51 protein-coding genes, 1 tRNA gene and 3 pseudogenes (2 of these 55 only partly in view) are annotated in these 56,617 nt (G+C 64.2%); 26 read left to right on the forward strand and 29 right to left on the reverse strand.

Annotated features, from left to right (window positions below; translation table 11 throughout):
* Positions 1–1,602 carry the 5' portion of a YhgE/Pip family protein gene (locus tag ACUY2Y_RS00560; protein WP_448324369.1) on the reverse strand. 546 nt of this gene lie to the left of the window's left edge, so only the first 1,602 of its 2,148 coding nucleotides appear in the window; it begins with the start codon at positions 1,600–1,602; its stop codon lies off the left edge, out of view.
* Positions 1,599–2,360 (reverse strand): hypothetical protein, encoded by a 762-nt coding sequence (locus tag ACUY2Y_RS00565; RefSeq protein WP_448324370.1) that lies wholly within the window; start codon positions 2,358–2,360, stop codon positions 1,599–1,601. The genes ACUY2Y_RS00560 and ACUY2Y_RS00565 overlap by 4 nt, the downstream gene beginning before the upstream one ends.
* Before the next feature lie 90 nt (positions 2,361–2,450).
* Here ACUY2Y_RS00565 and ACUY2Y_RS00570 point away from each other — a divergent pair, with 90 nt between their 5' ends.
* Complete coding sequence (locus tag ACUY2Y_RS00570; RefSeq protein ID WP_448324371.1) at positions 2,451–3,011, forward strand: TetR/AcrR family transcriptional regulator; 561 nt, start codon at positions 2,451–2,453, stop codon at positions 3,009–3,011.
* 18 nt (positions 3,012–3,029) lie between these two features.
* Here the strand turns inward: ACUY2Y_RS00570 and ACUY2Y_RS00575 are convergent, their stop codons facing one another.
* Positions 3,030–3,710: a hypothetical protein gene (locus ACUY2Y_RS00575; protein WP_448324372.1), complete on the reverse strand. Its 681-nt coding sequence runs from the start codon at positions 3,708–3,710 to the stop codon at positions 3,030–3,032.
* A gap of 342 nt (positions 3,711–4,052) precedes the next feature.
* Here ACUY2Y_RS00575 and ACUY2Y_RS00580 point away from each other — a divergent pair, with 342 nt between their 5' ends.
* Positions 4,053–5,021, forward strand: coding sequence for a methylenetetrahydrofolate reductase (locus tag ACUY2Y_RS00580; RefSeq protein WP_448324373.1), 969 nt, complete (start codon positions 4,053–4,055; stop codon positions 5,019–5,021).
* Positions 5,022–5,040: 19 nt separating this feature from the next.
* Complete coding sequence (gene metE, locus ACUY2Y_RS00585) at positions 5,041–7,287, forward strand: 5-methyltetrahydropteroyltriglutamate--homocysteine S-methyltransferase (protein WP_448324374.1); 2,247 nt, start codon at positions 5,041–5,043, stop codon at positions 7,285–7,287.
* A 268-nt stretch (positions 7,288–7,555) separates the two neighbouring features.
* Here the strand turns inward: metE and ACUY2Y_RS00590 are convergent, their stop codons facing one another.
* Both ACUY2Y_RS00590 and ACUY2Y_RS00595 read right to left on the reverse strand, forming a co-directional pair.
* Complete coding sequence (locus ACUY2Y_RS00590; RefSeq protein WP_448324375.1) at positions 7,556–8,782, reverse strand: acyl-CoA dehydrogenase family protein; 1,227 nt, start codon at positions 8,780–8,782, stop codon at positions 7,556–7,558.
* Positions 8,783–8,820: 38 nt separating this feature from the next.
* A complete protein-coding gene (locus tag ACUY2Y_RS00595) occupies positions 8,821–9,996 on the reverse strand; it encodes a CaiB/BaiF CoA transferase family protein (RefSeq protein ID WP_448324376.1) in 1,176 nt (391 codons plus the stop codon).
* A gap of 183 nt (positions 9,997–10,179) precedes the next feature.
* Between ACUY2Y_RS00595 and ACUY2Y_RS00600 the strand changes: the two genes are divergently transcribed.
* Positions 10,180–11,661 (forward strand): PucR family transcriptional regulator, encoded by a 1,482-nt coding sequence (locus tag ACUY2Y_RS00600; protein WP_448324377.1) that lies wholly within the window; start codon positions 10,180–10,182, stop codon positions 11,659–11,661.
* A gap of 21 nt (positions 11,662–11,682) precedes the next feature.
* On the opposite strand, the gene ACUY2Y_RS00605 is transcribed toward ACUY2Y_RS00600, so the two are convergent.
* The 3 genes and pseudogenes from ACUY2Y_RS00605 to ACUY2Y_RS00615 all read right to left on the reverse strand — a co-directional run bounded on the left by ACUY2Y_RS00605 (position 11,683) and on the right by ACUY2Y_RS00615 (position 14,028).
* On the reverse strand, positions 11,683–12,369 hold the full coding sequence (locus ACUY2Y_RS00605; protein ID WP_448324378.1) for a methionine ABC transporter permease: 687 nt from the start codon (positions 12,367–12,369) through the stop codon (positions 11,683–11,685).
* A 70-nt stretch (positions 12,370–12,439) separates the two neighbouring features.
* Positions 12,440–13,186: pseudogene (locus ACUY2Y_RS00610) on the reverse strand (methionine ABC transporter ATP-binding protein); the annotation flags it as partial.
* Positions 13,187–13,200: 14 nt separating this feature from the next.
* Positions 13,201–14,028 (reverse strand): MetQ/NlpA family ABC transporter substrate-binding protein, encoded by an 828-nt coding sequence (locus tag ACUY2Y_RS00615; protein WP_448324379.1) that lies wholly within the window; start codon positions 14,026–14,028, stop codon positions 13,201–13,203.
* 135 nt (positions 14,029–14,163) lie between these two features.
* Between ACUY2Y_RS00615 and ACUY2Y_RS00620 the strand changes: the two genes are divergently transcribed.
* Entirely contained in the window at positions 14,164–14,691 is a 528-nt protein-coding gene (locus ACUY2Y_RS00620; protein ID WP_448324380.1) for a peptidylprolyl isomerase, read from the forward strand.
* Positions 14,692–15,339 carry a rhomboid family intramembrane serine protease gene (locus tag ACUY2Y_RS00625; RefSeq protein WP_448324381.1) on the forward strand — a complete coding sequence of 216 codons (648 nt, stop codon included), beginning with the start codon at positions 14,692–14,694 and terminating at the stop codon, positions 15,337–15,339.
* Between the two features lie 6 nt (positions 15,340–15,345).
* Here the strand turns inward: ACUY2Y_RS00625 and ACUY2Y_RS00630 are convergent, their stop codons facing one another.
* From ACUY2Y_RS00630 to ACUY2Y_RS00675, 10 genes are all read right to left on the reverse strand, one after another.
* On the reverse strand, positions 15,346–16,002 hold the full coding sequence (locus ACUY2Y_RS00630) for a hypothetical protein (RefSeq protein WP_448324382.1): 657 nt from the start codon (positions 16,000–16,002) through the stop codon (positions 15,346–15,348).
* An 83-nt stretch (positions 16,003–16,085) separates the two neighbouring features.
* Positions 16,086–16,679 carry a DUF6891 domain-containing protein gene (locus ACUY2Y_RS00635; RefSeq protein WP_448324383.1) on the reverse strand — a complete coding sequence of 198 codons (594 nt, stop codon included), beginning with the start codon at positions 16,677–16,679 and terminating at the stop codon, positions 16,086–16,088.
* 342 nt (positions 16,680–17,021) lie between these two features.
* Positions 17,022–17,300, reverse strand: a complete 279-nt coding sequence (gene crgA / locus ACUY2Y_RS00640) for a cell division protein CrgA (protein ID WP_210573589.1) — start codon at positions 17,298–17,300, stop codon at positions 17,022–17,024.
* 158 nt (positions 17,301–17,458) lie between these two features.
* Entirely contained in the window at positions 17,459–19,378 is a 1,920-nt protein-coding gene (gene pknB, locus ACUY2Y_RS00645) for a Stk1 family PASTA domain-containing Ser/Thr kinase (protein ID WP_448324384.1), read from the reverse strand.
* A 21-nt stretch (positions 19,379–19,399) separates the two neighbouring features.
* Positions 19,400–20,887 (reverse strand): protein kinase domain-containing protein, encoded by a 1,488-nt coding sequence (locus tag ACUY2Y_RS00650; RefSeq protein ID WP_448324385.1) that lies wholly within the window; start codon positions 20,885–20,887, stop codon positions 19,400–19,402.
* Positions 20,887–22,350 (reverse strand): penicillin-binding transpeptidase domain-containing protein, encoded by a 1,464-nt coding sequence (locus ACUY2Y_RS00655; protein ID WP_448324386.1) that lies wholly within the window; start codon positions 22,348–22,350, stop codon positions 20,887–20,889. Before ACUY2Y_RS00655 ends, ACUY2Y_RS00650 begins: the two co-directional genes overlap by 1 nt.
* Positions 22,351–23,682, reverse strand: coding sequence for an FtsW/RodA/SpoVE family cell cycle protein (locus tag ACUY2Y_RS00660; RefSeq protein WP_210573584.1), 1,332 nt, complete (start codon positions 23,680–23,682; stop codon positions 22,351–22,353).
* A complete protein-coding gene (locus ACUY2Y_RS00665) occupies positions 23,682–25,013 on the reverse strand; it encodes a protein phosphatase 2C domain-containing protein (RefSeq protein ID WP_448324387.1) in 1,332 nt (443 codons plus the stop codon). The genes ACUY2Y_RS00660 and ACUY2Y_RS00665 overlap by 1 nt, the downstream gene beginning before the upstream one ends.
* Positions 25,010–25,468 carry an FHA domain-containing protein FhaB/FipA gene (locus tag ACUY2Y_RS00670; RefSeq protein ID WP_210573582.1) on the reverse strand — a complete coding sequence of 153 codons (459 nt, stop codon included), beginning with the start codon at positions 25,466–25,468 and terminating at the stop codon, positions 25,010–25,012. The genes ACUY2Y_RS00665 and ACUY2Y_RS00670 overlap by 4 nt, the downstream gene beginning before the upstream one ends.
* Before the next feature lie 16 nt (positions 25,469–25,484).
* Positions 25,485–26,294 (reverse strand): DUF3662 and FHA domain-containing protein, encoded by an 810-nt coding sequence (locus tag ACUY2Y_RS00675; protein ID WP_210573581.1) that lies wholly within the window; start codon positions 26,292–26,294, stop codon positions 25,485–25,487.
* Positions 26,295–26,455: 161 nt separating this feature from the next.
* Between ACUY2Y_RS00675 and ACUY2Y_RS00680 the strand changes: the two genes are divergently transcribed.
* From ACUY2Y_RS00680 to ACUY2Y_RS00700, 5 genes and pseudogenes are all read left to right on the forward strand, one after another.
* Positions 26,456–26,539, forward strand: a tRNA-Leu gene (locus ACUY2Y_RS00680).
* Positions 26,540–26,623: 84 nt separating this feature from the next.
* The gene (locus ACUY2Y_RS00685) at positions 26,624–27,271 is read left to right on the forward strand and encodes an MIP/aquaporin family protein (RefSeq protein ID WP_448324388.1); all 648 of its coding nucleotides are present in this window, start codon (positions 26,624–26,626) and stop codon (positions 27,269–27,271) included.
* A 33-nt stretch (positions 27,272–27,304) separates the two neighbouring features.
* Positions 27,305–28,549: pseudogene (locus ACUY2Y_RS00690) on the forward strand (glutaminase); the annotation flags it as partial.
* Between the two features lie 416 nt (positions 28,550–28,965).
* Entirely contained in the window at positions 28,966–30,162 is a 1,197-nt protein-coding gene (locus ACUY2Y_RS00695) for an alpha-amylase family protein (protein WP_448324389.1), read from the forward strand.
* Between the two features lie 155 nt (positions 30,163–30,317).
* Positions 30,318–31,388: an HNH endonuclease signature motif containing protein gene (locus ACUY2Y_RS00700; protein WP_448324390.1), complete on the forward strand. Its 1,071-nt coding sequence runs from the start codon at positions 30,318–30,320 to the stop codon at positions 31,386–31,388.
* A gap of 80 nt (positions 31,389–31,468) precedes the next feature.
* On the opposite strand, the gene ACUY2Y_RS00705 is transcribed toward ACUY2Y_RS00700, so the two are convergent.
* The 3 genes from ACUY2Y_RS00705 to ACUY2Y_RS00715 are packed head-to-tail and all read right to left on the reverse strand — an operon-like array spanning position 31,469 to position 35,300.
* Entirely contained in the window at positions 31,469–32,971 is a 1,503-nt protein-coding gene (locus tag ACUY2Y_RS00705) for a succinic semialdehyde dehydrogenase (protein WP_259902366.1), read from the reverse strand.
* Between the two features lie 56 nt (positions 32,972–33,027).
* The gene (locus ACUY2Y_RS00710) at positions 33,028–34,386 is read right to left on the reverse strand and encodes a M20/M25/M40 family metallo-hydrolase (protein WP_448324391.1); all 1,359 of its coding nucleotides are present in this window, start codon (positions 34,384–34,386) and stop codon (positions 33,028–33,030) included.
* A complete protein-coding gene (locus ACUY2Y_RS00715; RefSeq protein ID WP_448324392.1) occupies positions 34,383–35,300 on the reverse strand; it encodes a hypothetical protein in 918 nt (305 codons plus the stop codon). Before ACUY2Y_RS00715 ends, ACUY2Y_RS00710 begins: the two co-directional genes overlap by 4 nt.
* Before the next feature lie 50 nt (positions 35,301–35,350).
* On the opposite strand from ACUY2Y_RS00715, the gene amn reads away from it, so the two are divergent.
* The 3 genes from amn to ACUY2Y_RS00730 are packed head-to-tail and all read left to right on the forward strand — an operon-like array spanning position 35,351 to position 39,011.
* Complete coding sequence (gene amn / locus ACUY2Y_RS00720) at positions 35,351–36,733, forward strand: AMP nucleosidase (RefSeq protein ID WP_296146681.1); 1,383 nt, start codon at positions 35,351–35,353, stop codon at positions 36,731–36,733.
* Positions 36,730–37,698: a Sir2 family NAD-dependent protein deacetylase gene (locus ACUY2Y_RS00725; RefSeq protein ID WP_448324393.1), complete on the forward strand. Its 969-nt coding sequence runs from the start codon at positions 36,730–36,732 to the stop codon at positions 37,696–37,698. The genes amn and ACUY2Y_RS00725 overlap by 4 nt, the downstream gene beginning before the upstream one ends.
* 47 nt (positions 37,699–37,745) lie before the next feature.
* Positions 37,746–39,011 carry a glycosyltransferase 87 family protein gene (locus ACUY2Y_RS00730; protein ID WP_448324394.1) on the forward strand — a complete coding sequence of 422 codons (1,266 nt, stop codon included), beginning with the start codon at positions 37,746–37,748 and terminating at the stop codon, positions 39,009–39,011.
* A gap of 11 nt (positions 39,012–39,022) precedes the next feature.
* Here ACUY2Y_RS00730 and ACUY2Y_RS00735 read toward each other — a convergent pair whose 3' ends face one another.
* Positions 39,023–40,102, reverse strand: coding sequence for an ROK family protein (locus ACUY2Y_RS00735; RefSeq protein ID WP_448324395.1), 1,080 nt, complete (start codon positions 40,100–40,102; stop codon positions 39,023–39,025).
* Positions 40,103–40,249: 147 nt separating this feature from the next.
* Here ACUY2Y_RS00735 and ACUY2Y_RS00740 point away from each other — a divergent pair, with 147 nt between their 5' ends.
* A complete protein-coding gene (locus ACUY2Y_RS00740) occupies positions 40,250–41,902 on the forward strand; it encodes a DUF885 domain-containing protein (RefSeq protein WP_448324396.1) in 1,653 nt (550 codons plus the stop codon).
* 3 nt (positions 41,903–41,905) lie between these two features.
* Here the strand turns inward: ACUY2Y_RS00740 and ACUY2Y_RS00745 are convergent, their stop codons facing one another.
* On the reverse strand, positions 41,906–42,961 hold the full coding sequence (locus tag ACUY2Y_RS00745; RefSeq protein WP_448324397.1) for an AbrB family transcriptional regulator: 1,056 nt from the start codon (positions 42,959–42,961) through the stop codon (positions 41,906–41,908).
* Positions 42,962–42,987: 26 nt separating this feature from the next.
* On the opposite strand from ACUY2Y_RS00745, the pseudogene ACUY2Y_RS00750 reads away from it, so the two are divergent.
* Positions 42,988–43,737 (forward strand): annotated as a pseudogene (locus ACUY2Y_RS00750) (TSUP family transporter).
* A 76-nt stretch (positions 43,738–43,813) separates the two neighbouring features.
* The gene (locus tag ACUY2Y_RS00755; RefSeq protein WP_448324398.1) at positions 43,814–44,140 is read left to right on the forward strand and encodes a hypothetical protein; all 327 of its coding nucleotides are present in this window, start codon (positions 43,814–43,816) and stop codon (positions 44,138–44,140) included.
* Here the strand turns inward: ACUY2Y_RS00755 and ACUY2Y_RS00760 are convergent.
* On the reverse strand, positions 44,115–45,596 hold the full coding sequence (locus tag ACUY2Y_RS00760) for an amino acid permease (protein ID WP_448324399.1): 1,482 nt from the start codon (positions 45,594–45,596) through the stop codon (positions 44,115–44,117). The genes ACUY2Y_RS00755 and ACUY2Y_RS00760 overlap by 26 nt on opposite strands.
* A gap of 82 nt (positions 45,597–45,678) precedes the next feature.
* Here ACUY2Y_RS00760 and ACUY2Y_RS00765 point away from each other — a divergent pair, with 82 nt between their 5' ends.
* Positions 45,679–45,948 carry a ribbon-helix-helix protein, CopG family gene (locus tag ACUY2Y_RS00765; RefSeq protein WP_448324400.1) on the forward strand — a complete coding sequence of 90 codons (270 nt, stop codon included), beginning with the start codon at positions 45,679–45,681 and terminating at the stop codon, positions 45,946–45,948.
* A 55-nt stretch (positions 45,949–46,003) separates the two neighbouring features.
* Positions 46,004–46,201, forward strand: coding sequence for a toxin (locus ACUY2Y_RS00770; protein WP_448324401.1), 198 nt, complete (start codon positions 46,004–46,006; stop codon positions 46,199–46,201).
* Between the two features lie 4 nt (positions 46,202–46,205).
* Here the strand turns inward: ACUY2Y_RS00770 and ACUY2Y_RS00775 are convergent, their stop codons facing one another.
* Positions 46,206–48,458 carry an ATP-dependent RNA helicase gene (locus ACUY2Y_RS00775; RefSeq protein WP_448324402.1) on the reverse strand — a complete coding sequence of 751 codons (2,253 nt, stop codon included), beginning with the start codon at positions 48,456–48,458 and terminating at the stop codon, positions 46,206–46,208.
* Positions 48,459–48,564: 106 nt separating this feature from the next.
* Between ACUY2Y_RS00775 and ACUY2Y_RS00780 the strand changes: the two genes are divergently transcribed.
* A complete protein-coding gene (locus ACUY2Y_RS00780; RefSeq protein ID WP_448324403.1) occupies positions 48,565–49,308 on the forward strand; it encodes a hypothetical protein in 744 nt (247 codons plus the stop codon).
* On the opposite strand, the gene ACUY2Y_RS00785 is transcribed toward ACUY2Y_RS00780, so the two are convergent.
* Positions 49,305–49,907 carry a sugar O-acetyltransferase gene (locus ACUY2Y_RS00785; RefSeq protein WP_448324404.1) on the reverse strand — a complete coding sequence of 201 codons (603 nt, stop codon included), beginning with the start codon at positions 49,905–49,907 and terminating at the stop codon, positions 49,305–49,307. The genes ACUY2Y_RS00780 and ACUY2Y_RS00785 overlap by 4 nt on opposite strands.
* Positions 49,908–49,969: 62 nt before the next feature.
* Between ACUY2Y_RS00785 and ACUY2Y_RS00790 the strand changes: the two genes are divergently transcribed.
* Genes ACUY2Y_RS00790 through ACUY2Y_RS00815 form a run of 6 tightly spaced genes read left to right on the forward strand, consistent with a single transcriptional unit; the run spans position 49,970 to position 53,660 of the window.
* Complete coding sequence (locus tag ACUY2Y_RS00790; protein ID WP_448324405.1) at positions 49,970–50,680, forward strand: SDR family oxidoreductase; 711 nt, start codon at positions 49,970–49,972, stop codon at positions 50,678–50,680.
* The gene (locus tag ACUY2Y_RS00795) at positions 50,680–51,336 is read left to right on the forward strand and encodes a LysE family translocator (RefSeq protein ID WP_448324406.1); all 657 of its coding nucleotides are present in this window, start codon (positions 50,680–50,682) and stop codon (positions 51,334–51,336) included. The genes ACUY2Y_RS00790 and ACUY2Y_RS00795 overlap by 1 nt, the downstream gene beginning before the upstream one ends.
* Before the next feature lie 40 nt (positions 51,337–51,376).
* Positions 51,377–51,697: a heavy metal-binding domain-containing protein gene (locus ACUY2Y_RS00800; protein WP_210575202.1), complete on the forward strand. Its 321-nt coding sequence runs from the start codon at positions 51,377–51,379 to the stop codon at positions 51,695–51,697.
* Positions 51,698–51,720: 23 nt separating this feature from the next.
* Positions 51,721–52,008, forward strand: coding sequence for an RNA-binding S4 domain-containing protein (locus tag ACUY2Y_RS00805; protein WP_259902382.1), 288 nt, complete (start codon positions 51,721–51,723; stop codon positions 52,006–52,008).
* Positions 52,009–52,011: 3 nt separating this feature from the next.
* On the forward strand, positions 52,012–52,791 hold the full coding sequence (locus tag ACUY2Y_RS00810) for a VOC family protein (RefSeq protein ID WP_448324407.1): 780 nt from the start codon (positions 52,012–52,014) through the stop codon (positions 52,789–52,791).
* 44 nt (positions 52,792–52,835) lie between these two features.
* Complete coding sequence (locus ACUY2Y_RS00815) at positions 52,836–53,660, forward strand: hypothetical protein (RefSeq protein ID WP_448324408.1); 825 nt, start codon at positions 52,836–52,838, stop codon at positions 53,658–53,660.
* A gap of 22 nt (positions 53,661–53,682) precedes the next feature.
* On the opposite strand, the gene ACUY2Y_RS00820 is transcribed toward ACUY2Y_RS00815, so the two are convergent.
* The 3 genes from ACUY2Y_RS00820 to ACUY2Y_RS00830 form a co-directional block, all read right to left on the reverse strand.
* Positions 53,683–54,489, reverse strand: coding sequence for an alpha/beta hydrolase (locus tag ACUY2Y_RS00820; protein WP_448324409.1), 807 nt, complete (start codon positions 54,487–54,489; stop codon positions 53,683–53,685).
* A complete protein-coding gene (locus ACUY2Y_RS00825) occupies positions 54,486–56,414 on the reverse strand; it encodes a M13 family metallopeptidase (RefSeq protein ID WP_448324410.1) in 1,929 nt (642 codons plus the stop codon). The genes ACUY2Y_RS00820 and ACUY2Y_RS00825 overlap by 4 nt, the downstream gene beginning before the upstream one ends.
* Before the next feature lie 67 nt (positions 56,415–56,481).
* Positions 56,482–56,617 carry the end of an arabinosyltransferase domain-containing protein gene (locus ACUY2Y_RS00830; protein WP_448324500.1) on the reverse strand. Its footprint extends 3,275 nt past the window's final position, so 136 of the gene's 3,411 nt are visible here — the last part of the coding sequence; its start codon lies off the right edge, out of view; it ends in the stop codon at positions 56,482–56,484.

Here is a 56,617-nt window from a genome sequence, read left to right on the forward strand (position 1 = left end):
GAACAGGATCAGGCCGCCGAACCACAGGGACAGCGACAGGAAGAAGGGGGACAGGCCCTGGCCGAAGGTGGTCAGGTCGTCGCCGGTGTTCTGCAGGCGGACGGGGGCGCCAGCGACATCGGCGGCCTCATCGAGCTTGTTGCCCTCGAAGCTGGGTACCTGATCCGCGCCCTCAGTGATTTTCAGTGCCAGCTCGCCGGAACCGTCGTCGAGCTGAACCAGGCCGTCGTTAAGCTCATCCATGCCAACGACGAGCTGCTCGGAGCCGTCGGCGAGCTGGGTGGTGCCGTCGGCAAGCGTGCGTGCGCCGACGACGAGCTTGGACGTGCCGTCGGTGAGGCGCGCGGTGCCGGCAACGAGCTGGCCCGAACCGTCATGCAGCAGGTGCAATGCGTCGGAGAGACGCTGCGCGCCGTCCGCTGCGTCGTTGATGCCGGTGACGAACTGGGCAGCCGGGTTGTTCAGCTCGTCCGTGAGCTGGGCCGCGCCGTCGCGCAATTCCTTGAGCTGGTCGATCGTGGCCGGGTCCAGCGCGGTGTCGATCATCTCCTGGGTCTCCGGGTCGACGACGGAAATTCCCGCATCGTCCTGGATCTGGCGCAGGCGGTCAACCAGACCGCGGGCGGCGGGGACGCCGACATTCTCCAGATCGGTGATCGCCTTGTCGATCGACGAGTTGAGGCGGTCATTCGCCGCCTGGATCTCCTCCAACTGGTCGCCGATGCCCGTCACCTTGTCCACACCAGCGGACACGGCGGCAGCGCCGGCACCGAGTTCGTTCACGCCGTCGCGCAGGCGGCCCATGCCGTCGGCGAGCTCGTCAGCGCCGTCAGAGGCCTCGCCGAGACCGTCGTTGAGGCGGTTGGCGCCGTCGTCGAGTTCGGTCGCGCCGTCGTCAAGCTGCTCGATGCCGTCGACGAGCTCTGGCGTCTTGTCCTTGGCTTGCTGGAGACCATCGTTGAGCTTGCCCGCACCGTCGCCGATCTGCTCGCCGCCGTCCTTGGCTTTGCCTGCGCCGTCGTGGAGCTGATCCGCGCCGTCCGCGGCCTTGTCCATGCCGTCGCCAATGGTGTTGAAGCCCATGAAGAGCTGGCGTGAAATCTGCTCGCCCACTGTCTCACCGATCACCGACGTCATCACACGCGTGACCTGGTTGCCCAGCATCGTGGGGATGAAGCCGTTGGTGTTATTGAGCGTGACGTTGATCTTTGCCGGGTGAGGGTGGTCCGAATTCACGCTGACGGTCGACTCCGAGAAATCCTTCGGGATCTCCACGCCGAGGTAATACTTGCCCTCGGCAATGCCTTGGCGGGCATCCTCGGCACTGACCTCGACGAAGTTCATCGGCTCTATTTCGAGCAGTTTCTCCGTCACCTGGTCGCCAGCGTGAATCTCCTTCCCGTCAGGGCCTTCGGCACCTTCATCCGAGTTGACCAAGGCCACCGGAATCTTGTTCAGGTTGCCCAGGGGGTCCCAGTAACTCCACACGAACAGACCGCCGAAGAGCAGCGGGAGCAGCGTGATGGCAATCAGTGCTAGAGGTGGCAGCTTACCGTTGAAGAGCTTGCGGAAGTGCGACCCGGTGTGCAGTCCTGAAATCATGGGTTGACCTCCTCGATCTCTTCGGTATCGGCTGGTTTGCCTTTGCTCCACGGGTCCTCGGCCGCGGCGGCGGCGAGAGTGGAGTCTTCATCGAGCTCGGCATCCGGGGCGGGCCCGGCACCGTGGCGCAGGTCGATAATGTGATCGGCGTGGTTGCCCTCGTCATCGTTGACGGTAGTGGCCAAGACCGGGATCTGCTGCGAGAGGCGGGCCAGGTCGTTCAGGACCTCGTTGCGCAATTTCAGGCTGCGGATCTGGTCCAGGTCGTCGACGATGAGCAGGTCCGCATCCGGGCGCGCGATGAGCGCCAGCAGCACGCGGAGGCGGAAACGGTCCTCCACATTGAGGTTTCCCACGTCCAGCGACGGCACCAGGTGCGTCAGTCCGAGCGGCTCCAGCCACGGCTCCACCTTCGGGTGGTTGAGAATGTCGCGCCGCACGGGAACGAAGAACATCTGGCTCCACGCCACTTGCTCGCGGATGACCTCGCGGACATCGACGAGACGCTCGAGACTGTCAATCAGTTCGACGCCTGCCAGCGCAACGCGTTTGAACCGCTGGCGCGGAGAGGTGGCCTCGCCGCCCAGGAGAACCTCGCCGCCTTTCGGGCGGTAGCGACCGGCCAAGGCCATATTGCGGGTCGACGCACCGGACTCGCGCTCCGTGATGAGGAGCGTGAGTCCATCGTGCACGTCGAAGCTCAATGGCGCGTCATTACGGCGAATAACCAGGTCGCGGGCGCTAAGGATTGGTTCCACAGGGGTACCCCTCGATTAAGTGGAGGTTAGACTATCGTTTATTCCTAGCGTATGGTCCCCTTAAACGGACAATTAGTCAAGGCGGGGCCCATGAGATCAGACGCGAGAATCCGGCGCGAGCGGATCATCGACGCTGCTTGCGACCTATTGCGCACCAAACCTGAAACTTCAGTTACTTTGGAAAGTGTCGCGGCGCGCGCCGACGTCGGAATTGCCACCCTCTACCGCAATTTCTCCACCCGCACTGACCTCGACATAGCCTGCGGGTTGCGCTTGCTGGGCATCTTGGAGGAGAGAATCGAGACAACACGCACGCTTTTCGACGCCGACCCGCGCGCCCACTGGGACCACCTTGTCTGGGGTCTTCTCGACTACGGAGTCGGGCCGTTAGTCAACGCCATCACTGCCGACCATTGGCACGACGACCCCGAACTGGCTGCCAAGCGCGAAGAGACCATCGAGGCTTTCCAATCCGTTCTGGATATGGCAGCTCCCGCTGGTCTCGTCCCGGCGGATATGAAGCCACTCGATTTCGCCGCTGAGGTCTTTGTCGTCACTAGGCCGCTGGACGGGAAACTGGTCCATCATGCACCCGAAGTGCAGCGTCGACTGCTCGGCCGCCTGCTCACCGCTTGGCGGCACGAGAGGTAGCGCTGTGCTCCCAGAGGTTTAGCGGGGGTCGGTGGCTCCGGCTCCACGCTGATCGTCGTCAAGCGTGTCCAGCGTGGACAGCTGCTCGTCGATGGAGGTGAGCAGCTCCTCGTCGCGCTCGGCCGGCTCCTCGCTCAGCGGGCCGTGGTCGGCGGCCGTTTTGCTCGTGGTCACCGTGGTCACGCGGGTGGAACCCATTGTGGGCGGCTGGGTGCGCTGGACGTTCGGCTTCGTCGTCGTGGGCGCGGTGTTTTTCTTGGTCTTCTTGGCCGCGACGGGGGAGTCCGTGCCGAAGAGGAAGTAGTAGACGCCGCCAGCGACCGCCGCGAGCAGGGCCAGAATCAGAGCGCCGAGAGCGATGCCGCCCTTCTTCTTTTTCTTGGCGGACTTCTTCTGCTTCTTCAGAGCCTTCTCCAGCTCCTTCTTCTCTTTCTTATCCAGCTGGTCCGCCTCGAACAGAGCGCGGCGGCGGTCCAGGCGCGCGTGTGCCGCGCGGGTGATGTCGCCGGCCTGCAGGCGGGCATCGCTGTAGTTGGAGGTGTCTTCTTCCTCGGCGTTCGTGCCTTCACCCTCGCCGCCACGGGCCATGATGCGGACGGCCTCGTACACGTCGCGCTTCTGCTCGTTATTCAGCTCGCGGTAACGGTTGAACAGGGTGCCAGCCACCTTGGAGGCGAGGCGGATATTGCGGAGATTCATGTGCGTTGTGGCCTTTCTTCTTTGTTCGGGTCGGTGTCGTGCAGGGCTGTGGTGCCACCCACAGTAGTGAAGTGAGCGCCGGCTGGCGCGGGCTTTCGGCGGTACGTGATCGCACCCCACCGCTTGGTCCGCCACTGCGCGCAAAAAGTGGACAGCTCGGTCCATTTCCGGCGAATTTTTGGCTTTTATATTCACGAGACGTAGCGCTGTGAGCAGCAGAAACAGTGCGTGAAATAGCACAGGTGATTGAACCTTCAAACGAGCCCGGGTTACATTCCAACCAGTTTCCAAGTGCTGAGCCCAGCCAATCCATGAAACCGACGAGACGAAAGGACTCCTTCGTTGACTGAAGGACACTTTTCGTCGAGGCTGTCGGCGTCTGCGCCCTTGGACCACCTCGACGAAGCACCCGATACCGGTGCCCGCACCGCTGTGAAGCGGCAGCAGAGGACCGCCCTGAGCTTCGAGCTCATCCCGCCCCGCCACGACGCGGACGAAGCGAAGCTCAACGAGCTCATCGCCGGGCTCGCCGACTACAACCCGGACTACGTCGCAGTGACCAGCTCTCGCCGCTCCGGCTGGCTCGAAGGCACCGCCGACTTCATCTCCCGGCTCAACGAGTCCACCAACTTGCGCACCATCGCGCACCTGGCGTGCACCGCTGGCCCCGTCGACGAGCTCGCCGACTGGATCCGCACCCTGATCGACTCCGGCGTCCGCGGCTTCCTCGCCCTGCGCGGTGACCTCCCGGAAGGGGAGACCAGCCTGCCGGAGGGCTACCTCCAGTACGCCACCGAATTGCTCTCCCTCATCCGGGAGATCGAGGACGAGAACGCTTTCCGCCTCGCCGCGGGCAAACTCGCCCTCTCTGTGGCGTGCTACCCGTCCGGCCACGCCGAATCGCCCACGCCCGACCTGGACTTGGACGTCCTGCTTTCGAAGCAGCGGCTCGGCGCGGACTTCGCCATCACGCAGCTGTTCTTCGAGGCAGACGACTACCTGCGCTTCGCGGAGCAGTCGCGGATGGCGGGCGTGCGCATCCCCCTGATCCCCGGCATCATGCCTATGACAAGCCTGAAGCGGGCACAGCGCATGGGCGTGCTGTCGGGGATCGAGGTGCCGCAGCGTGTCGTCGATAAGCTCTCGGCGGCGCGTGACCCCGACGAAGAGTACGAGGTGGGCATGCAGCTCACCGCGGAACTCGCGGGCACGCTTCTCGACGCCGGCGTCGGCGGCCTGCACATCTACACCCACAACAACCTGGCGGTGACGCAAGACCTGCTGTCGCGGCTCGGAATAGAACCCAAATAACAAACCCCAAGGAGTAACAGTGAGCACTTTCCCTAAGGCCACGATCGAGGGCTACCCGCGCATCGGCGCGAACCGCGAGCTCAAGCGCGCGCTGGAGTCCTACTGGGCTGGGCGTATCGACGCCGAGACCTTCCGCACCACCACCCGTGCGCTTCGCATTGACACCTACAACCACCTGCGCGACCTCGGCCTGGACGAGGATTACGCGATTCCGGCAGATGTCGCCTTCTACGACCAGGTGCTCGAGACCGGCCTGACCGTCGGCCTGATCGCCGGCGGCACCGACCTCGACGAGGAATTCGCCCTCGCCCGCGGCAACGACACCCGCGTGCCGCTCGAGATGACCAAGTGGTTCGACACCAACTACCACTACCTCGTGCCCGAGGTTTCCGCTGGCCAGGACATCACTCCGGCGCCGGAGCGCATTGTCCGTCTCGTCGAAGAAGCACGCGAAGCAGGCCACAAGGTCCGCCCGGCACTCGTCGGCCCGGTCACCCTGCTCGCCCTGTCCAAGCCGGTCGAGTGGTCCCTGCTGGACAAGCTTGTCGAAGCCTACGCCGCCGTCTTCGCCGCCCTCAAGGACGCCGGTGTCGAGTGGGTCCAGGTCGCCGAGCCTGCCTTGGTCGCTGACCTGTCCACCCCGGATGCCGAACTGGCGAAGTACACCGAGCAGGCCTGGTCTGCGCTCCTCGGTGCCGAGAACCGCCCGAAGGTGTACGTGACCACCCCGTACGGTTCCGCCCGCGAGGGCCTGAACGCCCTGGCATCCGTCGCCCCGGAGGCCGTCCACGTCGACCTGTCCCCGTGGACCCTCGACGCCGACGCCGACTACCCGGCACGCGTCGCCTCCGCTTTCGACGGCAAGGACACCACCCTCGTCGCCGGCCTTATCGACGGCCGCAACGTCTGGGCCGCCAACCTGCGCGACAAGGTCGAGGTGTTGAACAAGCTCGGCACCGCCAGCGTCTCCACCTCCACCTCCCTGCAGCACGTTCCGCACACCCTCAACGCTGAGAAGAACCTCCCGGTCGACGTCGCGCCGTGGCTGTCCTTCGCCGACGAGAAGATCGAGGAGATCACCGCTCTCGTCGCCGGCGAGTCCGAGGCCCCGGAGGCATTCGGCCGCTCCGACCGCGCCGTGCGCACCCGTGCCGAGTCCACCCGCATCCACAACTCCGCTGTCACCGACCGCGTGGCCAAGCTTCCGGAAGGCGCCGTCCAGCGCCAGCCGGAATTCGCGGAGCGCCAGGAAGCGCAGAAGGCCCTCGGCCTGCCGCAGCTGCCGACCACGACGATCGGCTCCTTCCCGCAGACCACCGAAATCCGCAAGGCCCGCGCCGATCACCGCGCAGGCGAGCTCACCGACGAGCAGTACAACGAGGCACTCAAGACCGAGATCAAGCAGGTCATCGAGCTGCAGGAACGCCTCGGCCTCGACGTGCTCGTCCACGGCGAGCCGGAGCGCAACGACATGGTCCAGTACTTCGCAGAGCTTCTCGACGGCTTCGTCGTCACCGAGAACGGCTGGGTCCAGTCCTACGGCTCCCGCTGCACCCGTCCGCCGATCGTCGTCGGCGACGTCTCCCGCCCGGAGGCCATGACCACCGAGTGGTCCGCTTTCGCGCAGTCCCTGTCCGAGCACCCGGTCAAGGGCATGCTCACCGGCCCGGTCACCATCCTGGCCTGGTCCTTCAAGCGTGACGACGTGCCCCTGTCCGTCTCCGCCGACCAGATCGGCGTCGCCCTCGCCGACGAGGTCGCCGACCTGGAAAAGGCCGGAATCAAGGTCATCCAGATCGACGAGCCTGCCCTGCGCGAGCTGCTCCCGCTGCGTGCCGACGACCGCCCGTCCTACCTCGACTGGGCCGTCCGCGCCTTCAGGTTGGTTTCGTTGAAGGCTCTGCCTTCAACCCAGATCCACACCCACCTCTGCTACTCCGAGTTCGGCCAGATCATCGACGCCGTCGCCGGCCTGGACGCCGACGTCACCTCCATCGAGGCCGCACGCTCCAAGATGGAGCTGCTCGAGGATATCGACGAGACCTTCCACGCCGAGATCGGCCCGGGTGTCTACGACATCCACTCCCCGCGCATCCCGTCCAAGGAAGAAATGGTCGAGCTCATCAAGGCCGCCCTGGACAACGTCCCCGCCGACCGCCTCTGGGTCAACCCGGACTGCGGCCTGAAGACGCGCGGCTACTCCGAGGTCGAGCCAGCCCTGGCCAACATGGTCGCTGCCCGCGACGAGGTCGTCGAAGGCCTCTAAGGTCTCAGCCCCTAAGCCTCCGAGGCTTATAGCCACCTCGCGCCAGGTAAAGAACAACTAGCCCCGGTCAGCCACGTCGGCTGCCGGGGCTAGCTGTCTGTGTTTTCGCGCGGTCCGGTTCGCTCTGGATCTAGATTCACTTTGGTCGGGCGCCGGACGCAAAACCCCAGGTCAGTTTTGCTTGCTGTGACAATTATTTCATCTATCTCCAGCGTCATGTAGGTGGGCCAGCGAGAAGGGCCCGAGGCCACCACCCCGGGCCCGATCCCTACGCGAACGCGCCGATGCCCGTCATCTTCTGGCCGAGGATGAGGGTGTGCATCTCGTCTGTGCCTTCGTAGGTGCGCACGGACTCGAGGTTGGCGGCGTGGCGGATGGGGGAGTAGTCGTGGGTCACGCCGTTGCCGCCGAGAATGGTGCGGGCTTCGCGGGCGATCTCGATGGCGGTGCGGGTGTTCTGAAGCTTCGCCACGGAGATCTGGGAAATGTCCAGGGTGCCGGCGTCTTTCTGGCGGCCGACGTGAAGGGCGAGCAGGTAGCCCTGGTTGAGGCCGACAGCCATGTCGACGAGCTTTTTCTGGGTGAGCTGGAAGCCCGCGAGCGGTTTGCCGAACTGGGTGCGCTCCTTGGCGTAGGCGAGGGCGCATTCGATGGAGTCGCGGGCGGCGCCGAGAACACCCCAGCCGATGCCGTAACGAGCCTCGTTAAGACACATGAACGGGGCTTTCAGGCCGAAGCGGCCGGAGAGGATCTTGTCTTCACCGACAAGAGCGTCCTTCATGTAAATGTGCGCCTGGGTGGACACGCGCATGGACAGTTTCTTGTCGATCTGCTGAGGGTCGAAACCCGGGGTGTCCTTTTCCACGATGAAGCCGGCGATGGTCTCGTCGCGGCCCTCCGGAATGCCATCGAGGCCGGCGGCTTCGAGGTCGGCGGTGGACACCTTGGCCCAGATGATGGTCAGGTCGGCGTAGTGGGACAGGCCGATCCAGCGCTTCTCGCCGTTGAGGACCCAGCCTTCACCGGGCTTGTAGGTGGCGCGGGTGGTCATGGAGGCGGGGTCGGAACCGGCAGTGGGCTCGGTCAGGCCGAAGGCGCCGAGAAGCTCGCCGGCGGCCATCTTGGGCAGGTACTTCTCTTTCTGCTCCTCGGTCCCGTTGAGGTGGATTGAGGTCATGGCCAGCGAACCGAGGACGGAGAAGATGGTGCGCAGACCGGAGTCGGCTGCTTCGACCTCGAGCATGGCCAGGCCGTAGTCCACGGCGGAGCGGCCGGGGCAGCCGTAGCCGGACAGGTGTGCGCCGATCATGCCTTTTTCGGCGAAGCGGGGGATGAGTTCGAAGGGCACGTGGGCGTCTTCGTACCACTGGCCGACGTGGGGTTTGATCTCGTTTTCGACGAAGGAGCGGACGTCGTCACGCCATTCGATTTCGTCGCGGGAGAGCAGACTGTCGAAGTTGATGAGGTCGGTGGCGAGGGGAGATGCGGAGGTCATGAGGAGGTTCCTTTCGGAGGTTGAAGAGGTGGAAGAGGTTATTTGGCAGGGGTTTGGGCGATCCATTCGAGGACGTCGTCGCGGTCTTCGTCGAGGCCGGGGGCGGCCTTGGTGTAGGTGATGCCGCCGGAGCTCATGTCGAGAGGGTTGGAGACGAAGGGGACGCGGTCGGTGCCGTCCTTGGTGGTGATTTCGACGACGGGCTCGAGTTCGAGGTCGTCGGCGAAGTCGATGGCTTCGCGCACGGACAGGATCGGCGCGATGGGAAGGCCCTTGGCGCGGAACAGGTCGATCCATTCGTCGGCGGTTTTCGCCGCGAGCAGTTCGGTGAGGATCGGGCGCAGTTCTTCGCGGTTGACATTGCGTTGCTCATTGGTGGCAAAGCGGGGATCGTTGGCGAGGTCGGGGGAGCCGAGGCCGTCGACAAGCGTTGCGAACTGCTTGTTGTTGCCGACGCAGATGACGAGCTCGCGGTCCTTGGCGGAAAACGGGCCGTACGGGAAGATCGACGGGTGGTCGTTGCCCGTGCGGGTCATTTCGGCGTCGGAGGCGACGGCCGCGGATGTCATGTTGACCATGGATGACAGCGCCGCGGACAGCAGGTTGGTGCGGATGGTCTCCCCACCGCCGCCGAAGCGCTCGCGGCGCAGCAGCGAGGCGAGGATGCCGACGGTGGTGTGCAGCCCGGTGAGCACGTCGATGAATGCATAACCTGCTTTTTGCGGCGGGCCGTCGGGCGAACCCGTCATGGACATGAACCCGCTGGACGCTTGAATGAGCATGTCATAGCCCGGCAGCTGCGCCCCGGCGCGCGAGCCGAAGCCCGTGATTTTCGCGTGGATGAGCTCCGGCCACCGCTTGGTCACGGTCTCTGGGTCGAGCCCGAATTTATCCAGGCTGCCCACACGGAAATTGTCGATCAGCACGTCCGCCCGGTCGATGATCGCGTACGCCGTCTCCAGGTCGTCCGGGTCCTTCAAGTTGAGCTTGATCGAATTCTTGTTGCGGTTGATCGACAGGTAGTACGTGCCCACATCGCCGCGCTTCGGCGGCACCCATCCGCGGGTGTCGTCGCCGTTCGGCCCCTCGACCTTGATCACGGTCGCGCCGAGATCCGCGAGCAGCATCGTCGCGTACGGCCCAGCGAGCACGCGCGAAAAATCCGCGACGACAATGCCTTTCAAAGGGCCGGCTTGTGGTTGCTGTAGTGCCATTTTCTTAAGGTCTCCTTCTTAATTTCGCTGTGCGCTTATCGACGACTCCAGGTCCTGCATGATCACTCCTTCAGGCGCGAAAAGTATTTGTTGACAAAACAGTATGCAGCGAAGAAGGTGATCCGCGTCATGTACAGTGTGGCGAAATAGGGACGCACTGTTATACAGCACGGAGACTGCGCAATGTTCTCCTTCGCATTTCTCGCCGATAACCAGCACCTCGGCCTGACCGAGATCGTCGCGCCGCCGAAACCGTCTTTCACCGTCGTGCAGATCAACGAGCTGGAAACCCCGGGCTCTTTCATTCAGCCGAAATCATTCGTGCTCACCGTCGGCGCGGCATTCCGCGACAACCCTGATGGCCTGCGCGGACACATCGAGCATCTCGCACAGCAGGGGGCTGTGGCGGTCGGCTTTGGCATCAGTACCGTCTTCGGACGAATCCCCGATGCCGTCGTGGATGCCGCGCGGGAGAACAACGTGGGCCTGTTCGAGGTGTCGCGGCCCGTGCCGTTCGCCACGATCTTGAGTGCGGTCCACGAAGAGCAGCATCGCCGCTTCACCGCGGAACAGGAAAAGCGTGCCTACCTGCACCAGCAGCTACTCCAGGCCCAGGAGAAGCTCACGCAGACGGCCACCGCGGGCGATATCAAAGCCCTCACGCGCGACGCCGCCACCACCCTCGAGGCCCGCGTGACCATCAAAGACCCCAACGGCCTCCTGATCGCCGAGCAAGTCTCGCGGGCGTTCAACGCCATGAAGAAGACCTATTCGAGCTCCTACCGCATCAGCTCGTCCGCCAACGCCGGGCGGCCGTACACCGTTGACGTCACCTCCACGCGCACGCTTACCGACGAAGACCGCTCCCTCATCCGCCACTACGCCGGCCTCGCAGCCACCCTCCTCTCCAGGCCCGCTCACCTGCGGCGGATTCATAACCAGCTCAATTCCTTCGCGCTGCGCATCCACCTCGGCATCACGGAAAAGGAGGAGATCTATTCCGATGCCGTGGACACTCCCGTCGACCGGGAAGGCTTCACCCGGCCGATCGTCATCGCGGCGCAATCGCCCCGCGGAATGCAGGCGGTGGTGGAGGGGCTGGACAGGGAGGCGTCGAAAAGCGATCGGCTCCTACATGTCCTCGATGTCGATGAAACGACCTTCCTGATGGTGGTGCGCCCTGATGTGACCGTGCGCGATGTGCTCGGTGCCCTCGGTGGGCACCGCGACCGCGTGCGCATCGCCGCAGGTAGTCCGATGTTGCTTGCTCGGCTGACGCTGGACCACGTGAATCAGCTCGTCTCCCGAACGCGCACTCTGCGGCCCGGTGATGTGGCTCGCGCCAATGACTCGGGGCTGCCGTGGCTGCGCGATCCCACCGTCGCCCATGCGCTCGCGGCCAGACGCGAAGAGATCTTCGGCCGGCTGATCAGCTTTGATGCCGCTCACGGGACAGATTATGAGACCACCCTCGCCGTGTTTCTTCGTCATGGTGCACGGCTGGGTGAGGCCGCCGAGGCTTTGGGTGTGCACCGCCATACCGTGCGCACCCGGATGGCCAAGATCGAGAAACTGTGCGAGATCGACCTAAATAACCCCGCCCACTTCAGCGAGGCCTACCTGGCCATGATTGCGTTCGAAGACGGGGTGAGGTGCTGGATCTAGGTCCAGGACCCCTTAGTCTCGTTATGCCCGCGCGCGACGGGCGAGCGTGTTGCCCACGGACTGGATGGCCTGGACGATGATGATCAGGAGCACCACCGTCGTGAGCATCGCGATCGAGTCGAACTGCTGGTAGCCGTACGAGATAGCAAGGTCGCCGACGCCACCGCCGCCGATCGTGCCGGCCATCGCCGTGGCGGAAATCAGGCCGATCGTTGCCGTGGTGACGGCGAGAATGATGGACGATTTCGCCTCCGGCAGGAGGAAGTATCTGACAGTCTGGAAGAGGCTGGCGCCCATGGAATCAGCAGCCTCGGTGATGCCGGGATTGACCTCCAGCAGGGACTGCTCGATGAGGCGGGCGATGAACGGGGCAATGTACAAGGTCAGCGGGACGAGCGCCGCGGTGGTGCCGATGGCGGTTCCAGCGATCACGCGGGTGAACGGCGAAATAGCCACCAGCAGGATGATGAACGGCAGCGAACGGATGATGTTCACGACCACATTGAGAACGCCGTAGATGACCTTGTTGGGCTTCAGGCCGCCCGGCCGGGTGATCACGAAGGCAAGCGCCAGCGGGATGCCCAATAATGCGCCGAGGAACAGGGAAATGCCCACCATGTAGAGGGTCTCGCCGAAGGAGTCGAGGTACATCTCCGGAGTGACGCGGGAGCCGGTGGTGTCGCGCCACCACGTGTTGAGCTGGTTCATGCTGTTACACCTCGCTGTTCTTCACCAGTGCGCGGGAGAGAGCCTCGCGCGCGGTGGGATCGAGTTCGGGCGGGATTACGGTGTCCACGAATTTCTGGGTCAGTTCGTGCTGCGGGTCCGCGAAGACCTGTGCCACGGGGCCGGATTCCACAAGACGGCCCTCGGAGAGCACCGCCACATTGTCGGCCAGGCGGGCAATCACGTCGATCTGGTGGGTGATGATCAAAATCGTCACGCCGAGTTCTTCGTTGATATTGCGGAGCAGGTCGAGGATCTGGGAGGTGGTGATGGGGTCGAGGGCGGAGGTCGGTTCGTCGCAAAGCAGCATTGTGGGCTCCGTGACAAGAGCGCGGGCGATGCCCACGCGCTGACGCTGGCCGCCGGAGAGCTGCCGCGGCTTGTGCTGGGCGCGGTCGGTGAGTCCGACCAGCTCAAGCACCTCAGCGGTGCGGCGTTCGATCTCGCTCTTCGGCGTCTTGGTCAGCTTCAACGGCGTAGCCACATTTTCGGCGACCGTTTTCGTCTCCAGGAGGTTGACGCTTTGGAAGACCATGGCGACTTTCCGGCGGAGCTCACGCAGCTCGGACGTGCTTAAGGAAGCCGGCTGCTGTCCGTGCACGGTGACTGCGCCGGAGCTCGGGGTCTCCAGCCCGTTGACCATCCGGATCAGCGTGGATTTGCCGGCACCCGAGGTGCCCACGACACCGGTGACACTGCCTTCGGGGACAGTGAAACTGATGTCGTCGAGGGCGGCGAAGGAACTATCCCGCGTCGGGAACACCTTGCCGACATGGTCGAATACGACGGCGTCAGTCATGGAAGTCCGTTCACTTACTTCAGAGAGTCGGGCAGGAACCAGTAGTCGTTCTCGTTCTGGGAGTCGAAGTACTCCTTGAACTCGTCAGAACGATAAGCCTCAGCGACAGCCTTCGCCCACGGAGCGTCCTTCTTGTCCTCGGTAGTGACCGCGACGAGGATCAGCTCAGGGCGCAGTTCCTCCTGGAAGACCTGCAGGTTCGGGTCGAGCTTGGCGGAGTAGCTCATCGAGCCCGGGATGACTGCCCAGTCGAGGTCCGGGAGGGAGCGCGACAGGTTGGCGGAGTCCATCGGCTTGATCTCGAGGTTATGCGGGTTCTCGGCGATATCCGATTCCGCCAACAGCGCCTCGTCGGCGTCGTCGCGGAGGGTGATCCAGCCGGCGTCGACAAGCACGTGGAGTGCGCGCGACTTATTGGAGCCGTCGAGCGGAACGCCGACCGTCTGGCCGTCAGCGACATCGTCCAAGGACTTGTGCTTCTCCGAGTACAGGCCCGCCGGGACGGTCGGAACTTCGGTAATGGAGGCGAGGTTGGCGCCCTTTTCCTCGTTGAACACGTTCATCCACGCGGTGTGCTGCTCGACGTTGAGGTCGGCGGAGCCTTCCGCGAGAGCCGTGTCGGCCTGGGTGAGGTCGGTGAAGTTCTGAACGTCGACCGTGTAGCCCTCTTCCTCCAGGATGGGGGCGACACCGTCCTGGAAGAGCTCAGAGTACGGGCCCGGGGAGGTTGCGACGCGGATGGTCTTGTCGTCGCCCGCATCGGTGCTTTCGCCAGAGCCGCATGCGGTGAGGCCAAGAACGAGGGAGCCAGCTGCCACGGCGGCCGCGATCTTCTTGAACATTCTGGGGTCCTTTCACGTTTCTAAAAGTGCTGTAGCTGAATGTTAATACTAAACCGTACGGTATGCCTAAATAAGACAGAGCGGTCTAGCTTGGTGCTGGCACGGACGCCCGCGTTGACGCGTATCCTGGACCGCATGACTCAAAAGACACAGACCATCACCTTCCATACCAACCACGGCGACATCGCCGTCGACCTGTTCGGCAACCACGCGCCGAAGACCGTCGAGGTCATCACCGGCCTGGCTAAGGGCACCCAGGAGTACTCCACGAAGAACGCCTCCGGCTCCAACGAGGGCCCGTTCTACGACGGCGCGATCTTCCACCGCATCATCCCGGGCTTCATGATCCAGGGCGGCGACCCGACCGGCACCGGCACCGGCGGCCCGGGCTTCCAGTTCGCAGACGAGTTCCACCCGGAGCTCCAGTTCGACCGCCCGTACCTGCTCGCCATGGCTAACGCCGGCCCGGGCACGAACGGCTCCCAGTTCTTCATCACCGTCGCGCAGACCCCGCACCTGAACAACCGCCACACGATCTTCGGCGAGGTCACCGACGAGGCATCCAAGAAGGTCGTCGACGAGATCTCGAACGTGCCAACCGACCGCATGGACAATCGCCCGGTCGAGGACGTCGTGATCAACTCCGTCACCGTTTCCGATTAATTGAAGCGCGTCCTTTACGGCGCCCCCGCCACGGCGACCATCGCGTCGCTGTGCGTGGGGGCGTTCCTCGTTGCAGCGTTCCAAGCACATTCGCTTATCGACGTCATCTGGTCCTCCCACGCCGGCACCTCCACCGTCCTGTGGGGCCCTTTTGTCGCGGGTGAGCCTCTTGGTCTGCTCCGTGCCCTGACCTCCGGGTTCATGCACTTGGACATCACCCACCTGACGGTCAATGTGCTCATGCTCGTCGCGGTCGGTGCGGCAGTGGAACGAGCGGTGGGCACGGGGCCGTTCGTGCTCGCGTATCTCGCTGGTGTTTTGGGCGGGTCCGCTGCCGTGTTGATCTTCGGCTTCGACCAGCCCACCGCCGGTGCCTCCGGCGCGCTGTATGCCCTGATGGCGCTGCTCGTCGCCGTCGCCGCCCGCAGTCACGCCGACCTGCGTGCCCCGCTCGTTCTGGTCGGCGGCAACTTGATTTTCACTCTGATCACGCCGAATGTGAGTCTCTGGGGTCACCTCGGCGGACTCATCGCGGGCGCTTTGATGGCGGCACCGCTGACCTCGGAGGACATGCGCGTCCGGTGGGGTGGGGCAGCAGGTGCGGTCGCAGTGGCGGCCGCCGCAGTTGCCGTGCCGGTGATGTCCTAGCTCTGTCTACTCTTTCGACTTGTCGTAGCGAGCCGTGTCGACGATCTCCAGTGCCTCGTCCTGGGAGAGCCCTGAGTCGCGCAAGCTCATCATCTCCAGCGTCGATACATTGCCTGTCTCCCGGTTCGCAGCCGAGAGGAACAGCCCGTCCCACGGGTCGCCGTCGTCGTCGATGAACTCAAAATAGGCGATCTGGGCGTCGTCCGCGCCCTCCACCTCGACGTCTTCCACACCCCGCGGCTGAATCTCATTGTCTTGGGCGAAGAGATTTCCGTAGAGCGCAATCTGGTTGGTCGCGTCCGCCTCGGGAGCTTCTCCTGTATCTCTGGTCATGCGGATCTGCACGGCTGGATCCTCGCTCATCGCACCTACGACCCACCGATCTCTGATCACGTCGTCGTCCTTGTCGAGCTTCTCCCAGTCCTTCGGCACATCGATCGTCAGCGGACCGGAGCTGATCTCCATCGTCTCCCCACTCTCGCTGCTTGAGGAGCCAGATTCAGATTCGGTGGTGTCCTCCTCACCGAAGATGCCGCCGCAACCAGCGAGACTGAGCGGTGCTACCAGTGCGGCAGCGACGAGGACGGTCTTGAGGCGTGATGTCCGCGACGACGCGCGCCGATCGGTGTTCGTTGTGATCCAGGACATGGTGCGTCGGTTCATGTACCTCAGGCTACATCGGCGGTGCACCACACGATGGTGCCGAGACATGGTTGGGATACGGCTGAGATATAGCCGAAACCCATCTATTCGTCCTCGAGGGCAAGCTCGAAAACGAGGCCGCTGCAGAGCACGCGGGCGTTCGCGGTGCCGTTCCACTGAGGGAAGAAGCCGACTTCTTTCAGGGCGCTGACGAGCGCTTCGCCGATCGCCACGTCCTCATCCGAGCCCGGGTTGTCCATGGAGCTGAAGCCGAAGTGCAGCTCGCCGCTGTGAATGAGGCCGTCCACGTCCTGGGTGGTGCAGTAGGCGTAACCGCGGTGGCCGGCATCAGTGGCTTTGTCTGCTCCCTCTTCCGCGGCCTCGCCTTTGTCCCAGCCCTCGTCGAAGGAGAAGGAGAGGTCGCGTTGGGAGAGCGCGTCACGGAGAGCATCGATACGCTGGGCGTCTTCGGAGGGGCCGGTGATGAGACGGGCGTATTCAGCGCGGACTTCCTCGATCAGGGCGGGAAGGTCTGTGTCGCTGATGTCGCCATCCATGTCATCTTCGTATCCCGCGGTGATTTCATGGACACTCCAGCCGTGGCAGAGCATGAGGGAAATGTCGTTAGGAAGTTCTTGCGGTTCGTAGAGGTTGAAGGACGGCGGGAATGTACTGGTCAGCATTGCGTGTGAAGCCATGCCCCGAAGTGTATGTGCGAAAGTGTGGGATTAGCGCGGAAAAGTTATCCACAGGGTGTGGATGAACCTGTGTATAAGTCACTCCTGTCCCACTTTGCACAATCTGTGTATAAGTAGAATTCACGACTCTGAACTGGTGTTTTCACAAATCTTCGCTGGTTTTGTGCACAGGTCTGTGGAAAAGTTCCTGTAGGTTTCCGGCTGGGGATGGTTGGGGATAAGTCCGTGAACAACACGCTGCGATATCCACACGTTCCACAAAGTGCAGGGTAGGGGAGCATGAAAAAACCGGCGCCCGCGTCAATGCGGTGCGCGCCGGTGAGGTGGGGCGGGGTGGGTGGTTTAACGCCAACCCATGGTCATCAGCAGGCCGATGACCAAGCCGCCGAAGCCGATGGCATAATTCCACGGGCCGAGCTCGTTCATGAACGGGATCTGGTTGCCGGCGAGGTAGTTGACCACGAGCCACAGCAGGCCGATGATCATGAAGCCGAACATCAGGATCTTGTACCAAATCGGGGTGCCGCCGGTATTGATCTTCACCGGGGTGCGGTTGACACCGGTGGAAGTGGTGGTCGACGGGGTGCTGACTGTGTCCTTAGTGACCTTTGCCTTAGGCATGATGCACGTCCTTCATCGTGTGCTCCTCCGCGCGCAAAATGGGGACCCCAGTGGGGCGGCGCAGGGTGGAGAGGTGTATCTATGGTTTCTTCTGTGCGGTGACTTTACCAGCAGGCTCGCACTGGACCTAGATGGAACCTGCTGGGCGGCGGTTGGCGCTAGGGGTTGGGGAGAATGCTCTCGACGCCGTCGCGCAGCGCGTTCTTCCAGATATCGACGGTGATGTCCGCGTCCTTGCGGACCTCGGCGCCTTCGGCGGGTCGTTGGCCCGCGATGAGACCGTGGTCGTTGATATCCGGGGTGTCCACCGAGTGCTCCGTTTTCAGATTTCCGGTCCAACCCTCTTTGCGCAGGGTCGCTTCAGCTTGTTCCGGGGACTGGCGCACGAGCTTCGGCATCTTGAACAGCATTCCGTTGGAGGTGCGCAGCTCAATCGTGGTGCCGCGGTCCACCTCTTCGCCCTTACCGGCGACAGCGAGGACCTCGTCCTTCGGCTTCAGAGAATCCACTTCGACAGTCGTGGACTCTAGGCCCAGAGACGACAGGACAGACTCCGCCTGAGCAAGGTTCATGCCCTCCAGGGACGGCACCTTGACCTTTTCGCGGCCGTCGGAGACGGTCACGCTCACCTTCGACCCCTTCGACAACTGGGATCCGGCAGCCGGCTGCTGCGACATGATCACGCCCTCGGGAACGGTGTCGGAGTGCTCGCGCTTGATGTCGTCGTCAAGCTTGAGCCCTGCTTTTTCGAGCTCGGCCGCCGCGTCCTGCGGGCTCATGTCCGTGAGGTCCGGCACGTCCGTGATCTCGCGGCCCGACGAAACGGTCACCGTGATCGGCGTGCCCTTCTGCAATTGCGAACCCTCCGTCGGGTTCGTGCTGAGCACCTCGCCGCGCGGGACCTCCGGATGCGGCGATTCATTCACCGAGACCTGCAGCCCAAGCTTCTCCAGCTCCTGGACAGCCTCCTCGCGCTTCTTGCCCACGACCTTCGGCACGAAGACCATGTCCTTGGCCGCCTCCTCAGCGCGGTCGTTGCGCACCTTGTTGAACGCGAACGCGCCGCCGCCGAGCAACATGACTGCCGCCATCAAAATGGCGAGAATCTTCATGCCCGTGTTGCCCGTCTTCTGCGTCTCGCGCCGGTGCTGCTCATAACGGCTCTGCTCGGCGACAGGCTCCGGCTCGTCCTCCAGCTCCGCCTCCGCCAGATGATTGCGTCCGGCCTCCGTGACCGCGCCGCGCTCGAGGCGCTCCAAGTCATCCGCCATCTCCAGAGCCGACTGGTAGCGGTCCGCCGGGTGCTTCGCCATCGCCGTGAGAATCACCGCGTCGACATTGACGGCCTCAGACTCCGTCAAGTCCTCGATCCGCGCGCTCGGTGGCTCCGGATCCTCCTGGACATGCTGGTACGCCACCGCGAAAGGCGTTTCGCCCTCGAACGGCGGGGTGCCTGTGACCGCCTCGTACATCACGCAGCCCAGCGCGTAGAGGTCACTTCGGGCGTCGGCGTTCTTGCCGCGGGCCTGCTCCGGCGAGAGGTACTGCGCCGTGCCGATCACTGCGGACGTCTGCGTCATCGCCGCCGTCGAATCATCCAGTGCACGAGCGATACCGAAATCCATCACCTTCACCTCGCCGGTGCTGGTGACCATGATGTTCGCCGGCTTCACGTCGCGGTGAATGATTCCGGAATCGTGGCTGGCCTGCAACGCCAGCGTCACCGGGAACAGCATCGCCGCCGCTTCCTCCGGGCGCAACGGTCCGTCTTCGCGCACGATCGCGCGCAAATCACGGCCCTTGATGTGCTCCATCACGATGTACGGGATGGAAATGCCATCCACGACCGTCTCGCCCGTGTCGTAGACCGCGACGATATTCGGGTGGTTCAGGCGCGCAGAATTCTGAGCCTCCTTGCGGAAGCGCTGGCGGAAATTCTCGTCGCGGGCCATGTCGATCTTGAGCATTTTGATCGCTACTTCACGGCCCAAAAGGGTGTCCGTGGCCACGTAGACGTCGGACATGCCGCCGGTGCCGATGGAGTTACCGAGCTGGTAACGGTCGCCGATGAGAGTCATGTGTCGATTGTCCTTTGTGGTTTACGGATTAGGCAGTCCCGGGATCTCCAGGCTGGGAATTGGGTCGCCGTCAGCCGGCGGCTCCGGCTGCGTGGCGGGCGGTTCCGGCGGCTGCTGCGTCGGGCGGGACGGCTGGGAGGGCTGGCGGGACGGCCGGTCGTTCGGTTCCGTCGGTTCCTCGCTCGGCCGTTCGGTTTCCGGCGAATTGTACAGGGTCGACGGCGACGACTTGGTCGGGCGCTCGCGAGACGTCGTCGTTTCTTCCGCGGTGCGGGTCTCGGTCACCGTTTCTGTCGGGGCGGAAGACTCGGTTTCGGGCGCCGTGGTGCTGGTCACCGGGGTGGTGGGCTCTTCGCTGCCGCCGGTCAGATCATTGAAGAAACCGGAGGTATAAGCCCACACCGCCGCGCCGGCGAGAAGCAAGACTAGAAGGGCGACGAGGAGACCGGTGCCGAAGGCGCCGCCACCGCCGGACTTTTCTTTCTTGGGCGCGGGCGCTGTCTGCTGGGGGCGCCGCGCCGGGCGCGCCGCGATGGGAGATTCCTGCAGCGGGGTTTCCGGGTGCAGGGTGGTCGCCTCGGTGACGGCGGCGAGCTGCGCGGTGGATTCCTGCGGGGACGGCTCGACGGGCACGGCACGCTTGGTCGTGGTGGTGACTGGGCGCTTGCCGTCGCGGGCGTCGGCAATGGCGTGCTGGAATTCTGCGCCGTTGGTAAAGCGGGTGTTCGGATCCTTGCGCAGGGCGATGCCGATGAGCTCGCGCGTCGGGGCGGAGATCGTGGTGGACATCGGCGGCACTTCGCTGGAGACGTGCGCAAGCGCGACGGACACGGAGGAATCGCCGGTGAAGGGGCGCTGGCCGGTGAGCAGCTCGTAGCCGACGACAGCCAGGGAGTACACGTCGGAAGCGGAGGAGACCTCGAGTCCCTGTGCCTGCTCCGGGGAGACGTACTGCGCGGTGCCCACGACCATGCCGGTGCGGGTCAGCGGGACGGCGGCGGCAGCCTTGGCGATGCCGAAGTCGGTGATCTTCACCTTGCCGTTCTGGGTGATCATGAGGTTGCCGGGCTTGATGTCGCGGTGCACCAGACCCAGCTGGTGGATCACGGCGAGGCCGTGGGCGGCCTGCTCGAGAACGTCGAGGGCCATTGCTTCGTCGAGCTTGCCTTCGCGGGCGATGAGGTCTGCCAGGGATTCGCCGCGGATGTATTCCATGACGATGAAGCAGACGTTGAAGCCTTCGCGGGAGGGGACCTCGCGGTAGTCGTAGGTGGCTACGACATTGGAGGAGTGGATGCCCTTCGCGGCGTTGGCTTCGTTGCGGAAGCGGGTGAGGAACTCTTCGGTGCCGGCGAATTCGGGGCGGAGCACCTTGACGGCGACTTCGCGGTCGTTGGCGGTGTCGTCGGCGAGCCAGACGGTGGACATGCCACCGTGGCCGATGATCCACTGGAGTTCGTAGTCGGGGCCGATGAGCTCCTGGAGTTCAGCGCGGTTGTCGGTGTGCATTACTCAGCGCCTCCTGCGGTTTTCTCGTCCTGCTTGTCGTCTTTCGGGGCTGGGGCTGTGGTGAGGATGGTGCGGCCGATGGGGGCCGAGACCTGCCCGCCGGTGGCGCCTTCGCCGTGCCCGCCGCCATCTTTGACCACGACGGCCACGGCGACGTCCTTATCGGGGTCGAACGCGACGTACCAGGCGTGTGGGGGAAGGTTCTCGCCGTGCTCGGCGGTGCCGGTCTTGGAGGCCAAGCTGTTGCCGTTGTAGCCGTAGGTGTTGCGCTCCGACTTGAACATCAGCTCGGTGATGGTCTCGGCTTCTTCCTTGCTTAGCGCTTCCGCGGCCTGGCGGGGGCGGATCTCCCGGACGGTCTTCATCTCGGGGTTGACCACGCGGGAGACCACGTGTGGCTCCATGCGGCGGCCTTCGTTGGCGACGGTGGCAGCCATGACGGCGGCCTGCAGTGCGGTCATGGTGACATCACGCTGGCCGATGGAGGACATGCCCACGGCAGCGAGGTCCTCGAGGTCGCCGAGGGAGCCAGCGGCATTGGGCAGGCCGAGGTCGTAGTTTTCGCCGATGCCGAAGGCGGTGGAGGCCTCGCGGAGCGGACCGTCGCCGAGTTCGGTGGACATCTGCACGAAGGCGGTATTGCACGACAGCGCGAAGGCGTTGGCCAGCGTGGTCGTGGATCCGCCGCAGGGGCGGCCGCCGTAGTTGGTCAGCTGCACTTCGGTGCCGGGCAGGGTGATGGCGGCTTCGCCGGTGAGCCTCGAGTCAGGGGTGTAGCCGTTCTTCAGGCCGGCGGCGGTGGTGATGATTTTGAAGATCGAGCCGGGCGGCAGTTGGTCCTGGGTGGCGTGGTTGAGGAGGGGCTGGTCGGGGGCGTCGTTAAGCTGCTCCCATGTTTTTTCGGCGGTCTCCTCGTTGACGACGGAGTTCGGGTCGTACGACGGGTTGGAGGCCATCGCAAGGACTTCGCCTGTCGACGGACGCAGCGCCACCACCGCGCCCTTGTATCCGTTTTTCTCCAGCTGGTCGTAGGCCGCAGCCTGGGTCTTCGGGTCCAAGGTCAGCTCGACGGAATCACCGACGCGGCCGTCCTTGCTGGTGCGCAAGAAACGGTTGCCCTTCGCGCTGGATTCGCCGTTGAGATCGGCGTTGAAGCCGGATTCGATGCCAGCGGCGCCGTAGCGGTCCGACAGGTAGCCGACGACCGGCGCGAAGGAATACGGCATATTCGGGTAGCTCCGCGAGAAGAAACCGTCGCCGGCCGGCGTGGACTCGGCGAGGATCTGGCCGCCGGCGTTGATCTGGCCGCGCTCGACCTTCTTGGCTTCGATGAAATTGCGGGAGTTGAGCGGGTTGCGCGCGTATTCCTCCTCGTGGAAGCCCTGCACCCAGGTGAGATTCGCGAGCAGCAGGACAGTGAGGAGGATGGAGCCAAAAGCGCCCCAGCGTATCGACGTATTCATCTAGCGCACCCCCACAAGTTCAGGCTGGCCAGCGTTTTCGGTGTCCTCCACTGGCCGGTTGGCGTTGTTGGAGATGCGCAGTAGCAAGCCGAGCAGGATGTAGTTCGCCATGATGGCGGAACCGCCGGCGGACATGAACGGCGTGGTCAGACCCGTCATCGGCAGCATCGCGGAGACGCCGCCGGCAACCACGAAGATCTGCACAGCGAGTGTCAGCGACAGACCCGAGGCGACGAGTTTGCCGTAGGTGTCGCGCACAGCGAGCGCGGTGCGGAAGCCGCGGCTGATGATGATGGCGAAGATGATGAGCACCGCCGTCAACCCGACGAGACCGAGCTCCTCGCCGATGGCGGCGAGAATGTAGTCGGCGTGGGCGACGGGCACCATCTCCGGGTGGCCGAAGCCCAGGCCGGTGCCGGTCACGCCACCCCAGCTCAGACCGAACAGGGCCTGGGAGGGCTGGTAGCCGGTGGTGTCGTAGTTGGCCAGCGGGTCGAGGAAGTTCGCGACGCGGTCCTGGATCTTCGAGGAGACGTTGTACACGGCGAAGCCACCGACAGCGACGAGTCCGAGGCCGATGACGAGCCAGCTGACGCGTCCGGTGGCGAAGTAGACCATGCCAAGGACGGTGGCGAACAGCAGCAGCGCCGGGCCGAAGTCGTTGGACACTCCCATGATGACGATGGCGATGGCCCACACCATCAGAATCGGCGCGAGGTCGCGCAGGCGGGGGAACGTCAAGCCGAGGAAGCGGTAACCGGCAACGGTGAAGAGGGAACGCTTCTGCGCCAACAGCTGCGCGAAGAAGAGCAGCAGGAGGATCTTGGAGAATTCGCCGGGCTGGATGGAAAACGGCCCGAGCCAGATCCAGATGCGGGCCTCAGCGTCCGGCGGCTGCGGCCACACGAGCGGCAGGGCGAGTAGCACCAGTCCGAGGAGTCCGAGCAGGTAGGAGTAGCGGGTGAGCTGCCGGTGGTCGCGCACGATAAGCAGCGTGGCCACGAGGAATAAGATGCCCACCAGCGACCACATCATCTGGCGCGGGGCCAGCCCGAAATCCGTCGCGAGATCGAGGCGGTAGATAATCACCAACCCGAGCGCATTCAGGGTCGCGGCCAGCGGCAACAGGACTTGGTCGGCGTGCGGCGCGGCGTAGCACATGGCCACGTGCGCGATCGCATAAACGCCGATGAAGCCGCCGACGAGCCACAGCATGTCGACGGTCAAAGCGTTGCCCTGCGACAGTTCCAGCCCGACGAGCATGAGCAGCAAGAGGGCGGCAGAGAGCACCAAGAGGAAGAGTTCGCGGCCGCGGGAGAATAGCTGGCGCATTACTTCACCTCCCGGCAGGTGCCGTCATCGGGGGCGTCGACGCAGGTGGGCAGGGCTTCGTCGGCAAGCGAATTGAGCTGGTCCGTGATGTCCGCGTACGACCCGCTGCCGAGATTGTCCACGCGGCTTCGCGTGGATTCAGGCAGGTCGGTCAGCGCGAATGCTTTGCAGTCGTCCGGCACGTCGTTGGTGTCGACGAGACGGATCTGATTATCGTTGTTGATGCACACCTGCTGGACGGGTTCGTGCATGTCACGGCCGAAAACAGCGGTATTCATGCCTTGCTCGATGACAAATTCATCGCGGTCGTTGACAGCCACGAAATACGTGTCGCTGCGCGCGGAATCGAACCACCACAGGCCGCCGAGCCCAACGAGCGCGACCGCGAGAACGCCGATCACCCACGGCCACACAGAGCGGCCTCGGTGATCCTCCTCATCGTCGGACGCGGGTTCCTCTTTTTTGCTTATCGACGACTCCCCCTTGTCCCTTTTCGCCCCCACCAGCTTCGCGGCGCGACCCGCAGCGGTGTCCGGGTGCGTCGATTCTTCGCCAGTGATCAGGGCACCCGCCATGACGGGGGCGGTGGGCAACTCCGGGCCGTCTGCGTCGTCCGTGTCGACGACATCGGCCACGACCAATGTGACATTGTCCGGGCCGCCGGAACGCAGCGCCAGTTCGATGAGTCGTGTGACTGCTTCTTCCGGGGTGCCTTCGGCCAGCATGGACTCCATCGTGGAGTGGGTGACGGGGTCGGACAGTCCGTCGGAGCAGAGCATGAAACGGTCGCCCGCCTTGACCGGCAGCAATTCCAGATGCGGCTCGACCGGGCGGCCCGTGTACGCCTTGAGAATGAGGGATTTCTGCGGGTGGGAGGACACGTCCTCCGGCTTCAGCTTTCCTTCGTTGACCAGGGACTGGACAAAGGTGTCGTCTTCGGTGATCTGGCTGAGTTCGCCGTCGCGCAGGCGGTAGCCGCGGGAGTCGCCGACGTGAATGAGCCCCATGTTCTCGCCGTCGAACATCAGCGCGGTGAGCGTGGTGCCCATGCCGTTTTGCTCCGGGTTCTCCTCGATGGAGGCGGAGATCGCGGCGTTTGCGTCGTCGGCAGCCGCGCCGAGCAGCGCCAATGTGTCGGCGTCTTCCGGATCGCGGTCGAGGTGCTGCATGTGCTCGACCATGAGTTGCGAGGCGACTTCACCAGCGGCGTGGCCGCCCATGCCGTCAGCGAGCAACAGCAGGTGAGGACCGGCATAGGCCGAGTCCTCGTTATTGTCGCGTACCAGCCCACGGTCGGAGGCGGTGTGGAAGTTGAGCTTTAGGTTCGTCATGGCATCAACCTCACAATCGTGCGCCCCATTTTGATGTCGGTACCCACCTGGACGCGCTCAGGTTGGTCGATGCGGATCCCGCCGACAAACGTGCCGTTACGAGAATCCAAGTCTTCCACGAACCAGTCCGATCCACGACGGAACAAGCGGGCGTGGCGCGAAGAAGCGAAATCGTCTCCCAGGACGAAGTCGTTGTCGTCGGCGCGGCCCAGCGACAGGTCTTCCACCGTGGAGATATTCATGTGGGAGCCACGCAGCGGGCCTTCCACCACGACGACCTCCTGAGCTTTTTCGCGGCGCGTCGACGCCGGCGCCGGCGCCACACTCGCAGTCCGGCGCTGCGCCACCTCAGCTGATCTGATGTCGCGGCGCTGCACAGCCAGAACCACGAAGATGAACAGCCACAGAAGAATAAGGAGGCCGAAGCGGGCCCCGAGCATCAATGCAGAATCCATGGGTCAGATAGCCACCTTACTGCGCACCCGCGCCGTCGGGGCCAGGGTAAGGGCGAGTGCCTGCGATGCGCACCTCGATATTCGAGTGGCCCACCGTGATCACGTCCCCGTCCGCGAGTTCCCAGTTGTCCACCGGCTGGTCATTGACCGTCGTGCCGTTCGTGGATTGCAGGTCCACCAGAAACGCTGCCGTGCCGTCCCAGATGATCTCCGCGTGCTGGCGGGACACTCCCGTGTCCGGCAGGCGGAAATCACAGTCATTGGAGCGGCCCAGAATATTGGACCCTTCGTGCACCGGGTACGTGCGCGACGACCCGTCCAACAGGAGCAGACTCACAGCGGGGCCGTTAGGTGCGGCCATCGCGGGGGGCTGGTTCATGGCGTGTGCCTCCTGGGCGTGTGGGGAACGGTCGGACAAAATCGCGTCGAACCCGCTCTCGACATCCGGCTCCTCGTCCACGTACGACGACACGCGCAGCTGTCCGGTCCGCAGACCGGATTCCTCCGCCACGCGTACGACAACGGGGCCGTACAAGCCGATGTTCTGATTGCGGATGAAACGGGTGAGCTGCCCCGCGAGATTGGTGGGCAGGTCCGGGTCCTGCGACAAGTTTTCCAAGTCCTTGCTGGACACGCCGATCGCGAACACATTCGGCGTGATCGTCTCGTCGTACTCGTTGTTGAATAGCCCGTCGTGCATCTCCTGCTTCAGCAGCTCCTCCAGCTCCGCCGGAACAACGCGTCCACCGAAGACAGCGGCGAAGCCGTTATCCAGTCCGCGCTGCAGCGAACTATCGACTTTGGCCAACCGGTCCATCAGTCCCATCTGCCCACACCTCCTCTCATGCGTGCACTCCCAGCAGTAATGTTTCGACAGATAGTATAGGGTTCCTGGTTCCCACAACATAGCTGTAAAGCCGAAAACCGCCGTCTGCCAGTGAATTTGGAGGATTTGGGAGGGTGCGTGCTATGTTTACTTAGTCGCCCGCCCGGGTGGCGGAATTGGCAGACGCGCTGGCTTCAGGTGCCAGTGTTCGCAAGAACGTGGGGGTTCAAGTCCCCCCCCGGGCACGAACGCAAGGCCCGTCGATAAGCAAAAGCTTTAATCGGCGGGTCTTGCGCTATACCTATATCAACCTGCTGAAAGAAAACTCAATGAACGATATCGCGCGCAAGGCAGGCGCTGAATTCCTGGCCACCCTCCTGTTTGTCTTTTCCATCATTGCCGCTGTCTCCCAGGCCGGCGACTTCGCCCCGATCGCCATCGGCTTCGCCCTGATGGTCCTCGTCTACGCCACCGGCCACATCTCCGGCGGCCACGTCAACCCCGCTGTGTCCCTCGGCGCCTGGATCCGCGGCGCAATGACCGCCACCGAAATGCTCATCTACTGGGTCGCCCAGGCCCTCGGCGCAGTCGTCGGCGCTCTGATCTGCCGCACCGCTCTGCCCATGCCCGAGGAAGCAGCCCAGATTCAGACCGGCGAAGCCTTCATCGTCGAGGCGATCTTCACCTTCCTCCTCGTCTTCGTCGTCCTCAACGTCGCCACCGCAAAGGCGAACGACGGCAACTCCTACTTCGGTCTCGCCATCGGCGCAACCGTCATGACCGGTGCTTTCGCCGTCGGCCCGATCTCCGGCGGCGGCTTCAACCCGGCTGTCGCTCTCGGCCTGTCCGTTAACGGCAACTTCGACGTGTCTAACCTGTGGGTCTACGTCCTCGCCCCGTTCGTCGGCGCCGCACTCGCCGCACTGTCCTTCCGTGTCCTCAGCCCCGCTGACCACGAGCACGACCTGAAGGCATAACTTCGCGGCGTGTGCGCCATTACACTGGCGCGCATGCCGACAACCCCCATCCCCGGATACCTGGGCGCCATCCTCGACGAAGTCCGCGACATCACCGACGGCGAGAACGCCGACTACATCGAGACGCTGCGCACCGCCGACCCCGACAAGCTCGCGCTCGCGCTGTGCACGCGCAGCGGCAATCTCTATTCCGTTGGGGACGACGAGTACGAATTCTCCATCCAGTCCATCTCCAAGCCGTTCGTGTACGCGATCGCGCTTGACCAAGGAGGGGTGGACAACGTTCACAGCGTCGTGGGCATGGAGCCGTCCGGCGAGGCCTTCAACGAGCTTTCGCTTGACGACGACACCAAGCGCCCCACCAACCCCATGATCAACGCCGGGGCCATCGCCGTGAACCAACTCGTCGCCGGCACCGACGCCTTAGTAGAAGAGCGCTCCGCCATGGTCTTGGATGTCTTTTCCAAGCTGGCGGGGCGCCCTTTGCGTTTCGATGAAGAGATCATCACCGCCGAACTCGACACCGCCGACCGCAATATGGCGCTCGCGCACATGCTCCGCGTCTACGGCATCATCGAAGACGACGTTGACGACGCAGTGACCAGCTACATCCGGCAGTGCTCCATCATGGTCACCGTGAAAGACCTGGCTGTCATGGCTGCGACCCTCGCCAACGGCGGTGTCCAGCCCGTCACCGGCGAGAAAGTCCTCAGCTCCGAAGCTTGCCGCCTCACTCAGTCCGTCATGGCGTCTGCCGGCATGTACGACGGCTCCGGCAAGTGGATGTCCACCGTCGGCATCCCCGCGAAATCTGGCGTGGCCGGCGGCCTCATCGGAACTCTGCCCGGCCAGCTCGGTGCTGCGTCCCTGTCCCCGCGCCTGAATGAGAAGGGCAATTCCGTCCGCGGCGTGGAGATCTTCCGCCGCCTTTCCAAGTCCCTCGGCCTGCACATGATGGGTTCGCACTACTACTCCGCGCCGGGCATCCGGTCGGTGCGCCGCGAAGGCGACACCCACGTCGCGGAACTCCAGGGCATGATCAACTTCACCGCCGCCGAGCAGATCCTCCACGAGCTGGTGGAGCGCGACCTTGTCGGTGATGAGCTCGTCCTCGATTTCTCCCACGTGACGTCGTTCAACTTGGCCGGCCGCCGCATCATCAAGGAAGGTCTGCGCCAATTCCGCGAGGACGGCTTCGACGTCGCTGTCTACGACCCCGACAACGCCATGCCGGACTACGAGTTTTCCGACGGCACCACTGTCGAATCCATCCATGATTTCACCGACTCTTTCACGGTTTCCGCTTCCCGCACGGACGCCTTCAGCGTCGTGTCCCAGCCCAAGGACTGGTGGGAGGACGATGATGCCGGCGAGTTCACCGTCGACCAAGACGACGAAGCCCAGCGCGTTGTTCTCCACAGCGAGCCCACCGGTGAGGATTTCATCTTCGACTTCGACGAAGACGAAAACGGCAGCACCCGCGTCCACCTCACTCACCGCGGCCTGCGCCCCAATTTCGAGGAAGCAGCCGAACGGTGGCACGAACGTATTCGCCAGCGCCTCGAACCGCTGATCAACCGGGGAGACTAGCTGTAAGCGCGACCGGCAGCCGCCGCCGTGCGCCCTGTTCAACCTTGGCGAGAACACTAACATCGGGTTGGAACACGTCGACGCCGCTATAGGCAGGAGGAATCATGCTGGACAGCACGATCTGGTGGCATATCTACCCACTCGGCGCCACGGGTGCCCCGATCCGGGACCGCGACAGCGACAACGCCAACCGCGCCGAAGATGCCGCACCGCGCCTCCGCCAGCTCGGACCTTGGCTCGATTACCTCATCGAACTCGGCTGCGACGGTCTGCTGCTCGGCCCCATTTTCGAGTCCGTCGCGCACGGCTACGACACGCTCGACCACTACCGCATCGACGCGCGCCTGGGCTCCAACGAGGACTTCGACTGGCTCATGGACGCCTGCAGGCAGCGCGGCATCAAGGTGATGCTCGACGGCGTGTTCAATCATGTGGCGGTGACCCACGCGGCCGTCGATATGGGCCTTGCTGGAAGCACGAACTGGGAGGGGCACGACGAGCTGGCCACGCTCCATCACGACGACGAACGCGTGCGCGACATGGTCGTCGACATCATGAAATTCTGGCTCGCGCGCGGCATCGCCGGCTGGCGCCTCGACGTCGCGTACTCCGTCCCGCCCGAATTCTGGTCCGACGTGCTCGCCCGCGTCCGCGCGGACTACCCCGACGCGCTCTTCCTCGGCGAAGTCATTCACGGCGACTACGTCCAGATCGCCGGCGACGGCACACTCGACGCCGTCACCCAGTACGAACTGTGGAAAGCCATCTGGAGCTCGCTTCACGACGCCAACTTCTGGGAGCTCGACCACGCCCTTGACCGCCACCGCGACGTCTCCCGTGAGCTGCTCACCAACACCTTCATCGGCAACCACGACGTCGACCGCATCGCCAGCAAAATCGGGCAGGACAAAGAAATCCTCGCCTTAGGGATCCTCATGACCCTGCCTGGCATGCCCAGCATCTACTACGGCGACGAGCAAGGCTTCGAGGGCACGCGCGGCGAAGGCTTCAGCGCCGACGACGCCGTCCGCCCAGCCCTGCCCGCGACCCCTGCCGAGCTTGCCGACCTCGGCGCCTGGATCTTCCGCGAACACCAGGCACTCATCGGTCTGCGCCGCCGCAACCCGTGGCTCACCCGCGCTGACATCGAGGTCCTCGACAAAACCAACGAGACCATCAGCTACCGCGTCTTCACCGACAACGAGCAATTGCTTATCGACGCCTGGCTCGCCCCCGCCCCCGGCATCCGCATCCGCTCCGCGGATCCCGCCGCCGAGACCGTCTACGAGTGGACCCTCTAAGCCCGCTGTTCAACCCGATCGACTAGGCCGCGCCTGCCCCGCTCTCCCGGTTTTGCTCGTTTTTCACCCCTTGTGACCTGCTCGTTTGGGCGATGTCTACTGAAGTAGACATTGTTTCGTAGACGATGGGTTGCGCGCGGTTTAACGTTTGTGCTGTGAACGATTTTGACGCGTTTTTAACAACACTCGGCAGTCCGATGGACATCCTGGCCGGTTTCGACCGCCAGGCTGCTCAGGCTGCCGGCGTCAAACCCACCACCTATATCGAGTGGGAAAAAGCCCACGAGACCTACTTCGGCACGACCCGCTCCACCCGCAAGCAGGCCCAGGCGGTACGCATCGCCCGCGAAACCGGTAAATCACTAGACCAGATCTTGTTCATCGAACAACAAGTCCGTCCGTTGGGCTCGGAGAAGGAGAAGTGGAAGATCCGCCTGGCGTTGTTGTCGGTGCGGGGTAACTACGAGACGTTGAAGCGCCGCGCCAAAGACATCGTTCCTGAGGTGGATACACCTGCCCCTGAGTCGGCGGTGCGGTTTGGTAAGGAGCGGAAAGGTAAGCGCACTTTTAGTGCTACTGGTGATGCGAGTGATATCGCTGCTCTTGAGTACGCGTTGCGCCAAAAACTGGACGCTAACCGTCCTGAGGGCCCGCAGATGTATGAGGCATTTCACGACCTGCTGCACAACGACGGTGCTGTTGCGGATGCTGTTCCACGCCCACTGGTCCAGATCCCGCTGGCGGATTACATCTCAATCCTTGGCGGCCAGGGCGATGACACCATCCTGGGGCTGTCTGATGGCACGACGATGACTGGTGCGGAGTATCTGACCCACCACCACTCCAAGGACCTTGAGGTGGCACTCTTCCACCCTCAGGTGGGCCCGGTGAACCTGTACAACACGAAGCGGTTCGCCAATAAGAAACAACGCGACCTCGCCCGGGCAACACTGACGACGTGTCCGGTACCAGATTGTCGGCATGCTGCTGATAACTGCGAGGTCCACCACATCGAACCCTGGGCCCGCGGTGGACAGACGAACATGAACAACCTGTCGGTGTTGTGCAGGTATCACAACCGCACCAACGATGATGATCCGGACAGGCACAACAGGGGTCGAATACAGGTGCGCGATGGGACACCGATATGGGTTTCACCGCGCGGAACACCGGTGGCGAACAGCACACACCAATATGGTGCGATGCACCTGTTGTTCGGGAAATAGCGAAACGGCCGCAGACACAGTCTGACCACGCTCATCGCGTGAGTCAGGCATGTCCACGGCCAGTTCGGCGCGCCCGAAAACTAGCGCATGAGGTCGCGGCCGTATTTGAGAGCGAAGGTCAGGGCCTGCGCCCACCGCTCAGGGGCGATGCCGTCGGGGCCGGCAATGGGAACGATGCGCTGCTCGGAAACCGTGCGGGATTCGGTGTACTTGAGCAGGCCGCCGTCGCCGTGGCGGCGCCCGACGCCGGAGCGCTTCCATCCGCCCATCGGCGCGCCGATGGAGGACCAGCCGGCACCGTAGCCTTCATTGATGTTCACGGTGCCCGCCTGGAGCTGGGACGCGATCTCGTGGGCGGTGGACGGCTTACCGAAGACGGAGGCGTTCAATCCGTACTCGGTGTCGTTCGCTTTGGCGATGGCTTCTTCGTGGGAGTCGACGACCTCGATGTAGACGACTGGACCGAAGACTTCTTCGCGGTACAGGCGCGCATCTTCGGGCACGTTGAGGAGAACGGTCGGGGCGTAGAACGCGGGCCCGAGGTCGGTGAGGCGCTTGCCGCCGGTGGCGACGGTCGCGCCCTTGCTCACGGCATCGTCGACGAATTCAGCGACGGTGTCAGCCTGGTCTTCGTTGATGAGGGAGCCCATGTCGATGTCCCAGTCGTGGCCGCCGCCGATACGCATCTTTTCGACGCAGCGCACGAACGCCGGAATGAACTTGTCAGCCACGGCGCGATGAACGTACATGCGCTCAATGGAGATGCACAGCTGGCCGGTGTTGGAGAAGCAGGCGTGGCGGACACCGCTGACGACCTTGTCCACATCGGCGTCGGCCGTGACGATCAGCGGGTTCTTGCCGCCGAGCTCGCCGGAGAAACCGATGAGGCGTTCACCGGCCTGCGCAGCCAGTTTCGCGCCGGTGGCAGAGGAACCGGTGAACATCAGGTAGTCGGTTTCTTGCACGAGCAGCTGCCCGACTTCGCGGCCGGAGCCGGGCACGACGTTGAGCACGTCCTTCGGCAGGCCAGCCTCGGCGAACAGTTCAGCGGCGCGCAGCGCGGTCAGCGGGGTAGAGGAGTCGGGTTTGAGCACGACGGTGTTGCCGGCGAGGATCGCGGGGATGGCGTCGGAAAGGCTGAGCACGAGCGGGTAGTTCCACGGCGCGATGATGCCCACAACGCCGACGGGCGCATGCTCGACGCGGGTCTTCGTGGCGATCGGCAGGGCGACTTTCGCGCCCTCGCTCTTGAGCAGTTTGCCTGCGCGGTATGCGTAGTGGCGGGCGGTCAGCGCGCTGTCGAGCACCTCTTCGAAGGCGGAGCGGCGGTTCTTGCCGTTCTCGTCCTGGATGAGGTCGAGCAGTTCCTTTTGGTGCTTCAGCACGAGGTCGTGGTAGCGCAGCATGATCTTTTTGCGCTCTTTGACCGGGGTTGCGGCCCATTCGGGCTGTTTGGCGCGGGCGCGCTCAATGTACTCGCGGGCGGTGTCCGCCGAGTGGTAGTTCGTCGTGCCGACGATGGTGCCGTCAGCAGGGTTTTTGATGGTTTTGGTCGAATTGTCCTGGTTAAGCAGCGTCGTCATAGTCCCCAAAGATAATGCACGGGCACCACCCCGCACAGGTCCTTTGGTGAGAAAAATTAAACGCCCAGGAAGCGCCGCACAAGGCTACGGTATGCGCGTGCGGTCAGTTTGACGTCCTCAACGTGGACGAATTCATCGTGGGAGTGGAGCTGGTCGAGCACTTCGCCGAATCCGCGTCCGGCGGCGTGGAGGGCGAAGCCGTAGCCGACACCGCCGAGTCGTCGACCGAAGCGCAGGTCGGAGCCGCCGGCGGCAATGGTGGGCACGATGTCGGCGGCGGGGAAAAATTCGCGGTAGGTGTCCACGATGGCGTCGTAAAGCGGGCCCGATGCAGGCGAGACCGTCGCTTCTTCGGTGATCAAATGCTCGATGTGGACGCGTTCGGCCAGGTCGCCCAGAGCTTCACGCAGCAGCTTATCGACGTCTCCCTGCCCCTGCCCCGGCAACGGCCTGATATCCAGCTCCACATATGCGGCAGATGGGAGCACGTTGATCGCGCCGCCGGCACGCAGCACGGTGGGGGAGACGGTGAGGTGGCTCATGGCGTGCGAGTACCGCGCCAGCGGGCCGAATGCCTCGTAGTTCTCGCCCGCGATGAGCGCCGCCTCGGTGTCGGGGTCGAAGCGGAAGGAGCGGACGTAGCCTTGCCAGAGGTCGTCGGACACGACGTCCGGTTCGATCGCCGCTAATCGACGCGCCACCTCACCGATCAACCCCACCGTGATCTCCCGGCCGTACGGCGCTGAGCCGTGCCCCGCGTCCCCGTGAATGGTGATGCGCCTTTGAGCTGCGCCTTTCTCACCGACGACCACCACAATCGCGTCGCCGCCGTCCGAATCCTGCACCGGGATATGCGACCCGCCCGTTTCCGAGAGGCAGTTGCGCCAGCTGAAAGCCTCGGGCTCATTCTTCGCGATCCAGCCCGCGCCGAGACCTCCGCGCGCCTCTTCGTCGGCGCAAGCGACGAAGGTGAGGGTGCCGCGCGGCGGATTTCCAGCCTGTGCCTCAAGTGCGACTTCCCTGGTCACAGCGGCCATCGACGCGGTGATGAAGAGCATGTCGGTGGCACCGCGTCCGTAGATCCGGGCGCCGTCTTCCGCCTCGACGACCTCGGCGCCGAAGGGATCTTGAGTCCACTTTTCCTCGTCGATGGGAACGACATCGGTGTGGCCGAGCAGCGTCAACGGTTCGGCATCCGGGTCACTGCCGGGAACGGTGAAAGCGACGGAGACGCGGCCGGGGTGCGGTTCGAAGCGGCGCACCTCAACACTGTCGCCGGCGTCCGCGAAGAAATCCTCGAGGGTCTGCGCATTACGCACCTCATTGCCCGAATCCGCGGTGAGATCGTTGACGCAAGCGTTGCGGATGAGCTGTTTCAGCAGCTCGATCGTCGTGTGCTCTAATCCTGGTGTCATTCGTTCTCCTCGTTCTGAATCATCGGCATTTCTTTCATTCCTTCACCGAGTTGGGCCTGGTCGCCCTGCTCGCCTTCGGTGCCCTGTTTCAGATGAAGCTGGTCTGTCGACTCGGCGAGCAACGCAGCCAGCTGGTTCAGAGCCTCCTGGCAATCCTGCTCGGAACCGAGGACGGAGCGGGCGGCGATGGCGATGCCGTAATCGGTGCCGTCGATGGTGAAGAAGCCGAGCTGGCGGACGTGGAAAGAAGCGTCGTCGGCATCGGACCAGCCGCCCTTGAACGGAATGTCGGCGATAGTGCCCAGCCCGTAGCTGTGCTCGGGGTTGATCTTATGCATTTCTTGGATGACGGGGTTGTCGTCGGGCACAGACGCCAAGTATTGGGCGTAGCGGGCCTGAGCCGGGACGGGCCAAGTGGTCACGCCGAAAGCAGGTTCGACGTGGACAGACACACCAGCCTTGGCGATCTCCTCGCCGACGAGCTGGCTCGCCTCCGCGTCGGTGCCGAGGCAGCGCCAGAGGTAGTAAGCGGCGTCATTATCCGACCACTCGATGGCGGCGGTGGTCTGCTCGAGGACGAAGTCCCTGTCGGGGCAGTGCTCTAAGGCGGTCAGGGCGATAGGGACCTTGATGGTGGACCAGGCGGGAAGGGCGCCGCCGGAGCCGGAATTGGTGGAGGCGGAGCCGTCGAAAAGCGAAAAGGTTGTTTGCGTGTTGGTGGCGGCCTCGATCTCGGCGACCTTTCCGTCGATGCCGTCGAGGTTCGGCCTCGCATCGGGCGCGGGTGCCTCGGCGGGGGCGGACGGCGGAGCGGGCGCAGCGGGTTCTGACGGCCCAGAGCACGAGGCGAGAACCAGTGGAAACAGGGCGAGCAGAGATGCCAAGCGGGGTTTCCTAGATGCGGTGTTGATCACAGCAAAGAACTTTAGCCCGTCAATTTCTGTGTTTCAGTAGGGTTGGGCGCATGGGAGCGTTAGAGGTTGTGGGAAGCGTTGACGGGGCCGTCGATAAGCTGATCGAGCTGTATGCCGCTGCCTGCGAACGCGCGCGTGGCGGCGGGGATTACGCGCAGGTGCTGTATCCCAAGATCGCGGTGGAGATCAAGGAATGGAAGCCGATCGACCGCTCCGAACCGTTCGGTTATGTCGACGAAGCGGGCGTGTACTCGGCGGCGTTGTCGCGTCCCGACCTCATGTCGAGCTACCTCCGCCATCAACTGCGGTGCCTGACAGATAATTACGACGCGGAGATCTCGGTCGGTTACTCCGACATCGGGATCGCGCCCGAGTACATCCGTGGCGCAAAGCGCGGGACCGACGCGACAATTCCGCGCCCCACGCTCGACGATGTCCACGACGCAATTATCGACGGCGACTGGGATGCCTTCCACGGCCCCGAGAAACCCCTGTTCCACTTCGGGCCGCAACGTTTCGACATCGCCTGCGCGCGCATTGAGCATTACACCGGCATCGAGGTCGATTCGGTGCAGAAATTCATCCTTTTCACCAACTACGAGATGCACACGCGCGAGTTCGTGAAATTCGGGTTGAGCCAGCTTGCCGACGATGCCACGCGCTACCACGCCCTCATCCTCCCCAACGGCACGCGCATCGAGCGTGGCGACGTCGACGGCATCGACGCTTTGGCCATGGACCTCGCCTCGAAGTACCAGATGCCGCGCTTCGATCTCGTGGCCGACGGCAATAGCGGCGTGACCATGATCAATATCGGTGTCGGCCCGTCGAATGCCAAGACGATCACAGACTGTCTGGCTGTTCTGCGCCCCGAATGCTGGATCATGATCGGCCACTGCGCCGGCCTGGACGCCCGCATGCGCATCGGTGACCTCATCCTGGGCAACGCCTACGAGCGTCGCGACCACGTGCTGCACAGCCACATCGACCCCGAAACGCCCATTCCCGCCGTGCCGGAAATCCAGCGCACCCTGGAGAAATCCGTGAAGAGGATCTACGGCGAAGAAGAGCAGTCGCTCATGCGCACCGGCACGGTGCTGTCCACCGACGACCGCAACTGGGAATGGCAAGCCCCGCGCGACCTGTGGGAGTGGCTGCGCAATTCGACGGCGGCGGCCGTGGACATGGAATCCTCCACCATCGCCGCGAACGGGTACCGCTACCGCGTCCCGTACGGAACACTGCTCGCCGTGTCGGACCTGCCGCTGCACGCCGTGCCGAAACTGCCGGCAGCCGCCCAGGCCTTTTACTCCAACTCGAAGGAAGCGCACGTCATGTGCGCGGTGCGCGCCGTGGAGCGGTTGGCCAAGCACCCGGAGCGCCTGCGCACACGCAAACTGCGCCGCGCCCAGGGCGAGGTCCCGTTCCGTTGACGCCCCGCAAGGAGGACGCCTCGTTCCCCGAGCCCGAATTCACGGACCCCGCGGTCGAGCTCGCGCACCGCAGCGCGATTCGCTCCATCGAACGCGTCGTGCACGAGACCGCCACACCGACGCCGCCGCAGCAGGCGCTCGACTTCGTTGCGGACCTGTTACGGAATGGTCCGGCGCTGGTCGTCACGGGTGCAGGGGTGTCCACGGCGTCGGGCATCCCGGACTATCGTTCCCCGGGCGGGCGCCTATCGAAGGGCCGCCCGATGACGTACCAGGAGTTCGCGCATTCGCGGGCGTCGGTCCGCCGCTATTGGGCGCGCGCGTTCGTCGGCATCCGCCAGATGCGCGCGACCTCGCCGAACCGCGCGCATTTCGCGCTCGTGGAGCTGGAGCGAGCCGGTCTGATCAGCGGAATCATCACGCAGAACGTCGACGGGCTCCACACCCAAGCCGGCTCGCGCAACGTCATCGCGCTCCACGGGGACATGGACCACGTGGTGTGCCTCGATTGCGGTTTCAAAGAAACACGCACGCTTTTCGACGCCCGCCTTGGCCGCGCCAACCCGGGCTACCTGCAAACAGTCCTGGTGGATGACACCATGATCAACCCTGACGGCGACGTCGAGCTGCCTGAGGAAGCAGTCCGCGCCTTCACCATGGTGGAGTGCTCGCAGTGCGGGGGGTGGCGCATGAAACCGGACGTGGTGTATTTCGGGGAGAACGTGCCGAGGGGGCGTCGTCAAGCGGTCGGCGAGTGGCTGGATGCGTCGACGTCGCTGATCGCAGTGGGCACCTCCCTTGCTGTGATGAGCGGGTACCGGCTCGTGCTCGACGCGCGCGCCGCCGGCAAACCCGTTGCCGTCATCAACGGCGGGCCCGGACGCGCCGACACGAAAGCCGATGCCGTGTGGCGCACCGACGTCGGCGACGCCCTCGACGCGATTTTGGATGCCCTCGACATTTAGCGCGCCATCGACCCATATCCCGGGCGTGCCGGGGTAGCGTTCAAAGAGTGAAACAGCTGGCAGGACGTATGACCGTGATCACAAGCCTAAGTGTGCTTGTGGTGCTCATCGCGCTGCGCTACGCAGCCAACTTCGCAGTCCTCCAGAGCGTCTTCAAAACCGACGTGCCGCTCGACCTGTGGATCTACATGCGCGGCGGCGAACGCGTCACCGACGGCGTGAACCTCTACGAAGGCAATATCTTCAACGATCTCCCCTTCACGTACCCGCCGTTCGCCGGCATGATCTTCGCCTGGGTGAGCATGCTTGACGACGCCTCCGTCACCCTCATCTGGCACACCACCACCATCGCGTGCGTCATGGTCGTCATCTGGATGGTCCTGCGGCGCCTCAAAGTGGACATCAACCCACTGTCCTTCCTTCTCATCATTCCGCTGCTCACCGCGTTTTTCCTGCTCGGCACCGAGCCGCTCCACGCCACCTTGTTCTGGGGCCAGGTCAACGTGGTGCTCATGCTGCTCGTCTGCCTCGACTTCCTGCCGTTGAAGTACCGCCTGCCCGGCATTGGTGTCGGACTCGCTGCCGGCGTGAAACTCACCCCTGCGTTTTTCGGCATTCTCTTCCTCATCCAGCGCCGCTGGTGGGCTGCCGCCGGAAGCTTCATCACATTCCTCGTCACCGTCGGCCTCGGCTTCCTCGTCGTCCCCGACGCCAAATCCTTTTGGACCGACGCCATCTTCAACTCCAGCCGCGTCGGCGACCACTTCAACTCCGGCGCTCAATCCCTGAAATCCGTGCTGGTGCGCAACCTCGGCATCGAATCCGACGACAAGTGGCTTCTGACAGTTCTGCTCGCCATCGCCGTGGTCGCTTTCGCCGCATGGTTGGCCGTCAAACTCGACTGCCTGCCCGTCGCCGTCGGCATCACCGGCTTCGGCGCGTGCCTCGTCTCCCCGTTCACCTGGTACCACCACTGGGTGTGGATCGTGCCAATCGCCGTGTCCGTCTTCGTCGCCGCAAACCAGGCCGCAGCTCATTTCACCAGGGGAAACGCCGCGCGCTGGCAGTTCGCGGGGCTGCTGTCCGTCGGCGCCCTCGTCCTTGTTTGCTTGCCCTTCGTGGGTATTAGCGTCGCCGCGAACCTGTTGTGGGAATTCAACCCCGAGCGAGGCTTCTCTTGGATGTACGTGCCCGCCGCGCTGGCGTTTTTGGCGATCTTCATCACCTACGCCCTCGTGGAAAAGGCGCGGCGTAACCGCGCACGTTCCCGCAGGTGGGCAGGGCTGCAGCGGGCTGAACTCGGCGTGGTCTAGGCAGCGCCGGATTACGGCAGCTGCACCTTCAAAGGCTCGCGAAGCACCAGATCGAGTGCGACGGCGCGGGCAATATCGCGCACCATCTCTCGGTGGGTGGGGATGAGACGCAGGCGGGCGTTCTCGCCGTCCTGGAGGGTCTGGCGGACGGTGCGAGCGAAACGCGCGGGGGCTTTCTGGTCGTCGATGAAGGCGGAGCCGGCAACGACCAGCGTGGACGCACCGTACTGAGTCATCAGACTCGCGGCGACACCGCCGAGGTGTGAAGCGCGGCGGTCAAGGGCAGCGCGGATGTGGGGGTGGGTGTGGGAGAGCTGGATGGCGTCGATAAGCGAAAGCCCTTGTTTGCTGATGTTGCGGAGCAGACCGTTCGTGGTGAGGTCCTCGCGGTCGACGGCGATGGGCACGACGCGTTTGTCTTCGGTGATGGCCGCGCCGATGGAATCGTCGGCGAAGATCGCCATGATGGGCGCATCGCCGATGATTTCGCCGGACTGGATTTCGGAGCCGATGATCGCGGCGACTGCCGACGAGACGGTGACGGGCACCGAGAATTGCTCGTTCAGTTGCGCGCCGATGTTGACATCGCGCCACCCCAGGTTGGGCGCGTTGACGACGCCGTCGGGGCTGACGGCGCCTGATGTGGTCACGCCGACGGTCGCGAGCGGACGGTCGAGGTCCGCCATGAGGCGGTTGAGTCCGGCCATGATGTGCTGGATGAAGTCGTCCTGGCTGAGATGCGCGACGGGCAGTTCGACGTCGACGTCGCGGATGGTGCGTCCTTTGATGTCGAAGAGCGCGATGTAGGTAGCGGTCGTGCCCACGGAGATTCCGGCGAAGACGGGCTCTAATTCGGCGAGCTCGAGCGGGATGATGGGGCGGCCGCGGCCGGTTGATTTCGACAAGTCCATGCGCTCGTTGACGAAGCCGGCGGAGATGAGCGCGGCGATGGCACGGGTGACCGTGGGCTGGGACAGACCGGTCGCTTCAACAAGCTCGCTTCTCGACGTCACCGTGTTCAGTCTCACCAACTGCAAGCACTTGGCGGCTGGGTTCTGGGGGCGTGAGAACGCAGACCACGAGGATTTCATGCATTCCATCTTAGAGGGAAACTAGACCATGTTGTCCACAAGGGGGCCTGAATATCTGAACCAAGCGGACTATTAGCGGGGTTCTGGCAGTGCCGGACCCGCCTCCCGAATGCGGAAACACCCTCCACACGGTTAGACTCTGCACTCATGAGTGAACGCGCCCCATCGCTCCTTGACGCGACGTGCGAAGATTTCGTCTACGACCTCGCCGAGCTCTCGCCGACGCTCGCCACTGAGCTCGGCATCCCCGGCCACGACGACCAGCTGCAGGATTTCAGCCCGGAGCACTGGAACGACATCGCGGACCGGATCCGCGACCTCATCGCGGACGTCGATGCGCTTCACGACGGCACCGACGCCTCCGACGACGATGACGATTTCGACGAGGTGGACTACGTCACCGGCGCGATCCTGCGCGACCGCATGCTGGTGGAGTTGGAGCTGCACCACCGCGGCGAGAACCTGCGCATGCTCAATAACGTCACCTCTCCGGTGCAGGTCATCCGCAACGCGCTCACCGTCATGCCGAAGGAGACGGAAGAGGACCTGGACAACTTGGCGGAGCGCATGCTACGGGTGCGGCGTTCGCTGGCCGGGTACCGGGAGTCGTTGGCGGAGGCGGCGGGGCAGGGCGATGTGGCCTCGCAACGCCAGATCGATGCCGTGATCAGCCAGTGTGAGGCGCTCGCGGAAGACGGCTCTTTGCTGGAGTCGATGGGGCTGGAATTCGATTCGGAGCCGGTGTCCCACGCGAAGGGCGCTTTCGCGGAGATGGCGGATTGGCTCTCGACGGAGCTCGCGCCGCTGGCCTCCCACCAGGATTCAGTCGGGCGCGACCGTTATGAACTGTTCTCGCAGTACTTCCTCGGTCGCGAGATCGACCTCGATGAGGCGTATGGCTGGTCGCTGGACGCGCTGGCACAGATCGTCGAGAAGCAGCAAAAGGTTGCGCACGAGCTGTTCGGCGAGGAGTGCACGGCGCGCGGCGCTTATCGACGCCTCGACGAAGACCCCGCCTACACCCTCACCGACAACGATCTGTTGGTGGAATGGATGCAGAAAGTCTCCGACCAGATGATCAGCCGCCTCGACGGCGAGATGTTCACCCTGCCGGAGGAAGTCAAGCACCTCGACTGCCGCGTTGACGCCGCCAGCACTGGCGGAATGATGTACACCGCCCCGTCCGAGGATTTGGCGCGCCCCGGCATTTTGTGGTGGTCCGTCCCGCAAGGCCAGGACGGCTTCCACGCCTGGCACGAGCTCGCCCGCATCTGCCACGAGGGCGTGCCGGGCCACCACGTGCAGCAGGGCATTGCGATGACGCAGCGCTCGACGTTGAACCTGTGGCGCCGCACTCTGAATTGGAATGCCGCCCACGGCGAGGGCTGGGCCGTGTACGCCGAGACTCTGATGGAGGATCTGGGCTTTTTCGACGACCCCGGTTACCGCATGGGCCTGCTCGATTCCCTGCGCATGCGTCTGGCGCGCGTGGCTGTCGATATCGGTGTTCACCTGGGCAAGAAGACCCCCGACGGCACCGGCCACTGGGACGCCTCCTACGCCAAGGCTTTCCTGCGCGATAACACCGCCATGAACGAGCAGAACTTAGGTTTTGAGCTCGACCGCTATATGGGGTGGCCGGGCCAGGCCACTTCCTATGCCCTCGGCTACCGCGACTGGATGGACCTGCGCGAAAAGGCCTGCGAGAAGGGCATGACCCTGCGCGAATTTCACGATAGGGCGCTGCGCCTCGGCTCCATGCCGATGGACATGCTGGCGCGCGAGGTGCTCTGCCGCTAGACGTTAGCGCCTGTCGATCGCCCGGAGAATCTTCGGCAACGACCCTGCGAAAACCAGAATGCAGAGCAGGCGGATGAGCTGCAGCGACACCACGGCGGGGCCGCCTCCGCCCTCGGAGGACAGTGCCAGCACCGTTTCGATCGCGCCGGGGCTCGTGGCGAGGTAGCCCTCGAAGAAAGTGATGTCCAGCCACGCCGACACAACGGCGCCCATCGCGGCGCACGACGCCATGACGACGACGATGAAGGTGACCGTGGCGGGCAGCAGCTTGGCAAAGCGCTTCAGCGCCGGCACGCTCAAACCGCCGCCGCAAGCCCAGCCGATGGACATGAACGCCACCACGGCGAGAGGCTCCGGCGGGGCGATCGGGACGGGGAGCAGCGTCGCGATCACAGCGGTGAGGATCAACGGGCCGAACACCGCCGGTGCAGGCAGATGAACTTTCCGCGCAATGGGTTCGCCGATCACGGCGATCGCGATGACGAGCAGCCACATCCACCAGGTCACATCGAGTCCGGCGGAGTGGTTCTCGCCGGGACGAGGAAGAAATGACGCGACGAGCGGCAGGGTCATCGAGACGGCGAGCAGACGCAGGTATTGGGTGAGGGCGACGTAGCGCATGTCGGCGCCGAGCTCGTCGGCAAGCGACATCATGACGGATGCGCCGCCCGACAACATGGACAGGACGCCAGTTTCGCGGCTGACGGTCGGCTCGCCGCTGCGGGCCTTCCGCCCGGCATATTGCGCCAGCGAGAGTCCGCCGACGAAGCCGATTCCGATGATCACGCCAGCTGACGCGAGTCCAGGCAGCAGGTAGTGCACCAGCTCAGCGGGCGGCACGCCGGCCAAGGGGAGGGCGGCGAGCACGCCGATGATGCCGCGGCAGAAATTGTAGAACTTCGCGTTGACCTTCAGCTCGCGGCCTGTGCCCAGCGCGGAGAAGCCGGACACCACGATCGCGCCGAGGATCCACGCGGCGGGCACGTGGAGCCGGGCAAGCAGGTATCCGAGAAGCACCGAAAGGGGTGCGACGATCATCCACCGGCTGCGTTGTTCCACGGTTGGTCATAGTAGCGTGGGGGTCCATGTTCGCTATGTTGGTCGCCGCGGCAGCTCTCGCAGGCTGGGTCGATGCGGTGATCGGGGGAGGCGGGCTGGTGCTCATTCCGGTGCTCATGGCGGGCACGTCGATGCCGCCGGCGGCGATTTTGGCGACGAACAAGCTCGCGGCGGTCTCCGGCACGGCGTCGGCCGCGGTCACGCTCGTCCGCCGCGTGGGCGTGCCCCGCCAGACGTAGGGTTACGCGCTCATCGCAGGGGCACTGTCGGCAGCGGGTGCGCTTATCGCATCGCTTATCGACGCCTCCTTTCTCCGCCCCCTCATCCTCGTCCTCCTCATCGCGGTGGGGGTGTTCGTGGCGTTGAAGCCGGAATTCGGGACGACACAGTCGGTGGACGATGCCCCGGTTATCACCCCGCGCCGGGTTCTTACTGCCGCCGGATTGGTGGCCGCGATCGGGTTCTATGACGGGACGTTCGGGCCGGGGACTGGAATGTTCCTCATCATGGGGTTCACGGCGATCTTCGCCCAGAATTTCCTGCGGTCGGCGGCCATGGCGAAGGTGATCAACACCGCGACGAATCTCGGTGCCCTGGCGGTGTTCATCGCGGGCGGGTTCGTCGACTGGCCGCTCGCGATCGCGCTCGCCGTGGCCAATGTCGTAGGCGCGCAGATCGGAGCGCGCACGGTGCTTGGCGGCGGAGCGAAATTGGTGCGGTACGCGCTGCTCACACTGGTGATCGTGCTGTCGACGTATCTGGCGTTCCAGCTCTAAAGCCTGCGCAAGCTCTTGGCGGAACCTACACCCGCCCACAGACTTTCCCCAGTCACTGGGATTAGAGTTTCCGGTCATGATCACAACTAAAACGGCGATGGCGGTGACGGTGGCTGCGGATGAGGGGGACAACGCGGCGGCCGTCGATACGCAAAAAGCCGAAGAAATTGTGGACGCTGCCCTGAAATTCGTCGGCGGCACCACCATCGAGCAGCTGCATATTGTCGCTGACTCGGACGCGTTGCCCGCGCTCGCTGTAGCCCTGGCGACCAGGGAGGATCTGCCCGATAACCTGACGCTCGTGGAAGCCGGTCACGAACTGGACAATGAGTTCGTGGTGGTGTCCGCTGAGTTTGTCTTGGCGATGGCGGGCAGCGCTACTCCAGAACTAGAGAGCCGTTGACCAGGCCCACGACCGCGGCGATCGCGCCGAGGACGACCAGGCCGACGACGACCCACTCGAAGGTGTTGAAGATCTTCTCTTTATTGGCGATGCGCGTCCACAGGTACGGGATCAGGCCCGGGATCACAGCGAGTGCGCCGAAGAGGACGTAGACGGGGTCGGCGGCGTAGATCAGCCACAGTGAGTAGATGAAGCCGACGATGCCGATGACCAGGTGTCGGCGGTTGTCGGAGGAGGAGATGGAGGGGCCGGAGTCGTCGAAACGCTCGCCCGCGTGCGGGTGCGTGAGGCCTTTGCCGCGCACGGTGAGGAGCAGAAGGTAAAGCGCCGAGAAGATGTACGGCAGCAGGTACATGATGGTGGCGAGCTGCACCATGGCGTTGTACGAGGTCTCGTTGGCGAAGAAGAGAATGACGAAGAACTGCACAACGCTGGTGGAGACCAGCTGCGCCATCCACGGCGCGCCCGCTTCGTTCTTCGCGGCGAGGCGCTTGGGCAGCAGGCCGTCGGCGGCCATCATGACGATCGGTTCGGCGCAGAGCATCTGCCAGGAGATGTAGGCGCCCAGCACCGACAGGCATAGACCGATGGAGATCAGCGCGCCACCCCACGGTCCGACCGCGGCTTCGAGCACTGCACCCATGGAGTTTTCCGGCAATGCCGCCAGCTCCTCGCGGGTGAGCACGCCGTAGGACAGTGTCGATACGGCGACGAGCAGACCCAGCACCGACAGGAAACCGATGACGGTGGCGCGGCCGACGTCCTGGCGGGATCGCGCCTGCTTGGAGTAGACCGACGCGCCCTCAACGCCGATGAACACCCAGACGGTGAACAGCATGATGCCCTGGATCTGGTCAGACAGGGAGATACCGGAGTTGTCGCCCCAGAAGTCGAGCGTGAACTTGTCCCAGCTGAACCCGATGAAGGCGATGAGCACGATGAACGCCAGGATCGGGACGAGCTTCGCGATGGTGGTGACCAGGTTCATCAGCGCCGCCTGCTTCACACCCCGGGTCAGCGCGAAGAAGATCCCCCAGGTGAGCACGGAGACCGTTAGCGCCATGACCCACGGGTTGTCCTGGTCAAAGAACGGCAGGTAGTGGCCGAACGTGCCGAAGAACAGCGTCGCGTAGCCCACCTGCGCCATCACGGAGCCGAGCCAGTAGCCCCAGCCTGAGGTAAACCCGATGAAATCGCCGAGCCCGGCACGCACGTACGAGTACACGCCGGAGTCCAGGTGGGGCTTGCGTCGCGCGAGGATCTGGAAGATGAACGCGATGGACAGCATGCCGACGCCCGCGATCGCCCAACCGATCAGCATCGCGCCTGGGCTGGCCACAGATGCGATGTTCTGCGGCAGGGCGAAGATGCCGGATCCGACGGTGGAGCCGATGATCAAGGACACCAGTGTCCAAATGGTCACCGAGTGCGTGCGTTGGCTTTGGGCTGTGCTCATAGGGGTTTAACTTAGTGGGTAGAGGCCAAAAGTCGCGAAAACAGGGTAGTGACACCCATTTAATTCCGTATACGATAAGGCCATGGCCAAGCGGACAATCAAGGGTAAAGAGATCACGGACGCGCAGATTCAGGCCTGGGCGGACGAGGCGGAAGCGGGATATGACCCGGCGACGCTTCCCCCTGCCCGTCCAGGGCGCCCTTCTGTTGGTGACGGACCTGGATCCGTTGTTCCAGTCCGACTAGATCAGGCGACGATCGCGGCCGTGATGGAGAAGGCGAAAGCTGAGGGGTTAGCTACCCGATCCGATGCCATCAGGGAAGCGATCAGGAAGTGGATCAGTGCCGCTTGAGATACACGTATCTGCCCGGAAGCACTATGCAGCGCATAGGCTCGACGATGAACGTGTGCTCTATGCGGCGGACAACGTCCTTCAGAGTCGCCCTTTAGATGAGGAAGAAAACCCGCAGCGGTGGTTGATGATCGGGGTTGATCCGGCGGGGAGGCTCATTGAACTTGTTCTATTGCAGTTCGATGATGGGCGAGAAATTCTTATCCATGCGATGAAAGCCCGGAAGAAGTACACCGACGAGCTTCGCTTTTGAGTGATTACATCCGTTTTTTGGTCTTAGCGGTGGCTTGGGCCGTCAACGGGTCTTCGGGCCAGGGGTGCTTGGGGTAGCGGCCGCGCATTTCTTTGCGGACATCGATATAGGGGCCGTCCCAGAAACTCTTCACATCGTCGGTGACGGCGAGCTCTCGGCCGGCGGGCGACAACAGGTGGAATAGCACGCGCACGCCGCTGACCTCGGGGGAGGCGGCGAGACCGAAGCATTCCTGGAGTTTGACGCGCACGACGGGGCGCCCGGTCGAATAATCGACGCGCGGGTGCGAACCGGAGGGCACTTCGAGGCGCTCCGGCGCGAGCATATCCATCTCCGCAGCCTCGGGCCACGGCAGTTGCCGTATGAACGCGGCGTGAAAATCGAGCTTGCTTATCGACGCCCCCTCCGTCAGTTCCCCCACCTCCGGCGAATAGTCGCCGGCGGTCACGTCGGGCCACGGTTCCCCGTGCTGCTCACGAAGGAAATCGAGCCTGTCTTTGAGGCGCTGCGCTTTCTCCGCCAGCGACACGGCGTCGAAGTCGAAGCGGAAATCGGCGAGAGCTTCCTGTGCCTCGGCGGGGGAGAGCTTGATGGGAGTGGAGGTCAGCTCGATGGCGCCGAGGGAGGTGATGAGGCGGGAGCGGAGGCGGCCGTCGATAAGCGATGCTGTTGTTGTTTCTGAAATGCGGTGCGTGGGCAGTTCGGCGGCGGCGGCTGCGCGGATGACGGCGCCTTTCGCGGTGAGCTGGATTTCGGCGGCGGCGATCCAGTCGGCTGGCGGGATCGTGGTGTCGAGCCGCGCGCGCGTGCCGCTGGCCAGCAGATATTCACGGTCGCCGAGATGTTTGCCCACCCACTCCGGGTAGGCGGCAGCGACGACTTCGCCGGCGGGGACATCGCTGGTGGCGGGCACCATGCGGGCGAATCGCTCGACCTGCTTGCGGGGTGCCTGCGCGCGTGCGAGATCCCCGCTTGTGCCTTCCGCGAGCGCCGCGACCGTGCGCGCCGCGCCGGAGCCGTGCTCGAGCAGCGCGGTGCCCAGGCGCGGGTCGAGCGGCATCGCGGCGAGCTTTTCGCCGAGCGCCGTGATGTCATCGTCGTCGAGTGCGCCCAAGTCGCGGAGCGTGCGCTGCGCGTCGTCCAGCGCTTTCGCGGGCGGCTGGGTGAGAAGCGGCAGGTCGGGCGAGCCCCACGCAGCGATGGTGAGCGCCGCGGACGTGAGGTCCGCAGTGGTGATCTCCGGGGCGATATCCGCGTTGAAATGCTGGTAGTCCGACTGCGAATACGCGCGCAGCACCTCGCCGGGACCGAGACGCCCCGCACGGCCCGCGCGTTGGTCCGCGCTCGTCTTCGCGGATGAGACCGTGACCAGACCCGTCATCGCGCGGGCGGCGTCGCGGCGCGGCACGCGGGACAGCCCAGCGTCGACGACGCGGCTCACGCCCGGCACCGTGATCGAGCTTTCCGCGATGGATGTAGCCACGACGACCTGCGCGTTCCCGTTGAGGGCATCGTCCTGCTCGGCGTTGGTCAACTGGCCGTGGAGCGGCGCGGCGCTGGGCAGGTGCGCGCACACGGCGTCCACCTCGCGCGCGCCGGGGACGAACACGAGGGTTCGGCCGTCGTGCGGGGTGCCCGCGAGCTGGGCGACGTGGCGGTAGAACTCCCGCGAACCCTCCGCGCGGCCCGGATGCGGGTGGTAACTGACATCCAGCGGGTGGGTGACGGCCTCGGTGGCCAGGATCTGCGCGTCCATGTGCGCGGCGAGCGCCTTCGCGTCGAGGGTCGCGGACATGGCGGCTAGATAAAGGTCGTCGCGCAGAAACGCCACTTCCATCGCCATGGCCAGCACCAGGTCGGTGTCGAGCTGACGTTCGTGGACCTCGTCGATCACTACCGCGCCGACGCCGGTCAGCTCCGGGTCTTTGAGCAGGCGGTTGAGCAGCACGCCCGGCGTGACGAACTGCACCAGCGACCCGTCCTTGTGTTCGCCGCGGATGGAATAGCCGACGCGGTCGCCTAAGGGGGAGCCGTCGAGAAGCGCTAAGCGCCGTGCTGCGGCACGCACCGCAACGCGCCTGGGTGCGGTGACGAGTGTGACGCCGCCGTCGGTGGTGAGGTTGCTGATCGCGGGCGGCAGCAATGCCGTCTTGCCTGTGCCCGGTGGTGCCTCCACCACGAGCGGGCCGCGCGCCGGGAGGTCCCCGATGACATCGGCGACGGGGAGGCCTGCGCCGATGGTGGATAGGTCGAACATCGCCCTTAAATCTACCCGCGGTGCCGGATTGCGCACTGAAGTGTACATCCGTCCCTTAATTTCGTGGCCCGAAACGATTAATGTCCGGGGCAAGGGGGGGAAAGAAATGAAAATCTACAGTTTCACAATCACGTACCGACCAGACCAAGACGAATTCAACGACGCATACCCGGCGGGCATTATGGCCGTCGATTCCATCACGGGGGAGATGCTCTTCACGGCGCTGCCCGCGGACCATCCGGCGGCACCGTTCGATCACGATGATGAGGTCGTCGATGAGCTCATGGAGTTCTTCGAGGACATGAAGCAATGGTTAATCGAGATGGACCGCAAACAAGGAGCAGCGGTTCTCGACGGCCCGTTGAACTTCACCGACCGCATCGACATGGAGCAGAACCCTGATATTGAGGCCGACGACCTCGACACCGGGGTGCTACAGCTGCTGCGCGACCACGTGCTTGCCGGACTCGGTCATACCGAGGTTGTCTACCACGCTTTTTCCATCGTCCGCCGCATGGGCCCCGAGGAGAACTACCCATTGGCTGTGTTCGTCCTCGACCCGGTCAATTGGTGCTTCGCCGGTCACGTGTTCGGTAACCACAACCCGTACTTGCCGCGTCTGCCACGGCAGCAGCGCCGTGCGATCGACCGCGAGATGGCGAAATTCATCCGCAAGCTCGAACGCGGCAGCATTCAAGCGGCCTTCGAGGGGCTGGATCGCCCGCGCTTCGGGGTTTTCTCGATCGACGATTACCAGGCCGTCACATCGCAGCACGCCATCGACCAGGCTTTAGCGGACCTGGATGAGATCTATCTCGACACCGAGGGTGATGTGGATTTGGCGGGCTAGCTCGGCCTGCCTGGTGCGTCGAGTGTGCGGATCAGCTTCGCCGGGACTCCGCCGACCAACGAGTTATCGGGCACGTCTTTGGCCACCACGGCGCCGGCAGCGATGACGCAGTTATCGCCCACCGTGACACCCGGCATGACCATGGCGCCGGCGCCGAACCAGCAGTTGTCGCCGATGTTGATGGGCCGGCCGCGCTCCCAGCCTTCGGCACGCTCTTTCGCATCATTAACCGGGTGCTCGACGGTGATGAGCTGGCAACCTGGACCAAACAGGGTGAGCTTGCCCACGTTCACCTCAGCTACGTCCAAGATCACGCAGTTGTAATTGAGGAAGCAGCCTTCGCCAAAGGTGGTGTGCGCACCGAATTCGACCTGTAGCGGTGCGAAAACTTCAGGGATGGCGGAACCAGGGGCGAGGATGCCTTTCAAGAGCTCTTCCGCACGCTCAGAATTCAAATTGCCTAAAGAATTCAGTTCGCGGATGCGCTCCCACGCGGCGTGGCGGACAGTTTCCAGCTCGTCGGAATCCGGCTTGTACCAGCGGGAGGCGCGGAGGTCGGCGAGGTTGGGGTGTTCTGTCGCATCATCAAGCGTGGTCATATGCGCAAGGGTACGCGTTAAAAAACCAGTGCCCGCCGAGGGGCACGCCTACACTGCACCACATGAGCGAGGAGAAGATTGCAGTAGTCACCGGCGGTTCCGCAGGTATCGGGGAGGCCGCTGCGAGGGCATTAGCTGGCGACGGCTACACCGTCTACGTCTGCGCGCGCCGTAAGGAGCTGTGCGATGACATCGCCGCAGAGATCGGCGGCGTGGGAGTGGAGTTGGATGTGACGGATCAGGGGAGCGTCGATAAGCTCGCCGCGCAGCTTGAGCGCGTCGACGTGCTGGTCAATAACGCCGGCGGCGCGAAAGGGCTCGACCCGTTGCGCGAAGCCAAGCCCGAGGATTGGGACTGGATGTATCAGACGAATGTGCTGGGCACCGTGCGCGTGACCAAGGCGCTGTACCCGGCGCTCGTCGCGGCGGAAGGCCTGGTCATCAACGTTGGCTCCGTCGCCGGGTGGGACGCGTACGTCGGCGGGTCCGGCTACAACGCCGCCAAATTCGGCCTGCGCGCACTCACCCGCGCTTTCAGGCGCGAAGAGGTCGACGCCCCCATCCGCATCACCGAGATCGACCCCGGCCGCGTGAAGACGGACTTCGCCTTCAACCGCTTCGGCGATAAGGCGCGCGCCGCGGAGGTCTACGACGGCAAGCTCAACCTGACCGCCGAGGACATCGCGGAGGCGATCCGGTGGGTGGCATCCCTGCCGCCGCACGTGAATATCGACACGATGAATATCATGCCGCGCGACCAGGCGGAACGTTAGTGGCGACCGGTCAGCTACTGGCGCTGATCGGCGTCTGGGTCGCCGCGATCGCCAGCCCCGGCCCCGATGTCGTGCAGATCGCGCGCCTCGGGGTGAAATCGCGCGCGGCGGGCGTGGCGTGCGCAGTCGGCATCATGGTGGGCAACACCTTCTGGATTGCCGCCTCGCTGCTCGGCTTAAGCGCACTGATCCAGGCCGTACCGGAAATTCTCGCCGTGCTCCAACTCGTCGGTGGGGCGTACCTGCTTTGGATGGGCATCGGGGCGATCCGCGCCGGGCTGGCCGCGCGGAAGGGGGCAGCGGGCGGTGTCGCAGACGGCGCCGTGGACGACATTCCGCCCGCCGCAGCCCTGCCGACCAGCACGGCTTTCCGCATCGGCGTGGCCACGAACCTGGCCAACCCGAAGGCGGTGCTGTTCTTTGGGGCGGTATTCGCTCAGTTCGTGAAACCGGGGATGGGCTGGGAGTGGATGCTGGTCATCCTGCTCACGCTGGTGGTGATCGGGGTGGCGTGGTTCGTGGGGTTCGCGGTGCTCGTCGATAAGTTCGCGGGCTTTCTGGACCGCCACGGGCACGTGGTCGACGTGGTCACGGGCGTGATTTTCGTGGCGCTGGCGGTGTGGATGCTCGTAGAGGGCGCTACGAGTCTGCTTTGAGTCGAAGACACCGACGGTGTGCCGCGCTAGCATTGCGTTCATGATCCTCACTACCACGCAGACAGTTGAAGGCCGGACAATCACGGAGTACATGCGCATCATCGGTGGCGAAACGATCACCGGCATGAACATGTTCAAAGACATCGGCGCGGGCTTCCGCAATATGGTGGGCGGCCGCGCGAGCTCCTGGGAGCAGGAGCTGATCCAGGCGCGCGACAGTGCGCTTAACGAGCTGTGGGAGCGCGCACGCCAGATCGGGGCGGACGCGGTCATTGGTGTTGAGCTGGACTATTCGCCGATGGGTGCGGACGGTTCGATGATGCTCGTCGCAGCGACGGGCACCGCGGTTCGGCTCGACTAGCGGCGAACTGCTTACATAGAGGCATGGATGTAAGCATCAGCGGCGGCAGCATCAAGCTGGGCCAGTTCCTCAAGCTCGCGAATCTCGCGGAAACAGGCGGCCACGCGAAGGAGCTCATTTCTTCGGGGGAGGTCGCGGTCAATGGCGAGGTCGTCACCTCGCGGGGGCATGAGCTTATCGACGGCGACGTGGTCTCCATTCCCTCCGCCTCCCTCAATGCCACTGTGGTGGCGGACGGTGGCGGGGATGATTATTTCGACGAGCGCACCGCCAACGACGATTTCGACCCGGAGAAGTGGAGGAATCTCTAACCCATGCCCGCTTTCGAAGCCCGCGAGGGCATGCCGTACTGGATTGACCTACTCACCTCGGAGACGAGGAAGTCGGCGTATTTCTACTCCCGGATTCTCGGCTGGGATGTCGCAGAGGGCGATTACCGCATCGCACGGCTGCAGAATATGCCGGTGGCAGGCATGGTGCCGCAAGAAGACATGCCGGATGCGTGGGTGACGTATTTCCTGTCCACCGATATCGAACGCGACGCCCAGCGCGTGGGTGAGCTTGGTGGCCGGGTGCTGGCGCAGCCGCAGCAAGTGTCCTTGGGCACGATGGCGCTGTGCGCGGATAATCAAGGCGGCTGGTTCGGCCTGTACCAGCCGGAAGGGGAAGATTCCTTCGTCGCGGCCGGTGAGCCGGGGACGCCGGTGTGGCATGAATATACGTGTACGGGGGACGTCGATAAGCTTGCGCGTTTTTATGGCGAGCTGTTCGACTGGGACATCGTGGAAAACGACGGCTACCTGCTGGCCATGCAGGACGGCGCGGCATTCGCCGGGATCTGGGATGCGCGCGAGCAGATTCCCGCGGATGTGCCGAGCTTTTGGCGCTCATATCTGGGCGTGGCCAATATCGCGGAGACGCGCAGCCGCATCGAAGAATTCGGCGGCGAGGTGCTGCGCGGCCCGGAGAATTCGCCGTTCGGGCTGCTGCTGACCGCCGCGGATTCGACCGGCGCGGTGGTGACGTTGTGCGAGGTCGACGAACCCGTCGACGAAGAGACCCTCGACGAAGGCGATTCGATCCTGCACCTGTAGATTGGATTCCGCAGTGTGTGAGTTGCGGTGCATAATGAGCCATTGTGAAACGATTCCTCGCCGCCGCGACATCGACCGCGTGCCTGCTCATCGCGCTTGCCGCGCCGCAGGCTGACGCCGTCGACGTCATTCCCGGCGACCCCGGGGAACGAACTGACCTAGCGGTCTACCACGCCGACGGCCACTGGACGGGTTCGCCGAATGCGCGCGAGTCCCGCCCGGCGCTGTCGTTGGCGAAGCTGTACCTCGGCTACTACGTCCTAGCGAACGGCGCCCCTGAGGAGCGAGGCAAAGTTCTGCGGATGATCCGCGTGTCCGACGACCTGCTTGCCGTCGAGTTCGACGAGAAGTACCCCGATGCGATCAACGACGTCGCCGAGGATTTTGAGCTTTTGGGAACATACAGCGACGGCTACTGGGGAAAATCGGAGACCACGCCGTACGACCTGGCGAAATTCGTCATGGCGATCATGGATGATCCCGTCGCCGAGCCCCTGATTCGCGGCATGGCGAATCACGCCCCGTATGCCGAAGACGGGTTGAAACAGGACTTCGGCACGGACCAGATAGATGGGGCAGTCGGATCGAAATTCGGGTGGGCCGACGACCGGGAGTCCGCGTTCGGGTCGGTCTCCTTCGGTCCGGACTGGGTCGTTGCTGCGATGAGCTACGGCGATATCGACGAGCACACCGACGACGTGCACGCCTGGATCGACCAGTCCGAGAAGAATCGTCTGTCCTTCGGCGTCGACCGCGACACGATCGATGCGCTGGACATCGCGAATGGCGCTGAATCGCTGACCGTGTGGTCATCGGAACGGGTGCGTTGGGGCCTCCACACCGTCGGACGACCGTTCGTGGAGCGGTGACCGTAAGGCGCGGAGGCGTGGATTATGCCCGGAGACGGTCCGCGATATCGCGGACGATCCGCCGGTACTCCTCCGGTGTGGCAATGATCCCGCAGGTGCCCGGGTGCCCGATGACGGCCGCGGAATAATCGGGGGAGGGCTCGACGAGCGCAGCCGCGCTGATCAGCGCAATCCCGTCCGGTGCCTTGTGCTGTGTCGCGATGATCGCGGTGGTTGCCGGCCGCTGCTTTGCGACGACATCCAGTACCGCAGCGACATCACGATCCTGCGGGTCCGGAAGGTCGACGATCGTGGTGCTCGACAGTTGAGCGATCGCCGCGATAAGCGGGCGCCAGTGGTGCTCGACGGCGCGGGGTCCGAAGCCGGGGTTGAGCGAGACAGCCCAGCGGCCGGCGCTGGTGTCCGTCGGCACGAACACGCGGGCGCCCAGCTCGGGCAACTCGGGTAGCTCGCGTGCGTCGACATCCATGCCGTAGGCGACACCGGGCATCGTGTGGTCCAAGCCTGAACCGAGCATGAGCATCGCTGCGTGCGTGAGGCGGTCCGGCAGCGCGGCGAGGTATCGGTCCACGGCTTCTTCGTCGGCGCCTGCTGGAACGGGGTAGCTGTTCTCCATGTAGGAGACGAGCTGCGCCAATTGCTCCGCCGGCGGGAGCGAGCGTTCCACACCACCGACCTGGAAGTCCTCGAGGTGCTGCTCGTTGACTGGGTAGGCGGCGTCGCTGTCGCCGGCAGGCAGGGGAGCGTCAGGTTCGACGGGCTCGGGGACGTGGCGCATGCGCGCCTGCGCGGCGGCGAAATCGGGGGAGTGGCCGGGCGAATCTGTCACCAGATCACCACGCGGTCATCCGGGGCGACCCACATCTGGGAGTCTTCGTCCACATCGGGGAAAGCCTCGTAGAACTCGGCGATATTGCCGGCGATGACATTGCAGCGGAACTCGGCGGGCGAGTGCGGGTCGATGGCCAGGTACTGCTCCGCCATCTCAGGGCGGATCGCGGTGCGCCAGATGCGGGACCAGGACAAAAACAGGCGCTGCAGGCCGGTGAATTCTTTCCCGTCCAGTTCCTCCGAGGAGCCGTCGGTGTCGAAGGGGAGGGCGGGGCCGTCGTCAAGCTGCTTGTCTTTGAGGTAGTTCTTGTACGCGACGACGGCGATGCCGAGTCCGCCCAGGTCACCGATGTTCTCGCCCAGGGTGAATTCGCCGTTGACGCCGGCGGTTTCGCGGCCTTCGAGGACGTGCGGGACAAGCCCGTTGTACTGGTCGACCAGCTTGCTCGTCAGCTCTTCGAAGCGGGCGCGGTCGTCGTCGGTCCACCAGGAGTTGAGGTTGCCGGCGCCGTCGTAACGCGAGCCCTGGTCGTCGAAGCCGTGGCCGATCTCGTGGCCGATAACGGCACCGATCGCACCGAAATTCTCCGCGGGGTCGGCGTCGATGTCGAAGAACGGCGGGCGCAGGATCGCGGCAGGGAACGTGATGTCGTTGACCACCGGGTTGTAGAACGCGTTGACGGTCTGCGGGGTGGTCACCCACTCGTCGCGGTCGGCGGGTTTGCCGATCTTGGCTACCTGGTAGTCGTGCTCGAATTCAGCGCCCGCGCGTACGTTGGCGACGAGATCGGCGCCGCTGCGGGAGAAGTCGAGGCCGTCGAACGAACGCCACGTGTCGGGATAACCGATTTTCGCGCGGAATTGCGAGAGCTTCTCCAGCGCGCGCTCGCGGGTGGCGGGCGACATCCAGGCAAGCTCGCTGATGCGCTCGCGGTAGGCGGCGACAAGGTAGTCGACGAGCTTCAGCATTTCGTCCTTGGCTTCCGGGGAGAAGTGCTTATCGACGAACGCCTTGCCCATATCTTCCCCCACCAGCGATTCTGCGAGGGCGATGCCGCGCTTCCACCTATCGCGCTGCTGCGTCGCGCCGGACAGCGCGGTGCCGTAGAACTCGAAATTCGCGGCGCCGACCTCTTCCGGCAGCACGCCAGCGCGGGAGATGAGGATGTGCCATGTCGCCCACAGCTGCCAGTCCGGCAGGGTCTCGGGGCGGAGCATCGCCGCGAGCTCCTCGGTGTAGGAGGGCATCATGTCGATGACGCGGCCGTCGGCAAGCCCGGAGCCGCGCAGCAGCGTCTGGATGATGGCGGGCAGGTCGCTCAGCTGCTTCGGGTTATAAGTCTTCACCGCGTCGCGGCTGGCCACGACATCCCAGTGGCTGTGCGCGATCTGCTTCTCCGTCTCCACGATGCGCTGTGCGGCGGTGGCGGCGCTGAGTCCGAACAGGCGCGACGGGTCGAGGAAGCCGAGCATGCGCTCGACGTGGGCGCGGTACTTCTTCAGTGTCTCGGCGTGAGCTGGGTCGCGGTAGTACGCCTCGTCCGGCAGGCCCAGGCCCGACTGAACCAGGTACGGGACTGCTTCGTCTCCCTCGGAATCCTTTTCCACCCAGTAAGCCAACGGGCCGGAGATGCCGCGGCGGTCGAGCTTGCCCAGGTTACGGGCGAGTTCTTCGATGTCGGCGACGCTGAGGAGCGCGAAGTCGTCGTCAAGCGGGCTCATTCCAGCTGCGTTGATCGCGTCAGTATCCATGAACGAGGCGTACAGGTCGCTCGCGCGGCCGTCGCCTTCTTTGACTAATTCGTGCACGTCTTCCTCCGCAAGGTCGCGCAGGCCGTGGAAGGTGCCGTCCACACCGCGGTCATCGGGGATGACGTGGCTTTCCAGCCAGGGTCCGTTCACAAGTCGGTAAAGGTCCTTCATAGGACCCCACTGTAGTGAAAGGCCGGGAACCGAAACGCGGTTCCCGGCTTGAGCCCGTGTTAGCGCCCTAGTCCTTCTTCTCGTACGGGTCGCGAATCTTCATGTCGGACTCCTTCCACAAGCCGGAGCGGGTGATCTCCTCGTGGTTGATCTCAGCCTCGGCGGGTGCCTCGCCCTTCGAGTTGGTGCGCAGCACGTAGCGG

It is taken from the genome of Corynebacterium sp. 20-84 (assembly GCF_053479455.1).

Excerpts from the sequence above, each read along its gene's own strand:
- ACUY2Y_RS00780 (WP_448324403.1), top strand. The coding sequence starts at position 48,565 with ATGAAAATCTACAGTTTCACAATCACGTACCGACCAGACCAAGACGAA.
- ACUY2Y_RS00575 (WP_448324372.1), bottom strand. The coding sequence starts at position 3,710 with ATGAATCTCCGCAATATCCGCCTCGCCTCCAAGGTGGCTGGCACCCTG.
- ACUY2Y_RS00800 (WP_210575202.1), top strand. The coding sequence starts at position 51,377 with ATGATCCTCACTACCACGCAGACAGTTGAAGGCCGGACAATCACGGAG.
- ACUY2Y_RS00615 (WP_448324379.1), bottom strand. The coding sequence starts at position 14,028 with ATGTTCAAGAAGATCGCGGCCGCCGTGGCAGCTGGCTCCCTCGTTCTT.
- ACUY2Y_RS00570 (WP_448324371.1), top strand. The coding sequence starts at position 2,451 with ATGAGATCAGACGCGAGAATCCGGCGCGAGCGGATCATCGACGCTGCT.
- ACUY2Y_RS00695 (WP_448324389.1), top strand. The coding sequence starts at position 28,966 with ATGCTGGACAGCACGATCTGGTGGCATATCTACCCACTCGGCGCCACG.
- ACUY2Y_RS00655 (WP_448324386.1), bottom strand. The coding sequence starts at position 22,350 with ATGAATACGTCGATACGCTGGGGCGCTTTTGGCTCCATCCTCCTCACT.
- ACUY2Y_RS00685 (WP_448324388.1), top strand. The coding sequence starts at position 26,624 with ATGAACGATATCGCGCGCAAGGCAGGCGCTGAATTCCTGGCCACCCTC.
- ACUY2Y_RS00735 (WP_448324395.1), bottom strand. The coding sequence starts at position 40,102 with ATGAAATCCTCGTGGTCTGCGTTCTCACGCCCCCAGAACCCAGCCGCC.
- crgA (WP_210573589.1), bottom strand. The coding sequence starts at position 17,300 with ATGCCTAAGGCAAAGGTCACTAAGGACACAGTCAGCACCCCGTCGACC.
- ACUY2Y_RS00710 (WP_448324391.1), bottom strand. The coding sequence starts at position 34,386 with ATGACACCAGGATTAGAGCACACGACGATCGAGCTGCTGAAACAGCTC.
- ACUY2Y_RS00590 (WP_448324375.1), bottom strand. The coding sequence starts at position 8,782 with ATGACCTCCGCATCTCCCCTCGCCACCGACCTCATCAACTTCGACAGT.
- ACUY2Y_RS00620 (WP_448324380.1), top strand. The coding sequence starts at position 14,164 with ATGACTCAAAAGACACAGACCATCACCTTCCATACCAACCACGGCGAC.
- ACUY2Y_RS00630 (WP_448324382.1), bottom strand. The coding sequence starts at position 16,002 with ATGAACCGACGCACCATGTCCTGGATCACAACGAACACCGATCGGCGC.
- amn (WP_296146681.1), top strand. The coding sequence starts at position 35,351 with ATGGGAGCGTTAGAGGTTGTGGGAAGCGTTGACGGGGCCGTCGATAAG.
- ACUY2Y_RS00650 (WP_448324385.1), bottom strand. The coding sequence starts at position 20,887 with ATGCACACCGACAACCGCGCTGAACTCCAGGAGCTCATCGGCCCCGAC.
- ACUY2Y_RS00595 (WP_448324376.1), bottom strand. The coding sequence starts at position 9,996 with ATGGCACTACAGCAACCACAAGCCGGCCCTTTGAAAGGCATTGTCGTC.
- ACUY2Y_RS00810 (WP_448324407.1), top strand. The coding sequence starts at position 52,012 with ATGCCCGCTTTCGAAGCCCGCGAGGGCATGCCGTACTGGATTGACCTA.
- ACUY2Y_RS00775 (WP_448324402.1), bottom strand. The coding sequence starts at position 48,458 with ATGTTCGACCTATCCACCATCGGCGCAGGCCTCCCCGTCGCCGATGTC.
- ACUY2Y_RS00635 (WP_448324383.1), bottom strand. The coding sequence starts at position 16,679 with ATGGCTTCACACGCAATGCTGACCAGTACATTCCCGCCGTCCTTCAAC.
- ACUY2Y_RS00740 (WP_448324396.1), top strand. The coding sequence starts at position 40,250 with ATGAGTGAACGCGCCCCATCGCTCCTTGACGCGACGTGCGAAGATTTC.
- ACUY2Y_RS00705 (WP_259902366.1), bottom strand. The coding sequence starts at position 32,971 with ATGACGACGCTGCTTAACCAGGACAATTCGACCAAAACCATCAAAAAC.
- ACUY2Y_RS00790 (WP_448324405.1), top strand. The coding sequence starts at position 49,970 with ATGAGCGAGGAGAAGATTGCAGTAGTCACCGGCGGTTCCGCAGGTATC.
- ACUY2Y_RS00660 (WP_210573584.1), bottom strand. The coding sequence starts at position 23,682 with ATGCGCCAGCTATTCTCCCGCGGCCGCGAACTCTTCCTCTTGGTGCTC.
- ACUY2Y_RS00825 (WP_448324410.1), bottom strand. The coding sequence starts at position 56,414 with ATGAAGGACCTTTACCGACTTGTGAACGGACCCTGGCTGGAAAGCCAC.
- ACUY2Y_RS00665 (WP_448324387.1), bottom strand. The coding sequence starts at position 25,013 with ATGACGAACCTAAAGCTCAACTTCCACACCGCCTCCGACCGTGGGCTG.
- ACUY2Y_RS00605 (WP_448324378.1), bottom strand. The coding sequence starts at position 12,369 with ATGAACCAGCTCAACACGTGGTGGCGCGACACCACCGGCTCCCGCGTC.
- ACUY2Y_RS00760 (WP_448324399.1), bottom strand. The coding sequence starts at position 45,596 with ATGAGCACAGCCCAAAGCCAACGCACGCACTCGGTGACCATTTGGACA.
- ACUY2Y_RS00805 (WP_259902382.1), top strand. The coding sequence starts at position 51,721 with ATGGATGTAAGCATCAGCGGCGGCAGCATCAAGCTGGGCCAGTTCCTC.
- ACUY2Y_RS00675 (WP_210573581.1), bottom strand. The coding sequence starts at position 26,294 with ATGGGACTGATGGACCGGTTGGCCAAAGTCGATAGTTCGCTGCAGCGC.
- pknB (WP_448324384.1), bottom strand. The coding sequence starts at position 19,378 with ATGACTCTCATCGGCGACCGTTACCAGCTCGGTAACTCCATCGGCACC.
- ACUY2Y_RS00600 (WP_448324377.1), top strand. The coding sequence starts at position 10,180 with ATGTTCTCCTTCGCATTTCTCGCCGATAACCAGCACCTCGGCCTGACC.
- ACUY2Y_RS00755 (WP_448324398.1), top strand. The coding sequence starts at position 43,814 with ATGATCACAACTAAAACGGCGATGGCGGTGACGGTGGCTGCGGATGAG.
- ACUY2Y_RS00670 (WP_210573582.1), bottom strand. The coding sequence starts at position 25,468 with ATGGATTCTGCATTGATGCTCGGGGCCCGCTTCGGCCTCCTTATTCTT.
- ACUY2Y_RS00765 (WP_448324400.1), top strand. The coding sequence starts at position 45,679 with ATGGCCAAGCGGACAATCAAGGGTAAAGAGATCACGGACGCGCAGATT.
- ACUY2Y_RS00785 (WP_448324404.1), bottom strand. The coding sequence starts at position 49,907 with ATGACCACGCTTGATGATGCGACAGAACACCCCAACCTCGCCGACCTC.